Annotated in this window: 58 protein-coding genes (1 of these 58 cut by a window edge); 23 read left to right on the top strand and 35 right to left on the bottom strand. The window is 64.2% G+C overall.

From position 1 onward, the window contains the following. Positions 1-164 precede the first annotated feature (164 nt). From AC5ZG5_RS24460 to AC5ZG5_RS24470, 3 genes are all read right to left on the bottom strand, one after another. Positions 165-1,139: an NADPH:quinone oxidoreductase family protein gene (locus tag AC5ZG5_RS24460; protein ID WP_456644399.1), complete on the bottom strand. Its 975-nt coding sequence runs from the start codon at positions 1,137-1,139 to the stop codon at positions 165-167. Next, positions 1,139-1,750: a 2-hydroxychromene-2-carboxylate isomerase gene (locus AC5ZG5_RS24465; protein ID WP_456644482.1), complete on the bottom strand. Its 612-nt coding sequence runs from the start codon at positions 1,748-1,750 to the stop codon at positions 1,139-1,141. Before AC5ZG5_RS24465 ends, AC5ZG5_RS24460 begins: the two co-directional genes overlap by 1 nt. Positions 1,751-1,903: 153 nt before the next feature. After that, complete coding sequence (locus AC5ZG5_RS24470) at positions 1,904-2,605, bottom strand: glutathione S-transferase N-terminal domain-containing protein (protein ID WP_456644400.1); 702 nt, start codon at positions 2,603-2,605, stop codon at positions 1,904-1,906. Positions 2,606-2,706: 101 nt separating this feature from the next. Between AC5ZG5_RS24470 and AC5ZG5_RS24475 the strand changes: the two genes are divergently transcribed. Beyond that, positions 2,707-3,729: a methionine synthase gene (locus AC5ZG5_RS24475; RefSeq protein WP_130229418.1), complete on the top strand. Its 1,023-nt coding sequence runs from the start codon at positions 2,707-2,709 to the stop codon at positions 3,727-3,729. Positions 3,730-3,921: 192 nt separating this feature from the next. On the opposite strand, the gene AC5ZG5_RS24480 is transcribed toward AC5ZG5_RS24475, so the two are convergent. The 3 genes from AC5ZG5_RS24480 to AC5ZG5_RS24490 form a co-directional block, all read right to left on the bottom strand. Then, positions 3,922-4,545, bottom strand: coding sequence for a hypothetical protein (locus AC5ZG5_RS24480; RefSeq protein ID WP_456644401.1), 624 nt, complete (start codon positions 4,543-4,545; stop codon positions 3,922-3,924). Between the two features lie 157 nt (positions 4,546-4,702). Beyond that, complete coding sequence (gpt, locus tag AC5ZG5_RS24485; RefSeq protein WP_028166299.1) at positions 4,703-5,224, bottom strand: xanthine phosphoribosyltransferase; 522 nt, start codon at positions 5,222-5,224, stop codon at positions 4,703-4,705. Between the two features lie 30 nt (positions 5,225-5,254). Beyond that, a complete protein-coding gene (locus tag AC5ZG5_RS24490) occupies positions 5,255-5,992 on the bottom strand; it encodes a competence/damage-inducible protein A (protein ID WP_028166300.1) in 738 nt (245 codons plus the stop codon). A gap of 228 nt (positions 5,993-6,220) precedes the next feature. Here AC5ZG5_RS24490 and AC5ZG5_RS24495 point away from each other — a divergent pair, with 228 nt between their 5' ends. The 11 genes from AC5ZG5_RS24495 (at position 6,221) to AC5ZG5_RS24545 (ending at position 19,120) form a co-directional block, all read left to right on the top strand. Beyond that, positions 6,221-7,642, top strand: coding sequence for a circularly permuted type 2 ATP-grasp protein (locus AC5ZG5_RS24495; RefSeq protein WP_456644402.1), 1,422 nt, complete (start codon positions 6,221-6,223; stop codon positions 7,640-7,642). Positions 7,643-7,658: 16 nt separating this feature from the next. Continuing rightward, positions 7,659-8,603 carry an alpha-E domain-containing protein gene (locus AC5ZG5_RS24500; RefSeq protein WP_028166302.1) on the top strand — a complete coding sequence of 315 codons (945 nt, stop codon included), beginning with the start codon at positions 7,659-7,661 and terminating at the stop codon, positions 8,601-8,603. 144 nt (positions 8,604-8,747) lie between these two features. Then, entirely contained in the window at positions 8,748-9,587 is an 840-nt protein-coding gene (locus AC5ZG5_RS24505) for a transglutaminase family protein (protein WP_456644403.1), read from the top strand. 16 nt (positions 9,588-9,603) lie between these two features. After that, on the top strand, positions 9,604-9,957 hold the full coding sequence (locus tag AC5ZG5_RS24510) for a hypothetical protein (RefSeq protein WP_456644404.1): 354 nt from the start codon (positions 9,604-9,606) through the stop codon (positions 9,955-9,957). 147 nt (positions 9,958-10,104) lie between these two features. After that, positions 10,105-12,414, top strand: coding sequence for a TonB-dependent siderophore receptor (locus AC5ZG5_RS24515; RefSeq protein ID WP_456644405.1), 2,310 nt, complete (start codon positions 10,105-10,107; stop codon positions 12,412-12,414). A 4-nt stretch (positions 12,415-12,418) separates the two neighbouring features. Beyond that, complete coding sequence (locus AC5ZG5_RS24520) at positions 12,419-13,582, top strand: PepSY-associated TM helix domain-containing protein (protein WP_456644406.1); 1,164 nt, start codon at positions 12,419-12,421, stop codon at positions 13,580-13,582. 114 nt (positions 13,583-13,696) lie between these two features. Beyond that, on the top strand, positions 13,697-14,911 hold the full coding sequence (locus AC5ZG5_RS24525) for an acyl-CoA dehydrogenase family protein (RefSeq protein ID WP_456644407.1): 1,215 nt from the start codon (positions 13,697-13,699) through the stop codon (positions 14,909-14,911). A 73-nt stretch (positions 14,912-14,984) separates the two neighbouring features. Next, positions 14,985-15,833 carry an alpha/beta fold hydrolase gene (locus tag AC5ZG5_RS24530; protein WP_456644408.1) on the top strand — a complete coding sequence of 283 codons (849 nt, stop codon included), beginning with the start codon at positions 14,985-14,987 and terminating at the stop codon, positions 15,831-15,833. Between the two features lie 246 nt (positions 15,834-16,079). Further along, on the top strand, positions 16,080-16,841 hold the full coding sequence (locus tag AC5ZG5_RS24535; protein WP_028166309.1) for a proteasome-type protease: 762 nt from the start codon (positions 16,080-16,082) through the stop codon (positions 16,839-16,841). Between the two features lie 12 nt (positions 16,842-16,853). Continuing rightward, positions 16,854-17,612 (top strand): SDR family oxidoreductase, encoded by a 759-nt coding sequence (locus AC5ZG5_RS24540; protein WP_456644409.1) that lies wholly within the window; start codon positions 16,854-16,856, stop codon positions 17,610-17,612. A 248-nt stretch (positions 17,613-17,860) separates the two neighbouring features. Further along, positions 17,861-19,120, top strand: a complete 1,260-nt coding sequence (locus tag AC5ZG5_RS24545) for a NupC/NupG family nucleoside CNT transporter (protein ID WP_456644410.1) — start codon at positions 17,861-17,863, stop codon at positions 19,118-19,120. Positions 19,121-19,239: 119 nt separating this feature from the next. On the opposite strand, the gene AC5ZG5_RS24550 is transcribed toward AC5ZG5_RS24545, so the two are convergent. Further along, complete coding sequence (locus AC5ZG5_RS24550; RefSeq protein WP_456644411.1) at positions 19,240-19,770, bottom strand: cupin domain-containing protein; 531 nt, start codon at positions 19,768-19,770, stop codon at positions 19,240-19,242. Between the two features lie 83 nt (positions 19,771-19,853). Then, positions 19,854-20,144 carry an usg protein gene (locus tag AC5ZG5_RS24555; protein ID WP_028166313.1) on the bottom strand — a complete coding sequence of 97 codons (291 nt, stop codon included), beginning with the start codon at positions 20,142-20,144 and terminating at the stop codon, positions 19,854-19,856. 388 nt (positions 20,145-20,532) lie between these two features. Here AC5ZG5_RS24555 and groES point away from each other — a divergent pair, with 388 nt between their 5' ends. From groES to AC5ZG5_RS24570, 3 genes are all read left to right on the top strand, one after another. Beyond that, entirely contained in the window at positions 20,533-20,847 is a 315-nt protein-coding gene (groES, locus tag AC5ZG5_RS24560) for a co-chaperone GroES (RefSeq protein ID WP_028166314.1), read from the top strand. 42 nt (positions 20,848-20,889) lie between these two features. Further along, positions 20,890-22,530, top strand: coding sequence for a chaperonin GroEL (gene groL, locus AC5ZG5_RS24565; RefSeq protein WP_028166315.1), 1,641 nt, complete (start codon positions 20,890-20,892; stop codon positions 22,528-22,530). 162 nt (positions 22,531-22,692) lie between these two features. Further along, a complete protein-coding gene (locus AC5ZG5_RS24570; protein WP_456644412.1) occupies positions 22,693-22,980 on the top strand; it encodes a GIY-YIG nuclease family protein in 288 nt (95 codons plus the stop codon). Between the two features lie 180 nt (positions 22,981-23,160). On the opposite strand, the gene AC5ZG5_RS24575 is transcribed toward AC5ZG5_RS24570, so the two are convergent. The 3 genes from AC5ZG5_RS24575 to AC5ZG5_RS24585 form a co-directional block, all read right to left on the bottom strand. Then, the gene (locus tag AC5ZG5_RS24575) at positions 23,161-23,925 is read right to left on the bottom strand and encodes a substrate-binding periplasmic protein (RefSeq protein WP_456644413.1); all 765 of its coding nucleotides are present in this window, start codon (positions 23,923-23,925) and stop codon (positions 23,161-23,163) included. An 8-nt stretch (positions 23,926-23,933) separates the two neighbouring features. Beyond that, a complete protein-coding gene (locus AC5ZG5_RS24580) occupies positions 23,934-24,281 on the bottom strand; it encodes a c-type cytochrome (protein WP_456644414.1) in 348 nt (115 codons plus the stop codon). Between the two features lie 63 nt (positions 24,282-24,344). Further along, entirely contained in the window at positions 24,345-26,069 is a 1,725-nt protein-coding gene (locus AC5ZG5_RS24585) for a pyrroloquinoline quinone-dependent dehydrogenase (RefSeq protein WP_456644415.1), read from the bottom strand. A 416-nt stretch (positions 26,070-26,485) separates the two neighbouring features. Here AC5ZG5_RS24585 and AC5ZG5_RS24590 point away from each other — a divergent pair, with 416 nt between their 5' ends. Continuing rightward, on the top strand, positions 26,486-26,941 hold the full coding sequence (locus AC5ZG5_RS24590; RefSeq protein ID WP_456644416.1) for a GIY-YIG nuclease family protein: 456 nt from the start codon (positions 26,486-26,488) through the stop codon (positions 26,939-26,941). Here the strand turns inward: AC5ZG5_RS24590 and AC5ZG5_RS24595 are convergent. The 6 genes from AC5ZG5_RS24595 to AC5ZG5_RS24620 all read right to left on the bottom strand — a co-directional run bounded on the left by AC5ZG5_RS24595 (position 26,862) and on the right by AC5ZG5_RS24620 (position 32,889). Then, a complete protein-coding gene (locus AC5ZG5_RS24595; RefSeq protein WP_456644417.1) occupies positions 26,862-28,019 on the bottom strand; it encodes a DUF2778 domain-containing protein in 1,158 nt (385 codons plus the stop codon). The two genes, AC5ZG5_RS24590 and AC5ZG5_RS24595, sit on opposite strands and share 80 nt — an antisense overlap. A gap of 284 nt (positions 28,020-28,303) precedes the next feature. Continuing rightward, the gene (locus AC5ZG5_RS24600) at positions 28,304-28,999 is read right to left on the bottom strand and encodes a DUF899 family protein (protein WP_456644418.1); all 696 of its coding nucleotides are present in this window, start codon (positions 28,997-28,999) and stop codon (positions 28,304-28,306) included. Between the two features lie 200 nt (positions 29,000-29,199). Then, the gene (locus tag AC5ZG5_RS24605; RefSeq protein ID WP_456644419.1) at positions 29,200-30,702 is read right to left on the bottom strand and encodes a glycosyltransferase family 39 protein; all 1,503 of its coding nucleotides are present in this window, start codon (positions 30,700-30,702) and stop codon (positions 29,200-29,202) included. A 7-nt stretch (positions 30,703-30,709) separates the two neighbouring features. Further along, positions 30,710-31,843, bottom strand: coding sequence for a glycosyltransferase (locus AC5ZG5_RS24610; protein WP_456644483.1), 1,134 nt, complete (start codon positions 31,841-31,843; stop codon positions 30,710-30,712). Between the two features lie 248 nt (positions 31,844-32,091). Beyond that, a complete protein-coding gene (locus AC5ZG5_RS24615) occupies positions 32,092-32,289 on the bottom strand; it encodes a hypothetical protein (protein ID WP_028166323.1) in 198 nt (65 codons plus the stop codon). A 240-nt stretch (positions 32,290-32,529) separates the two neighbouring features. Further along, positions 32,530-32,889, bottom strand: coding sequence for a hypothetical protein (locus AC5ZG5_RS24620; RefSeq protein WP_456644420.1), 360 nt, complete (start codon positions 32,887-32,889; stop codon positions 32,530-32,532). Between the two features lie 138 nt (positions 32,890-33,027). On the opposite strand from AC5ZG5_RS24620, the gene AC5ZG5_RS24625 reads away from it, so the two are divergent. After that, entirely contained in the window at positions 33,028-33,843 is an 816-nt protein-coding gene (locus AC5ZG5_RS24625) for a DUF72 domain-containing protein (protein ID WP_028166325.1), read from the top strand. An 11-nt stretch (positions 33,844-33,854) separates the two neighbouring features. Beyond that, positions 33,855-34,316, top strand: coding sequence for a DUF488 domain-containing protein (locus AC5ZG5_RS24630; protein WP_456644421.1), 462 nt, complete (start codon positions 33,855-33,857; stop codon positions 34,314-34,316). 125 nt (positions 34,317-34,441) lie between these two features. Here the strand turns inward: AC5ZG5_RS24630 and AC5ZG5_RS24635 are convergent, their stop codons facing one another. The 16 genes from AC5ZG5_RS24635 to AC5ZG5_RS24710 all read right to left on the bottom strand — a co-directional run bounded on the left by AC5ZG5_RS24635 (position 34,442) and on the right by AC5ZG5_RS24710 (position 49,391). Continuing rightward, the gene (locus AC5ZG5_RS24635) at positions 34,442-35,356 is read right to left on the bottom strand and encodes a PhzF family phenazine biosynthesis protein (protein ID WP_456644422.1); all 915 of its coding nucleotides are present in this window, start codon (positions 35,354-35,356) and stop codon (positions 34,442-34,444) included. Between the two features lie 9 nt (positions 35,357-35,365). Next, complete coding sequence (locus tag AC5ZG5_RS24640; protein WP_456644423.1) at positions 35,366-36,667, bottom strand: adenylate/guanylate cyclase domain-containing protein; 1,302 nt, start codon at positions 36,665-36,667, stop codon at positions 35,366-35,368. Positions 36,668-36,805: 138 nt separating this feature from the next. Beyond that, on the bottom strand, positions 36,806-37,972 hold the full coding sequence (locus AC5ZG5_RS24645) for an ABC transporter permease (RefSeq protein ID WP_456644424.1): 1,167 nt from the start codon (positions 37,970-37,972) through the stop codon (positions 36,806-36,808). A 6-nt stretch (positions 37,973-37,978) separates the two neighbouring features. Next, on the bottom strand, positions 37,979-38,926 hold the full coding sequence (locus AC5ZG5_RS24650; protein WP_456644425.1) for an ABC transporter ATP-binding protein: 948 nt from the start codon (positions 38,924-38,926) through the stop codon (positions 37,979-37,981). Next, positions 38,923-39,708: an HlyD family secretion protein gene (locus AC5ZG5_RS24655; RefSeq protein WP_456644426.1), complete on the bottom strand. Its 786-nt coding sequence runs from the start codon at positions 39,706-39,708 to the stop codon at positions 38,923-38,925. The genes AC5ZG5_RS24650 and AC5ZG5_RS24655 overlap by 4 nt, the downstream gene beginning before the upstream one ends. Beyond that, the gene (locus tag AC5ZG5_RS24660) at positions 39,705-40,418 is read right to left on the bottom strand and encodes a TetR/AcrR family transcriptional regulator (RefSeq protein ID WP_456644427.1); all 714 of its coding nucleotides are present in this window, start codon (positions 40,416-40,418) and stop codon (positions 39,705-39,707) included. Before AC5ZG5_RS24660 ends, AC5ZG5_RS24655 begins: the two co-directional genes overlap by 4 nt. Before the next feature lie 159 nt (positions 40,419-40,577). Continuing rightward, positions 40,578-41,603, bottom strand: a complete 1,026-nt coding sequence (adhP, locus tag AC5ZG5_RS24665) for an alcohol dehydrogenase AdhP (protein ID WP_028166333.1) — start codon at positions 41,601-41,603, stop codon at positions 40,578-40,580. Positions 41,604-41,829: 226 nt separating this feature from the next. Beyond that, positions 41,830-42,222, bottom strand: a complete 393-nt coding sequence (locus tag AC5ZG5_RS24670; RefSeq protein WP_456644428.1) for a DUF4189 domain-containing protein — start codon at positions 42,220-42,222, stop codon at positions 41,830-41,832. Positions 42,223-42,491: 269 nt separating this feature from the next. Continuing rightward, positions 42,492-44,096, bottom strand: a complete 1,605-nt coding sequence (locus AC5ZG5_RS24675; RefSeq protein ID WP_130229682.1) for an NTP transferase domain-containing protein — start codon at positions 44,094-44,096, stop codon at positions 42,492-42,494. Next, positions 44,093-44,794: an XdhC family protein gene (locus tag AC5ZG5_RS24680; RefSeq protein WP_456644429.1), complete on the bottom strand. Its 702-nt coding sequence runs from the start codon at positions 44,792-44,794 to the stop codon at positions 44,093-44,095. Before AC5ZG5_RS24680 ends, AC5ZG5_RS24675 begins: the two co-directional genes overlap by 4 nt. A gap of 2 nt (positions 44,795-44,796) precedes the next feature. Further along, positions 44,797-45,120, bottom strand: coding sequence for an XdhC family protein (locus AC5ZG5_RS24685; RefSeq protein ID WP_456644430.1), 324 nt, complete (start codon positions 45,118-45,120; stop codon positions 44,797-44,799). Positions 45,121-45,133: 13 nt separating this feature from the next. Next, on the bottom strand, positions 45,134-46,336 hold the full coding sequence (locus tag AC5ZG5_RS24690; protein ID WP_456644431.1) for a vWA domain-containing protein: 1,203 nt from the start codon (positions 46,334-46,336) through the stop codon (positions 45,134-45,136). A gap of 145 nt (positions 46,337-46,481) precedes the next feature. Next, a complete protein-coding gene (locus tag AC5ZG5_RS24695) occupies positions 46,482-47,390 on the bottom strand; it encodes an AAA family ATPase (RefSeq protein WP_130229678.1) in 909 nt (302 codons plus the stop codon). Between the two features lie 37 nt (positions 47,391-47,427). After that, positions 47,428-48,234, bottom strand: a complete 807-nt coding sequence (locus AC5ZG5_RS24700) for an FAD binding domain-containing protein (RefSeq protein ID WP_456644432.1) — start codon at positions 48,232-48,234, stop codon at positions 47,428-47,430. 50 nt (positions 48,235-48,284) lie between these two features. After that, positions 48,285-48,770, bottom strand: coding sequence for a (2Fe-2S)-binding protein (locus tag AC5ZG5_RS24705; protein ID WP_028166340.1), 486 nt, complete (start codon positions 48,768-48,770; stop codon positions 48,285-48,287). A 174-nt stretch (positions 48,771-48,944) separates the two neighbouring features. Then, the gene (locus tag AC5ZG5_RS24710; protein ID WP_028166341.1) at positions 48,945-49,391 is read right to left on the bottom strand and encodes an SRPBCC family protein; all 447 of its coding nucleotides are present in this window, start codon (positions 49,389-49,391) and stop codon (positions 48,945-48,947) included. Between the two features lie 191 nt (positions 49,392-49,582). On the opposite strand from AC5ZG5_RS24710, the gene AC5ZG5_RS24715 reads away from it, so the two are divergent. The 3 genes from AC5ZG5_RS24715 (at position 49,583) to AC5ZG5_RS24725 (ending at position 52,449) form a co-directional block, all read left to right on the top strand. Then, the gene (locus tag AC5ZG5_RS24715; RefSeq protein ID WP_456644433.1) at positions 49,583-50,941 is read left to right on the top strand and encodes a 3-carboxy-cis,cis-muconate cycloisomerase; all 1,359 of its coding nucleotides are present in this window, start codon (positions 49,583-49,585) and stop codon (positions 50,939-50,941) included. A gap of 141 nt (positions 50,942-51,082) precedes the next feature. Then, on the top strand, positions 51,083-51,865 hold the full coding sequence (pcaD, locus tag AC5ZG5_RS24720) for a 3-oxoadipate enol-lactonase (protein ID WP_028166343.1): 783 nt from the start codon (positions 51,083-51,085) through the stop codon (positions 51,863-51,865). 191 nt (positions 51,866-52,056) lie between these two features. Further along, complete coding sequence (locus tag AC5ZG5_RS24725; RefSeq protein WP_456644434.1) at positions 52,057-52,449, top strand: carboxymuconolactone decarboxylase family protein; 393 nt, start codon at positions 52,057-52,059, stop codon at positions 52,447-52,449. Here the strand turns inward: AC5ZG5_RS24725 and AC5ZG5_RS24730 are convergent. After that, the gene (locus tag AC5ZG5_RS24730) at positions 52,429-52,956 is read right to left on the bottom strand and encodes a hypothetical protein (RefSeq protein ID WP_456644435.1); all 528 of its coding nucleotides are present in this window, start codon (positions 52,954-52,956) and stop codon (positions 52,429-52,431) included. The two genes, AC5ZG5_RS24725 and AC5ZG5_RS24730, sit on opposite strands and share 21 nt — an antisense overlap. A gap of 191 nt (positions 52,957-53,147) precedes the next feature. Beyond that, positions 53,148-53,309, bottom strand: a complete 162-nt coding sequence (locus AC5ZG5_RS24735) for a hypothetical protein (RefSeq protein WP_165435551.1) — start codon at positions 53,307-53,309, stop codon at positions 53,148-53,150. Between the two features lie 267 nt (positions 53,310-53,576). Here AC5ZG5_RS24735 and AC5ZG5_RS24740 point away from each other — a divergent pair, with 267 nt between their 5' ends. Together AC5ZG5_RS24740 and livM are read left to right on the top strand one after the other, a co-directional pair. After that, positions 53,577-54,494, top strand: coding sequence for an ABC transporter permease subunit (locus AC5ZG5_RS24740; RefSeq protein WP_028166346.1), 918 nt, complete (start codon positions 53,577-53,579; stop codon positions 54,492-54,494). A gap of 11 nt (positions 54,495-54,505) precedes the next feature. Further along, positions 54,506-55,204, top strand: the 5' portion of a protein-coding gene (gene livM, locus AC5ZG5_RS24745) for a high-affinity branched-chain amino acid ABC transporter permease LivM (RefSeq protein ID WP_130229673.1). The gene runs 627 nt beyond the window's last position; the window shows 699 of its 1,326 coding nt (coding positions 1-699); the start codon lies at positions 54,506-54,508; the stop codon falls past the right edge of the window.

A 55,204-nucleotide genomic window follows, 5' to 3' on the forward strand; every position in this document is an offset into this window, starting at 1 on the left:
AGAAGCGAGACCCCGGCGAGCGGATGACGCAAAAAGGGATTGACTGAGCAAGGCCCGTTACAGAAGGGTGGGCAAAGCGAAGCGTGCCCACCATTCCAAGCGGAGTGTCGATGGTGGGCACGTTTCGCTTTGCCCACCCTACACGATCTCGCTCGCAATGACGGCTAACCCATCATCAACGCCACGCGGCCGATCGCCTTGCGCTCCAGCAGCAGGCGCATCGCTTTCGCAACATCCTCCAGCGGCAAACGATGCGAGATGTTCGGGCGCACCTTGCCGGCTTCCGCCCATTCGGTCAGCGCCTTGATGCGCACCTCGCCCAGCGCCGGATTCCGCCGCACGGCTTCGCCGGCTCGGATGCCGAGCACGCTGGCGCCCTTGATCATCAAGAGATTGGTGCGGGCAAGCCCGATGCCGCCGGTGAAGCCGATGACGAGCAGCCGCGCGCCCCAGTTGATACAGCGCATCGAGTTCTCGAACACCTCGCCGCCGACCGGATCGAACACGACATCGGCGCCGTTGCCATCCGTGATGCGTTTCACGGCATCGCGAAACGGCTCGCGATCGTAGAGCACGAGATGGTCCGCTCCCCTCGCCTTGGCGATCGCAAGCTTCTCCTCGCTGGACGCGGCAGCGATCACGACGGCGCCGAGCAGCTTTCCGATCTCGACCGCGGCCAGCCCCACGCCGCCGCCGGCGCCATGCACCAGCAGCACCTCGCCGGGCCGAAGCTGGCCGCGGTCGATCAGCGCATGATAGGCCGTGCCGTGCGCGGCAAGAAAGGTCGCGCCTTCCGCATAGTCGAACGTCGACGGCATCCGCGTGAGCTGCGACGGCGTGGCCACCGCCTCGTCGCTGAAGGCGCCGTGGCGCATCTTGACGATGACCTTGTCGCCGACCTTGACGCCCGCGGCATCATTCACCTCGACCACATCGCCGGCGGCTTCCATCCCCGGCGTGAACGGCAATTGCGGCTTGAGCTGATATTCGCCGGCCGCCATCAGCACGTCGGGAAAATTGATCCCCCCGGCGCGGATCGCGACGCGCACCTCGCCTGCCTTCAATGGCGCGGACGAAAATGTTTCCAGCCGCAGGCGCTCGGGCGGGCCGAGCTCGCGGCAGACAACGGCTTTCGGCATCAGGCTGCGCGCTCCTTCTTGCGCTCCAGCACCTCCCGGATCAGCGGCAAGCGGTCGTTGCCGAAATACATGTCGGTCTTGTCGACGAAGATGGTCGGCGAGCCGAAGCCGCCGCGCGCCATCACTTCATCGGTGTTGGCCTTGAGCTGGTCCTTGATCGCCTGCTGGCTGATGCCGGCGAAGAATTTTGCCGGATCGATGCCGACCTTGTTGCAGATCTCGGTCAGCACCGCATCCTGCGAAATGTCCTTGTCGTCGCCCCAATAAGCCTCGAACACCGCGCGCGCGAACGGCACCATATTGTCGTTGCCGAGCCAGATGCAGCCGCGCATCGCCTTGACACTGTTCACGGGAAACACGCTTGGCGGCATCTTGATCGCAAGGCCTGCCGAGCGCGCCCAGTCGGAGAGATCCTTCTTCATGTAGCGCGCCTTCAGCGGCACCGGCGTTTCGCGCGAGGCGTAGACGCTCGGGTTGACGGTGTTGAAGATGCCGCCGACCAGGATCGGCCGCCAGGAGATATCGACGCCGAACTCCTTTGCCAACGGCTGGATGTTGTGGAAGGCGAGATAGGTCCAGGGGCTGGAGCAGTCGAAGAAGAATTCGATCATGGTGGCGTTTCCTGTTGTGATATCGCTTGTGTCCATTTTCGTCATTCCGGGATGCGCCGCAAGGCGCAGGCCCGGAATCCATTGATCAGCGTGCGCCAGCGGCGAAATGGATTCCGGGCTCGCGACTTCGTCGCGCCCCGGAATGACGGGTAGTTACTGCTTCTCCAGCATCTCCCTGGCGCGCTGGCCGAACATGTTCTTGCGTGCCTCCTCGTCGAACGGTTCCTTGACGAACTTGCCGATCGCGAGCCCCGCCTGCACCTGCGGCCGGGCGCGCACCTCGGCGTACCAACGCTTGATGTTCGGGTAGTCGTCGAGCGTAAAACCCTGCGCCTTGTGGGTCATGGTCCAGGGGAAGCAGGCGATGTCAGCAATGGAGTAGTCGCCGGCGATATAGGCGCCGGTCTTGCCGAGTTGGCGGTCGAGCACGCCATAGAGCCGCGCCGCCTCGTCGCGGTAGCGCTCGATCGCATAGGGGATCTTGTCGGCGGCATAGAGCGCGAAATGGCCGTGCTGGCCAAGCATCGGACCGAGCCCGCCCACCTGCCACATCACCCACTGGATGACCCTGGAACGGCCGCGCATATCCGCAGGCAGGAAGCGGCCGGTCTTCTCGGCGAGATAGATCAGGATCGCACCGGTCTCGAACACAGCGAACGGCTCGCCGCCGTCGGCAGGAGCGTGATCGACGATCGCCGGAATCCGGTTGTTCGGGCTGATCGCCAGGAATTCCGGGCGAAACTGCTCGCCGGCGCGGATATTGACCGGGATGACCTGATAGGCAAGCCCGAGTTCCTCCAGCATGATCGAAGTCTTCCAGCCGTTCGGCGTCGGCGCGTAGTGCAGGTCGATCATGGTTTCTCCCAGAGGTCGCGTCATAAAGACGCTTGTTGTTCTGTACCTCGATCATAAGACATGGCAGACAGGCGCTCAATCCGAACCGAGGGAGGCCAGACATGCTGTTTCCGACCACGATCGCGGGCTCCTTGCCGAAACCGGAATGGCTGGCGGAGCCCAACACGCTGTGGGCGCCCTGGAAGTCGCAAGGCGACGAGCTGGCGCGCGCCAAGCGCGACGCCACCCTGCTCGCGCTGAAGCTGCAAGAGGATGCCGGAATCGATCTCGTCACCGAGGGCGAGCAGGCGCGGCAGCATTTCGTCCATGGCTTCCTGGAGAAGGTCGAGGGCATCGATTTCGCCCACAAGGTCGAGATGGGTATCCGCAAGGACCGCTATAAGGCGATGGTGCCGCAGGTGGTGGCGCCGCTGCAGCTCAAGGGCCGTGTCCATGCGACCGAGGCCCGTGTCGCCCGCACCCACACGACGCGCAAGCTGAAATTCACCCTGCCCGGCCCGATGACCATCATCGACACCATCGCCGACCAATATTACGGCGACCGGGTCAAGATGGCCTTCGCCTTTGCCGAGCTCCTGAACGAGGAGGCCAAGGCGCTGCAAGCCGACGGCGTCGACATGATCCAGTTCGACGAGCCCGCCTTCAATGTTTACATGGACGACGTCCGCGACTGGGGCATAAGTGCGCTGGAGCGCGCCGCCGAGGGGCTGACCTGCGAGACCGCCGTGCACATCTGTTACGGCTACGGCATCAAGGCCAATACCGACTGGAAAGAGACCCTGGGCAGCGAATGGCGGCAATATGAAGAGACTTTTCCTGTGATCGACAAGAGCACGATCCAGCAGGTCGCGATCGAATGCCGCAACTCGAAAGTGCCGATCGAGCTGCTCGCGCTATTGCCGGGCAAGATCGTCCAAGCCGGCGTGATCGATGTCGCGAGCGACGTTGTCGAGACCGCCGAAGACGTGGCCAATGTGATCGAGGCGGTCGCGAAATTCGTGCCGAAGAGCAACATCGTCGCGACGACCAATTGCGGCATGGCGCCGATGCGGCGCGATATCGCGGAAGCCAAGCTGATGGCGCTCGGCGCAGGCGCGAAGCTGGCGCGGCAGCGGCTCGGCTGATGTGGGCTGGCCAACGAAGCCTGTTGATGCGCCCTCGCCCCTTGTGGGAGAGGGCTACTCCGACGCCGGCAACAGACTCGATGGGGTGAGGGGTTGCCTCCACGAGCACCGGCGCTCGCGGAGAGAACCCCTCATCCGGCGCTTCGCGCCACCTTCTCCCACAAGGGGAGAAGGGAAGACGGCCGCATCGGTTCAACCAAGCGCCGTCGCGCTTGGATGCAGGACTGGCTGATAACCGGCGGCGAATGCGCGAACCGTTGATGGCGGCGTCAGCAGCAGCGCGGTATCCATGTCGACGTTGCCGCGCTCATAGCCCGCGAACGACCAGCGCAGCGGCTCGCCGCTCACAACCAGATAGCTCTCCTCGCCCGCCTGCACCATCGCGCCATCTGGCAGGTTCGCGAGCGGCATCGGCAGCGGATGCAGCCGCTTCCGACCGCGGTCGAGGCGCTCGCGATGCAGCACGGCGTCGATCTCGGGCGCGTGGATGTTTTCCGCGCCGTTGCCCTGCTCCCAGGCGGCGCGAAAGCGGTTGGCATCGTCGCGGCGGCAGAAGAAGCAGGGGCGATGGCCCGCGGCGAACGCGGTGGCTTCATCGAGGAAGAACAATTCGGTCCAGCTTCGTCCGCCCATCACCTTGCGACGCCGGCCGCGGAATTCGCACACGCATGTCAGCCAAGCCGGGCTTGACCAGCGCTTTTTCAGGAGCGTTTTGGTCGCGGGATCATGGATGATGCCGCGGTTGCCGGTAAACAACCCGCGGTGCGGCGTGGCGACGATCTCGCCGGTTGGCGTGACGCGGTTCTGCAGGGGCATCTTGCTTCTCCTTCTCCCCGTTCTTACGGGGAGAAGGTCGGGATGAGGGGCTCAATCCGCGAATACGAAAGCAAATGTACTCGCGGAGACTCCCCCTCACCCGGATCGCATCTTCGATGCGATCCGACCTCTCCCTGCAAGCGGGGCGAGGTAAGGACTACGCCGCGCCGTCGCGGATCGGAGGTTGGAACGAGAGCGCGGTGTCCCAGGGGAAGAAGATCCAGGTGTCCTGCGACACCTCGGTGATGAAGGTGTCCACCAGCGGCCGGCCCTTCGGCTTGGCATACACCGTGGCGAAATGGGCATCGGGCATCATCTCGCGCACCATCTTGCCGGTCTTGCCGGTGTCCACGAGGTCGTCGACGATCAGAAGCCCCTTGCCGGTGCCATTGCCAAGCTTGGCGGTTGCTTCGGAAATGCCTTTCAGGACCTGAAGGTCGCCCTGTTTGTTGTGGTCGTAGCTCGCGATGCAGACGGTGTCGATCACGCGCACGCCGAGCTCGCGCGCCACGATTGCCGCCGGCACCAGGCCGCCGCGGGTGATCGCGATCACCGCCTGGAATGGCCCGACCTCATTGAGCCGCCAGGTCAGCGCCCGGCAGTCCCGGTGGAACTGGTCCCAGGACACCGGGAAGGCCTTGCCTGCCCGTTCCTGTGCGCTGAGGTTCGTATCCGCCATCTTTCTCTCCGAGAAGTCCTTCTCGCCGCTTTAACGCGTCACCTGCAGGTTCGCCAGCATCTCCTTCACCGCCCCCATTGCGGCGGCGAGCTTGTCCGGATCGCGGGAGCGGACGACCAGATTGGTGTTGGGACGCTGCTCTTCGTCCATGAATGGATAGCTGCCGATGATGGTGTCGGGATGGGCGATCGCGATCTCCTTTAAGGGTCCGCCGATGTCGCCTTCCCGCGCATTGGCGCGGACCGAATCAGAAAGCATCCGCACGCCCGACTTCAGTCGCGGCGCGACGATGTCCATCATCGCCTGCATGATGGTCGGTATGCCCGCCATCACGACGACATTGCCGAGCTTGAAACCGGGCGCGAGGATGGTCGCGCTCTGGATCAGGTCGGCCCCGTCGGGGATCCGCGCCATCCGCAGCCGCGCCTCGTTCAGATCCTGGTCGCTCCAGCGCTCGCGGAAGCGCGCCACCACCTCCGGATGGTGATCGATGCCGACTCCGAACGCCTTTGCCACGGCATCGGCGGTGATGTCGTCGTGGGTCGGGCCGATGCCGCCGGTGGTGAAGACATAGCTATAGCGATGGCGCAGCGCATTCAGGGCTGCGACAATGTCATCCTCGTCGTCGGCGACGACGCGCACTTCCTTCAGGTCGATGCCGATATTGGTCAGGTATTCGGCAATGAAGCCGATATTCTTGTCCTTGGTCCGGCCGGACAGGATCTCGTCGCCGATCACCAGAAGGCCCGCCGTGACGATCTCGCTCATGGTCTCTTCCTCACCCTTTTCCGCCCCCCGGGCCCTGCCGACGCAGCGCCTTGAAGTCGCAGGTTGTTGCTGCCGAAATAAGCAGGTGGCAGCCGGTTTTTCGAGCAGCCCCTTGAGACACCCATACCAAATGTCGCCAGCCAATGCATATCCTGCTGGCCCGCCCCTTGCTACCATCCCGCCAAGTCATGCACTGTGGCGTATGGTTTCGGAGGACGTTCAGGATTTATGGCAGTTGCATTCGATGAGATGAACGGCCAGGGCGGCACCGAAATCCGCCAAGCCTACCAGGAGCTCTCCCGCTGGTTGTCGGAGACGCCCCCGGATGCGCTGGAATATCGCCGCCAGGAGGCGGAGCTCCTGTTCCGCCGGATCGGCATTACCTTTGCGGTCTATGGCGACGCCGCAGCCCAGGAGCGGCTGATCCCCTTCGACGTGATCCCCCGCATCCTGTCGGCCAGGGAATGGGCGCTGCTGGAAAAAGGGCTGAAGCAGCGCGTGCTCGCGCTCAACATGTTCCTGCGCGACATCTATCACGGCCGCGACATCCTGCGCGCCAACATCATCCCGGAAGACATGATCTTCCAGAACCCCGTCTTCCGCCCGGAGATGAACGGCCAGGACGTGCCGCACGACGTCTATGTGCATATCGCCGGCATCGATATCATCCGGACCGATCCGGAAAACTTCATCGTATTGGAGGACAACGCGCGCACGCCCTCGGGCGTATCCTACATGCTGGAAAACCGCGAGATCATGATGCGGCTGTTTCCGGACCTGTTCGCCCGCCACCGCGTCGCGCCGGTGGAGCGCTATCCGGACGAGCTGCTGGCGGCGCTGCGCTCCGTCGCGCCGCGCGGTGCCGCGGCCGAGCCGACGGTCGCGCTGATGACGCCCGGCATCTACAATTCCGCCTATTACGAACATTCCTTCCTGGCCGACAAGCTCGGCATCGAGCTGGTCGAAGGGCGCGACCTCATCGTCAAGAACGATGAAGTCTTCATGCGCACGACCGAGGGTCTGAAACGCGTCGACGTGATCTACCGCCGCGTCGACGACGATTTCCTCGATCCCCTGACCTTCCGCCCGGACTCCGCGCTCGGCGTGCCCGGGCTGATGTCGGCCTATGCCGCCGGCAATATCACGCTCGCCAACGCAGTCGGGACCGGGATCGCCGACGACAAGGCGATCTATTCCTACATGCCCGACATCGTGAGATTCTATCTCTCCGAAGAGCCGATCCTGAAGAACGTGCAGACCTGGCGCTGCCGCGAGCCGCAGGATCTCGCCTATGTGCTCGACCATCTCGACGATCTCGTGGTGAAGGAAGTGCACGGCTCCGGCGGCTACGGCATGCTGATCGGGCCGGCCGCGACCAAGGCAACCATCGAGGCGTTCCGCGACAAGCTCAAGCGCGAGCCCGAAGGCTTCATCGCCCAGCCGACATTGGCGCTGTCGACCTGCCCGACCTGCACCGAAAAGGGACTGGCGCCGCGCCACGTCGATCTGCGCCCGTTCGTGCTGACCGGCAGCGAGCGCGTCACCATCGTGCCGGGCGGACTGACGCGGGTGGCGCTGAAGGAAGGCTCGCTGGTGGTCAATTCCAGCCAGGGCGGCGGCACCAAGGACACCTGGATACTGGACGAGTAGAGGGTTTAGCTTTCGCATGCTGTCGCGCACCGCCGAGAACCTGTACTGGCTCGCCCGCTACGTCGAGCGCGCGGAATATCTTGCCCGCACCATCGACGCCACCTTGCGCGTCACGGCGCTGCCGGCGGCCTATATCGGCAAGACCAACGAATGGGACTCGGCGCTACTGACAGCCGGCGTCGGCGAGAGCTTTTACGGCCATTATCAGGAAGCCAACGAGGCCAACGTCGTCGAATATCTGTCGTTCGCACCGGACAATCCTTCCTCGATCAGGAACTGCATCGAGGCGGCCCGGCTCAATGCGCGCTCGGTGCGGACAGCGCTGACCAGCGAGATGTGGGACACCATCAATGCCGCCTGGATCGAATTGCAGGCGGTCTGGTCGAAGGGCACCGGAAATCGAGAGGATCTGGCAAAGTTCCTGCGCTTCGTGCAGGAGACGTCGTTGCGTTTCGACGGCTCCGCTTATCGGACCATGCTGCGCAACGACGCCTACTGGTTCTCGCGGCTGGGCGTCCATCTGGAGCGCGCCGATAACACCGCGCGCATCCTCGACGTCAAATACCACGTGCTGCTGCCCGAGGAGGAGCATATCGGCGGCCCGCTCGACTATTACCAGTGGACCTCGATCCTGCGCTCGGTGTCGGCACTGACGGCCTATCACTGGGTCTACCGCGAGACTCTCAAGCCCTGGCTGATCGCGGACCTCCTGATCCTCAACGACACGCTGCCGCGGTCGCTCGCAAGCTGCTACGGCAATCTGGTGCGCAACCTCGACCAGATCGGCGTCGCCTATGGCCGCCAGGGCGCCGCCCAGCGCCACGCCCGCGGCATCCGCAACCGGCTTGAGCACAGCCATATGGACGATATCTTCCAGCACGGCGTGCATGAATTCATCCAGGAGTTCATCGCAGACAATTCACGCCTGGGTGAGATCATCACCAAGCAATATCTGATTTGATGGGCTAAGATGCCCGCGACCACACGCCCGTCATGGCCGGGCTTGTCCCGGCCATCCACGTCTTGCTATGCCGGCCAAATGACGAGGACGTGGATGCCCGGGACAAGCCCGGGCATGACGATCCCAACCTGATGTTGGTACGCCATGCGCCTGCGAATTGCCCATACCACGACCTATCGCTACGAGCCCCAGGCTTCCGGCGTGATCCAGATCCTCCGGATGACGCCGACGAGCCATGACGGGCAGTATGTGGCGGACTGGCAGATCGACGTCTCGACCGACTCCAGGCTCGACGCGCATGAGGACGCGTTCGGCAATGTCACGCATGTGCTGACCCACGGCCCGCTCGCCGACCTCACCATCCATTGCGAGGGGCAGATCGAGACCCACGACACCGGCGGCGTGCTGCGCGGCACCGACGAGCGCTTTCCGCCGAGCCTGTTCCTGCGCTCGACCGCGCTGACCGAGGTCAATCCGGCGATGGCGGCCCTCACCCGCGAGTCGCGCTCGGAGGCCGATGGCGACGTGCTCGGCTTCCTGCACGCGCTGATGGTGCAGATCTATGAAGGCATGGCGTTCGACGAGGACCCAACCAACAGCGGCACCACGGCGGCGGAGGCGTTCGCGCTGAAACGCGGCGTGTGCCAGGACTACGCGCACATCTTCATCACCTGCGCGCGCTCCGGCGGCGTGCCGGCCCGCTTCGTCTCCGGCCACTTCTTCCGTTCCGACGGCACGGTCAACCAGGCCGCCGGCCATGCCTGGGCGGAAGCCTATGTGCCTGATCTCGGCTGGATCGGTTTCGATGCCGCTAACGGCATCTGCACGACTGATGCCCACGCCCGCGTCGCCGTCGGCCTCGACTATCTCGGCGCCGCCCCGGTGCGCGGCACCCGTTATGGCGGCGGCACCGAGACGCTCACCGTCGCCGTCAAGGTCGAGCAGGCCGGCCGTCCTGGCCAGTGGCAATCGCAGTCGCAGTGAGAGACTCAAGCGGGACTTGATCGATTCGCGCATCACCGAACTGCTCTCGCGCGACCAAGAATTCCCGCAATTCTTGCTGGTCATTCCCGACAAGAATCGTGGACGCAAGCATCGTAATACCTGCGCGCACGGCGCCGCCGTGTTCCATGCGCAACAGCGAGCGCCAATTGAGCGCGGTTGCATCACGGCTCGTCTTCTAGCGCGCGAGCCTGCATTCGAAGGATTCAACAGCGTCGTCGATCAGTTAGCCGACATATTAGAAGTCTTCGAAAAATTGTTCTGCCGCAAATTTCGAGCGATTCAAAAACGCGACAACTCGACGCGCGCTGCGTTGACACATAACACGCGTACGGCTGCGATCGTCGCGTGAGGTCAGAACATCAACTCCACCCACGGCGTTCGCCGGATGGGGCACTGACATATGTATTGCAATACGCGCGGCGTTGCGCGCCGTACTATCTCTTTTTCACAACTCACGACTTTCAAGTGTACCGCAAGCATACTGGCGTTAGGCGGCTTGCTGATCGCCGGCTCGCCGGCGGAGGCGCAGAGCGCGGGGCAATCGGGCGCATCGGCGCTACCGCCCGTCAACATCGACGCGCCTGCGCAGCGCGCGCAGCGTCCAACCCAAGTCCGGCGCAACACCGCGTCGCGGCGCGATCCTAACCAGCGGCCGAATCAACGAGCCGACCACGCGGGGGCACAACAGCAGCAGGCGACGCCCGCGCTGGTTTCGACGGCCCAGCGCGTCAACGCCGGCACCAACGGCTTCGTCGCAAGCCGCGCCTCCGGCGCCACCAAGACCGACGCGCCGATCATGTCGACGCCGGGCTCGGTCGCCGTCATCACCCGCAGCGAGATGGATGTGCGCCAGGCGCAGACCATCCGCGATCTCCTGCGCTATGCGCCCGGCGTCTATTTCAGCAACGATACCGACTTCCGCGCCCAGCCGATCAAGGCGCGCGGCTTCGACGTCGAGCAATATCTGGACGGTTTGCGCCTGCAGGGCGGGCCGTTCGGTACGCCGCGCGTCGACCCGTATCTGCTCGAGCGCGCCGAGCTCATCACCGGCCCGGCGTCGATCCTTTACGGCGCAGCTTCGCCCGGCGGCATTCTTAATCTCGTCAGCAAGCGCCCGACCGATAATCCGTTCGGCGAGATCCAGTTGCAGACGGGCACGTTCGACCGCATCCAGGGCGCGTTCGACGTCGGTGGCCCCGTGGACAAGGACAAGACCCTGCTCTACCGCGTCACCGGCATCGGGCTTAGCGCCAACACCCAGGTCGACAATATCGGCGAGGAGAAATACGCGATCGCGCCGGCCTGGACCTGGCGGCCGGATATCGACACCACCATCACCTTCCTCACGAGCTATCGGCAGGACCCGAAGGGCGGCGCCTTTGCGCTGCTGCCGATCCAGGGCACGCTGGTGCCGGGCACCTACGGGCAGATTCCCCGGAATTTCTTCGCCGGCGACTTCAACTATGAGAGCCTGAAATACAAGCAGGCGACTATCGGCTACGAATTCGAGCACCGTTTCGACGACATCTTCACGGTGCGGCAGAACGTGCGCTATCTGCACAACGAGCTCAATTATATCGAGGTGCAGCCCGGTGCGTTCACGACAACGGGCGCCGGCCCCACCCTTCGCCTGGCCGACGGCCGCACCATCACGCGAAGCTATTTCTCGACCAACGAAAACCTCAACACCTTCGCGGCCGACAACCAGCTTCAGGCCAAGTTCAACATGGGCCCGCTGCAGCACACCGTGCTCGGCGGCTTCGACTATCAGCGCTTCGACTTCAACAACCTGGCGCGCTTCGCGCCCACCAACACGCTCAACATCCTGACGCCGAACTACACCCAGAACATCGCGGTCCCGACCACGGTGTTCCAGAACCTGGATCAGCACCTGGAGCAGCGCGGGGTCTATGTGCAGGACGAGGCGAAGCTCGGGAAGCTGACCGTGCTCGGCGGGATCCGCTACGACTGGGCCGAAGGCAATACGCTCAATCTCGGCACGCGCGTCCTCAACAATGATGAGAAGTCGAGCGGCCGTATCGGCGCGATCTACAATTTTGACGTCGGGATTGCTCCTTACGTCAGCTATGCGACCTCGTTCCAGCCAACCACCGTGGGCTCGCTGCTCAACGGTCAGCCCTACAAGCCGACCATCGGCGAGCAGATCGAGGCCGGCGTCAAGTATCAGCCGGTGGGCTACAACCTGATATTCACCGCCGCGGTCTACGACCTGAAGCAGGAGAACGTGGTGAGCGCCATTGCCGGTCCCGGCATCCCGCCCAACTCGACCGCCCAGGTCGGCGAGGTCACCTCGCGCGGTTTCGAGGGATCGGTGGTCGGAAGCCCCCTGCCCGGCCTGAGCCTGCGCGGGCAATACTCCTACCTCGACAACCGGATCACCGCGCCGCTGGACGTCAATTACGGCAAGGTGCTCGCCAATACGCCGATGCACACGGCCTCGCTCTGGGCCAACTACGTGGTGCAGAATGGTCCGGCGGTCGGCTTCGGCTTCGGCGGCGGTGTCCGCTACATGAGCGAGATGTACACGACCAACGCCAACAATCTCACGGTGCCGACTATCGTCGCAAACAGCCCCGCGCTGGCCAACATCATTCCCGCCAGCACGACCTTTGACGCGGCCCTGTCCTATGATTTCGGGATGCGGTTCAAGGAGTGGAAGGGATTGAGCGCGGCGGTGAACATCAATAACGTGTTCGACAACAGCTACGTCTCGGCATGCACGGCCGGCGGCTGTCGCTGGGCGGTCGGCCGCACGGTGTTGGCAACAATGACCTACCGATGGTGACGGGATGACCGCGCAGTCCGTGAAATGGTGGTCGCTGGTCCATAAATGGACCAGCCTCATCTGCACGCTGTTTATGCTGATGCTGTGCATCACCGGGCTGCCGCTGATCTTTCACGACGAGATCGACGATCTTTTCGAGCCGGAAATTGCCGCGCGAGAGCTTCCACCCAACACTCAGGAGGCCTCGCTGATCAGGTTGATTGACGCGGCAAAGGCGCGCCATCCGGAACGCTACGTCCAAATCCTAAACTGGGATGACGACCACGCCAATGTCGTCAACGTCTTCATGTCGGAGACGCCGGTGCCGCCGCCGGGACAGCGCTTCTTGAAGCTGTCCTTCGACTCGCGGACCGCCGAGATCCTCGCGGAAGACGCGCAGCAAGGCGGGCTGATGCGTACCATCCGCATCTTCCACCGCGACATGCTGATGGGACTGCCGGGCGAGTTGTTCCTCGGCGTCATGGGCTTGTTGTTCGTGACCGCCGTCGTCTCCGGCCTCATGCTCTACGCGCCATTCATGCGCCGGCTCGATTTCGGCGCGGTGCGACGCGCCCGCGCGCGGCGGATCAAATGGCTCGACCTGCACAATCTGATCGGCGCGGTGACGCTGGTGTGGGCGTTCGCCGTCGGCCTCACCGGCGTCATCAACACCATATCGCTGCCGCTGTTCAACGCCTGGCGCGCCCAGGTGATGCCGGAATTGATCGCGCCGCATCTCGGCAAGCCGCCGCTTTCGAAATTCGCCTCCATCGATGACGTCGTTGCCACGGCGCGCCATGCGCTCGGCGACAACACGCCCGTCAGCCTCGTGCTGCCAACCGAAGCGCGGTTCGGCACGCCGCGCCACTTCATCGTCTGGACCAAGGGGACGACGCCGATCACCTCGCGCCTGTTCACGCCGGTGCTCATCGATGCCGAGACCGCGCAACTCGTCACCGCAAAGGGATTGCCGTGGTACCTGCGGACGCTGCAGGTGTCGCGCCCGCTGCATTTCGGCGATTACGGCGGCCTGCCGCTCAAGATCATCTGGGCGCTGCTCGATCTCGCAACCATCGTCGTGCTCGCGAGCGGCATCTATCTCTGGCTCGGCAAGCGCAAGCCCGCCCGCGCCGTCTCGGCGGTCTCGCCCCGGCCGGCTGTCGCGGCGACATCCGGGCTTCCCTCGTGAAACGGCGGCATCACGTTACAACCGTAATCGAGCGCGATCTCGCTGAAACCATGCGGTAGCGCCGCGTCTCCATTCTCTCGTGCGACACCTTTGCCGCAAGAGAGATCGAGACAGATGCTCCATCAAGACCAATTTCGTGACCTTCGCACCCTGACGGCGCCGGACAGCAACAAAACGGTGCTCGCCGGCATCCGGAAATTGGCTCCCGAGATCACCGCTCGCGCCGCCGAGATCGAAGCCGCACGCTGCGTCCCGCCCGACCTGATCGATCGGCTGAAATCGATCGGTATCTTCAGGATGTTCGTGCCGAGAAGCTATCGCGGATTGGAACTTGCCTTGCCGGAAGGGTTGGAGGTCATCAGGGCTCTGGCCCGGCTTGACGGTTCGATCGGATGGACCGCGATGGTGGCTACCGGGGGCAGCCTTTTCGCGACCTGGGCAGTACGTGAAACCTACGAGCGCATCTATCGGAATGGACCTGACGTACCCATCTGCGGATCCGCGCAGCCGGGCGGAAAAGCGGAGCCGACGGCGGGCGGCTTCCGGGTGAGCGGCCGATGGCCATTCGCGAGCGGCTGCAAGCATGCCGATTGGATGGCGGGGTTCTGCATCATCACCGACGACGACGGCAAACCGCTCCCCGGTCCGCAAGGGCAGCCGGTGGTTCGCGGCTTTGCATTGCCGGCGCAAAACTGGGAAATCGAAGATACCTGGCATGCGGCCGGTCTCAGGGGAACCGGCAGCCATCACATTGTACTGCGCGATGCACTGGTTCCCGAGGCCAACTTCTTCGATGTCGCAAACGGCACGCCCTGCGTACCGGGCCCGCTCTATCCGGCGGTGCCGCAATTGGTGCCGATGTTTCACGGTGCGAACTCCGTCGGCATTGCCGAAGGCGCCGTCGACGAATTGGTGGCGCTGGCCCATACGGGACGGCAGCAGTTCCGGGCAACCACGCCGATGCGCAACTCCGAGATATTCCAGCTCGAACTTGGCCGCATTTCCGCTGACGTCAATGCAGCGCGGGCCGTTTGCGAGACGCAGATCGCAAGCCTTTGGCACCACGCCTTGGCTGGAACGCTGAACGACGAAAGCCTCGTCGTCGAGAGCACGCAGGCCGCGACCTGGATCGCCGCCACCTGCGTCCGGATCGTCGACGCGTGTTTCGCACTTGCCGGAAGCAGCGCGGTCTATGAGACGTCGCCACTGCAGCGGCGCCTGCGCGACATGCACGTCGCCGCCCAGCACGCCGCTGTGCAGCAACGACAGTATGTCGCGGTCGGCAAACTGCTCCTGGCACGCTCGGCGCAGGATGCCGGACAGACATGATGGTGATAGGCTACGCCAAACACATATCTGTCATCACCATCTGGCTGCAGGGCGTCAGGAGCGCGCATCGATCATGAATCTGAATCGACGTCACTTCATCGTCGCCGCTTTCGCCAGCCTGGCGGCGCTTAACCGCGCCGCCGCTGCCGAGCGGTGGAAAAGCCTGCCTGCGACTCCGCCGCCGGTGGCGGGGCGCAGCGCGCGAGCGCAGGTGAACGGCATCAGCCTCTATTACGTCGAACTCGGCGAAGGAAGCCCGGTGGTCTTTCTCCATGGCGGGCTTTCCAACTCCGATTATTTCAGTCTGCAGGTGCCGGAGGTCGCGCGCCGGCATCGCGTCATCCTCGTCGACAGCCGCGGCCATGGCCGCAGCACGCGCAACGCGCAGCCGTTCGGATATGACCTGATGACCGATGATGTCGTCGCGCTGCTCGATCATCTGCAGATTCCGCGCGCCGCGATCGTCGGCTGGAGCGACGGCGCCATCATCGGATTGGACATGGCGATGCGCCGTCCCGATCGGGTCAGTCGGGTGTTTGCGTTCGGCGCCAACACCCAGACGTCAGGCCTGAAGCCTGACGTCGACAAGGACCCGACCTTTGCGCAGTTCATCGCGCGCGCAAAGACCGAGTATGAGCGCCTCTCGCCGACACCTAGGGAATTCGACCAGTTCCTGCACCAGATCGAGAAGATGTGGGAGACCCAGCCGAACTGGACCGACGATCAGTTGCGCGCGATCCGCGCCCCCGTGCTAATCGCGGACGGCCAATACGACGAGGGCATCAAGCGCGAGCACACCGAATACATGGCCGCGACCATTCCGGGCGCCGGCCTGCTCATCCTCCCCAATGTCAGCCACTTCGCGTTCCTGCAGGACCCCGTGCTGTTCAACGCGGCGCTGCTCGATTTTGTGGAAGGCTAGCGGCCGGTTGCTTCACCTCTCCCGCTTGCGGGAGAGGTCGACGCGCGAAGCGCGGCGGGTGAGGGTTCTCTCCCCACGGAAAGTCCCATCGTGGAGACACCCTCACCCCGGCCCTCTCCCGCAAGCGGGAGAGGAGCGCAGCCTCCATCGCGGAGGCAACGCCGTTCCCTGGGGAATTGGGGTTGGATCACATCCCGAAATTGGCTACTAGTCTGCCACCGAGACGTTCGGACTTCGGGGACGGAAATGACCTATTGCTGCGGAATCCTGGTGCGCGACGGGCTCGTCATGATCGCCGACACCCGCACCAATGCCGGTCTCGACAATGTCTCGACCTTTCGCAAATTGCACATCTTCGCCCAGCCCGGCGAGCGGATCATGGCGGTCGCGAGCGCCGGCAATCTCGCCATCAGCCAGTCAGTGCTGTCGACGCTGACCGAAGGCATGGAAGATCCTGAAACCGGCGAGGTCGAGACGCTCCTGAACGCGCCGACCATGTTCCAGGCCGCGCAGCGCATCGGCCGCGCCATCCGCGCAGTGCACGCAACCGAAGGCGAGGCGCTGAGGTCGGAAGACGTCTCTTTCGACGTCTCGTTCCTGTTCGGCGGCCAGATCAAGGGCTCGCGGATGCGGCTGTTCATGATCTATACCGCCGGCAACTTCATCGAATGCACCACCGATACGCCGTATTTGCAGATCGGCGAGCACAAATACGGCAAGCCGGTGCTTGACCGCGCCATGCACTACGATGTCGAGCTCTACGAGGCGTTGAAGACCGGGCTGATCTCGATGGATTCGACGATGCGTTCCAACCTCGGCGTCGGCCTGCCGATCGACGTACTTGTGGTGCGCAACGATGCCTGCGAGGCCGACCTCAATCATCGGATCGAGGCGGGCGAACCCTATTTCCACGATCTCCGCTCGCGCTGGTCGGCGGCGCTCCGCGCGGCGCATCAGAACATCCCGAGACCGCCGTACAAGACCGAAACCGAATCCAAGAAACAATAAGGAAGGAAAACGATGGCCGAAGCAGGAAAGAGAATAGCTGTGGTCACAGGCGCCGGCACCGGCGTCGGACGCGCCGCATCGCTGGCGCTGATCAATGCCGGCTTCACCGTGGTGCTGGTCGGGCGGCGGCTGGACATGCTGCAGGAGACGCAAAAGCTCGGCGGCGATGCCAGCAAGAGCCTGTGCGTGCCGGCCGACATGACCGATCCCGCCTCGATCGCGGCCCTGTTCGCCAAGGTGACAGACAGCTATGGCCGGCTCGATCTGCTCTTCAACAATGCCGGCATGGGCGCGCCGCCGGTGAATTTCGAGGATTTGCCGCTGGCGCAGTGGCAGGCGGTGGTGAACACCAACCTCACCGGCCCGTTCCTGTGCACCCAGCACGCCTTCCGCATCATGAAGGACCAGACCCCGCGCGGCGGGCGCATCATCAACAACGGCTCGATCTCGGCACACGCGCCGCGGCCGTTCTCCGCCGCCTACACCGCGACCAAGCACGCGATCACCGGCCTGACCAAGGCGTCCAATCTCGACGGCCGCATGTACGACATCGCGGTCGGCCAGATCGACATCGGCAATGCCGCAACCCCAATGACCGACCGCATGGTCGACGGCGTGCTGCAGCCCGACGGCCGCAAGATGCCGGAGCCGCGGATGGACGCGAAGGCTGTCGGCGATGCGGTGGCCTATATGGCGAACCTGCCGCTCGACGCCAACGTGCTGTTCATGACGGTGATGGCAAGCAAGATGCCGTTTGTGGGACGGGGTTAGACACCCCACTCACCGTCATTGCGAGCCAACGGGTCGCGCGAATGCGCGCCCGATGACAGGCTCAGCGAAGCAATCCATCTCTCCGCCTGCGGATACAGTGGATTGCTTCGTCGCTTTGCTCCTCGCAATGACGGTGGCGGAAGCAGCGTCCACAGAAACCACATCCACAAGACGAAGTTCACCGCACCTGAACGGAGCGGCATTGCACTTGCAGATCGTGCTGCCATAATCGTTCGGGAGATCCGTGAATGTTACAACTGCAATCGGCGTTCGGCGTGGTGGCGCTGCTTTTGATCGCCTGGGCTTTCAGCGAGAAGCGCGGCGCGGTGTCGATCCGGCAGGCGATCGTCGGCCTCATCGTGACGCTGGTCACTGCGCTGGCGCTGATCAAGGTGCCGCTGGTGGCATCGGCTTTCGGCGCCATCAACGAGGCCGTCGGCGTCATCGCCGCCGCCTCGCGTGCCGGCACCTCCTTCGTGTTCGGCTATGTCGGCGGCGCGCCGCTGCCGTTCGACCTCAAGGCGCCGGGCGCTGATTTCATCCTCGCCTTCCAGGCGCTGCCGATCGTGCTGGTCATGAGCGTGCTGACCACCCTGCTGTTCTACTGGCGCGTGCTGCCGCCGATCGTGCGCGGCATGGCCTGGCTGCTCGAACGGACGCTCGGCGTCGGCGGCGCGGTCGGGCTCTCCACCGCCGCCAACATCTTCCTCGGCATGGTGGAAGCGCCGCTGTTCATCCGGCCCTATCTGACGCAGCTCACCCGCGCCGAACTGTTCCTGGTGATGACGGGCGGCATGGCCGGAATCGCCGGCACCGTGCTGGTGCTCTACGCCACCCTGCTGGCGCCGCTGATCCCCGATGCGGCGGCGCATTTCGTCATTGCCTCGGTGCTAGGGGCGCCGGCGGCGATCCTGGTGAGCCTGATCATGGTGCCGGAGACATCAGGCGGGCGCACCGGCGGCGCGCTCGACGATCGCAGCGATCCCGAGGTGCACGCGTCCTCGACGATGGATGCCATCGTCAAGGGCACCGCGGCCGGGCTTGAACTGTTGCTCAACATCGTCGCGATGCTACTCGTGCTGGTGGCGCTGGTCTATCTCGTCAACGCGATGCTCGGGATCCTGCCGGACATCGGCGGCGCCAAGATTTCTCTGCAGCGTCTGCTCGGCTATATCATGGCCCCGGTGTGCTGGCTGATGGGCCTGCCGTGGTCGCAAGCCATCACTGCGGGCAGCCTGATGGGGACCAAGACCGTGCTGAACGAATTGATCGCCTATGTCGATCTGTCGAAGCTTCCCACCGACGCGCTGGATGCGCGCTCGCGCCTGATCATGCTCTATGCGATGTGCGGCTTCGCCAATTTCGCCAGCCTCGGCATCATGATCGGCGGCCTCAACACGATGGCGCCGACGCGGCGCGAGGAGATCAATTCGCTCGGGCTGAAGTCGATCGTATCGGGCACGCTGACAACCTGCCTGATGGGCGCGATCGTGGGGCTGTTGACGTAGCCGCTCCGTCATTCCGGGGCGATGCGAAGCATCGAACCCGGAATCCATCGGGCCGCGGGCACAAGCGGAGGAATGAATTCCGGGTTCGCGCTACGCGCGCCCCGGAATGACGGCGGTGGTTATGTCGTCAACTCTACCGTCTTGAACTCGGCGGGCAGGATGATCTCGAGCAGTTCGACGTCGTCAGAATAATCGAGGATCATGTGCTTGATCTTCGGCGGCTGGGTCCAGGCGCTGCCCTGCTGCATCAACGTCTCGCCCTGCCCTTCCATGTAGGTCTTCACCCAGCCCTTGAGCACATAGACCATCTGGAACTGGACGTCGTGATAATGCAGTTTCGAGACCTCTTCCGGATTGCACGGCCCGACCAGCCGGATCACATGCGCCTGCGCAAGCCCGTGCGTGGCGTCGGCAAAGCCGAGATCGCGATATTGCGCATAAGCGCGCAGCCCGTCGGCCTTGAAGTCTTCTTCGCGATAATGGCTCACCGCAATGCGTTGCTTCGGCTGCGCCTTATGTGCCGCCTTGGATACGCGGCCCTTGGACTTGATCGCCTTGCGGGCAGTGGATTTGGCGGCGGTCTTGTGGCCCGTCCATTTCTTCCGGACCGCCGTCTTGGCCGCGGGTCTTGATGTCACCTTCTTAGCCATGGCCTGCCTCCCTGTTGCAGGCGTCCGCCACGCGGACGCGTCCAGGGAACGTTACCACCGTTCCGCCCGGCAGTCGTCTCGTCTCAGTGCAAGCGGAAGACGCCGTCGACGGCGCGCAGCTCCGCCGGCTTGATCAGCTTGGAATGCGCAACGGTCACCGAGTGCAGCGGTCCCTCGAGCTGCTCCTGCCAGAAGGCGAGGAAATCCTGCAGCGCAGGGAATTTCGGGAAGAGGTCGTAATTCTGCCAGACGTAGGTCTGCAGCAGTGAAGGATGGTCCGGCATTCGGTAGAGGATCTGTGCCGTCGTCAGCCCATAACCCAGCATCTGCTTCCGGAAATCGTCGGAAGCAACCCCACCAACCCGCGAGACCATATGCCAACCTCCGTTTTTTCGAAGGAGCGCATTCACGGGATGGCCTGCTAGCCGAGCCACCCCCGCGGAGATGCGCTCACATGAGGGAATTGTGACGCATAGGGCCAACTCATCACAAGCCCAAATGTTTAGGTGGCTGTTGAAAAATCGTGCATTAGCAGCAACTTAGCGCATCTGCTAATGCAGGTCTCGCCGTCGCTCGCTGCCCAGGTTAATGATGATAAACGATACTGGCAGGCGGCGATTTCGAGTGCCAATTTTTCTGCTACAAACCCTTGCTCCCACACAAAGTCTGGCCTATCTCCATCGCGGCTGGTTTGGCACTCGCCAAGACAGACTGCTAACGCTCCAGAATTCTACAGCATCCAGAATAGCTTAGGAGGACTGCATGAGTTTCCGTCCGCTTCACGACCGCGTCGTGGTCAAGCGCATCGACGCCGAAGAGAAGACCGCTGGCGGCATCATCATTCCAGACACTGCCAAGGAAAAGCCCTCCCAGGGCGAAGTCGTCGCCGTCGGCCCGGGTGGCCGCGACGAGGCCGGCAAGCTGATCCCGATCGACCTCAAGGTTGGCGATCGCGTCCTGTTCGGCAAGTGGTCTGGCACCGAGGTCAAGATCGACGGCCAGGAGCTGTTGATCATGAAGGAAAGCGACATCATGGGCGTCCTCGACGTCCCCGCTTCCAAGAAGAAGGCGGCCTAAGGCCCTCCCTCCCAGGATAAATCCCTCAAGGAAAAAACTCACATGGCAGCTAAAGAAGTCAAATTCTCCGTCGAAGCGCGCGACAAGATGCTGCGCGGCGTCGACATCCTCGCCAACGCGGTGAAGGTCACCCTCGGTCCGAAGGGCCGCAACGTGGTGCTCGACAAGTCGTTCGGCGCTCCCCGCATCACCAAGGACGGCGTCACCGTCGCCAAGGAGATCGAGCTCGACGACAAGTTCGAGAACATGGGCGCCCAGATGGTGCGCGAAGTCGCCTCCAAGTCCGCTGACGCGGCCGGCGACGGCACCACCACCGCCACCGTGCTGGCCCAGGCGATCGTGAAGGAAGGCGCCAAGTCGGTCGCCGCCGGCATGAACCCGATGGACCTGAAGCGCGGCATCGACCTCGCGGTCGAGGCTGTGGTTGCGGACCTGCAGAAGAACTCCAAGAAGGTCACCTCCAACGACGAGATCGCCCAGGTCGGCACCATCTCCGCCAACGGCGACGCCGAGATCGGCAAGTTCCTCTCCGACGCCATGAAGAAGGTCGGCAATGAGGGCGTGATCACGGTCGAGGAAGCCAAGTCGCTGGAGACCGAGCTCGACGTCGTCGAGGGCATGCAGTTCGACCGTGGCTACATCTCGCCCTATTTCGTCACCAACGCCGACAAGATGCGCGTTGAGATGGACGACGCCTACATCCTCATCAACGAGAAGAAGCTCTCCTCGCTGAACGAGCTGCTGCCGCTGCTCGAGGCCGTGGTGCAGACCGGCAAGCCGCTCGTCATCGTCGCTGAAGACGTCGAAGGCGAAGCCCTCGCCACCCTGGTCGTCAACCGCCTCCGTGGCGGCCTGAAGGTCGCAGCCGTCAAGGCTCCGGGCTTCGGCGATCGCCGCAAGGCCATGCTGCAGGACATCGCGATCCTGACCGGCGGCCAGGCGATCTCGGAAGATCTCGGCATCAAGCTCGAGAACGTCACGCTGCAGATGCTCGGTCGCGCCAAGAAGGTGATGATCGACAAGGAGAACACCACGATCGTCAACGGCGCCGGCAAGAAGGCCGACATCGAGGCGCGCGTGGCGCAGATCAAGGCGCAGATCGAGGAGACCACCTCGGACTACGACCGTGAGAAGCTGCAGGAGCGTCTGGCCAAGCTTGCGGGCGGCGTCGCGGTGATCCGCGTCGGCGGCGCGACCGAGATCGAGGTGAAGGAGCGCAAGGATCGCGTTGATGACGCGATGCACGCGACCCGCGCGGCTGTGGAAGAAGGCATCGTTCCGGGCGGCGGCGTCGCCCTGCTCCGTGCTTCCGAGCAGCTCAAGGGCATCCGCACCAAGAACGACGACCAGAAGACCGGCGTCGAGATCGTGCGCAAGGCGCTGTCGGCTCCGGCCCGCCAGATCGCGATCAACGCTGGTGAAGACGGTTCGGTCATCGTCGGCAAGATCCTCGAGAACAAGACCTACGCTTACGGCTTCGACTCGCAGACCGGCGAATATGCCGACCTCGTCAAGAAGGGCATCATCGACCCGACCAAGGTCGTGCGCGCCGCGATCCAGAACGCAGCCTCCGTGGCGGCACTCTTGATCACCACCGAGGCGATGGTCGCCGAGCTGCCCAAGAAGGGCGGCGCCGGCCCCGCAATGCCTCCGGGCGGCGGCATGGGCGGCATGGACTTCTGAGCAGTCCTCGCTTCAGAGCGATCCACGAAACGCAAAACCCCGGCAGCAATGCCGGGGTTTTTGTTTCAGTCGTCTTGATTTTGCGCACGGGCCGGCAATACGCTCAGCCGTCATTCCGGGGCGCGCGAAGCGCGAGCCCGGAATCCATTTCACGGCTCGCTCATGGCCTATTACGTCTACCTGCTCGCCAGCAAGAAATACGGCACGCTGTACCTGGGCGTGACCAACGACATCATTCGCCGCATCTATGAGCACAAGACCAAGACCGTCCCCGGCTTTACGAAGCGATACACGGTGGACAGACTGGTCTGGTTCGAAATCTACGACGACCCGACGACAGCCATCGCGCGGGAGAAAGAACTGAAGAAGTGGCGAAGGGACTGGAAGATTCGGCTCATCGAGGAGAAGAATCCCGATTGGATCGATCTTTATCCGGAGATTACGGCCTGAGCTCGCGGATGAATGGATTCCGGGCTCGCGCTTCGCGCGCCCCGAAATGACGAAAGATAGACCCTCTCCGCCCGTCATTCCGGGACGACGCGCAGCGCGGAGCCCGGAATCCATTTCACCGCTTGCGCAGAGCTCTCCACTCACGCGGATTGCGAATACCGAGCGTTCTGGCAGCGCAACTCACTTCGGCGGCTGCAGCTCGACGTCGTAGCGCGCGTAGATTCGCGCGAGCGTGCCGTCGGCCAGCAAGGCCTCCAGCGCAGCGTCGATGCCTTGTCGCAGCTTCTCGTCCGGACTGAGTATCCCGACGGCGACATTCCAGTTCAGGTCCGGCTCGTCCTCGAAGGCCGGGATGCGGCGGACGCGTGCGTCGGGATGGGTGTGGTTGAACCAGCCGATGGTGGCGGGCGTGACCGCCGCGGCATCGATCTCGCCTTTGGCGAGAGCTTCCATGATGTCATCCTCGAACGCAAACGGCGACGCCTTGACCCCTCGCTTGCCGAGCATCATGGACACGATCGAGCCGACCTGCACGCCGACCCGCTGCTCCGATCCCAACTCCGCCAGTGACGCCGCGGTAGAGTTCGGTCCCACCGCCAGCACGACGCCGCTGCGGTGATAGGGCCGCGACATGCGTAAGCCCACCTCTGCCAGCACCGCGCGGTCGGCGATCGCATCGAGGATGACGTCGCAATCGGCGCGGCGATACTGAAAGCTGTTGATGACCCAGTGCTGCTCCAGCGAAACCTCGAGCCGCTTCGCCAGCTCCCTGGCGATTTCGACCTGGAATCCCGGAACGTCGCCCTGCCTGCTGGCAAACGGCAGCGCGTTGGGATGCGCACAGAGCGTGAGCGCACCGCGCTGCCGGATCGCGTCAAGCGGGCGCGCCGCGGCGTCGGCGGCGCCGCACAAGGCCAGCAGGCTCGCGAGAACGACCAATCGCATTGCCGGCATCACTCCTCGAGCGCCCGGATATAGGCCACGATCGCCATGATCTGGCTCTCCGAAAAGGCGCCGCCGAAGGCCGGCATCGCGCCCGGTTTGCCCTTCCTGATCCGCTCCGCGAGAAAATCATCGTCGCGCTTCGTGCCGGCGAGCTTCGGTCCCTTGCCGGCGACGCGGCCGCCGTTCTGGTGACAGAAGCCGCAAGAGGTCGCGAACATGGTGCCGCCCTCGATGTCGCTCTCCTTGGCCGACTGATCCCGGTTAGGCGCCTGGCTTTGCTGCGCGCAGACGCCCAACGGCCACGAGGACTGCCACAACAGCGCAATGCCAGTGGCGAGAAAGATTGATTTCGACATTCGCATCAGGATTGCAGCGGTGGGACGCCACGGCGCCCCACCGCCTCCCCGTTCTTATTGTTGTTACTTCAGCGAAAAGACGACGAGCGCACCGGCATCCTTCGGCATGCTCTTGTAGGGTTCGCCGAACAGCGCCGGAAATTCATCGGCCACCATGCCGCCCCATCCGGCCGGCACCGCGATGTACTGCTTGCCGCCGGCGGTGTAGCTGATGATGCCGCCATTATGGCCGACGCCATTATAATGCGACCACAATTCCGACCCGGTCTCGGCATTGTGGGCGTGCAGCACGCCACGCGAGTCCGGCACGAATACCAGGTTGCCGCCGGTTGCGAGCACACTGGCGAGCGGCGGCTCGCTGAAGGTGACCTCCCATTTCTTGTCGCCGGTGACGGGATCGCGGGCACTGAGGTGTCCGCGCGCCGGACCGTCCGGCGGCGGGACCAGCTTGAAGTTGGCGCCGATGTTGAGCTGCGCCATCGGCTCGGTGATCGGCGTGGTCTTCACCACGTCCACGTCCATGCACCATTCCTGTCCGAGCTTGTACCAGAGGCCGGTCTTCGGGTTGTAGGAGCCCGCGTTCCAGCTAATGCCACCGGCGATCGCCGGGCAGAGCGGCGAGCTCGTCTGGCCAAGCGACAGATCGCGCCGACCAATCAGTTCGCCGGTCTTTGGGTCGATATCCTTCACGAAGTTGATGTTCTTCGCGAGCCGCCACACGTTCTGCACTTTCCCATTGGTGCGATCGTAGACAAAGACGAAGCCGCCCTTGTTCGGATGCACGACGAGCTTGCGACCGTCGCGGTCGATCATCAGGAATTCACCGACCGCCGAATCGAAATCCCAGGCGTCGTGCGGCAGCTCCTGGTGATAGAACTTCAGCTTTCCGGTATCGGGATCGAGTGCGATGACCGAGGTGGTGTAGAGGTTGGTGCCGGGCCGCGGCCCGCTCTTTTGCCAATCCGCGCCGGACCAGTCGTACAGCGGTGCGGGGTTCGCCGTGCCCCACCAGATCGTGTTGGTCTCCTGATCGTAGCCGCCCGGCATCCAGGCGCCACCTCCGCCGGTGCGCCAGGACTCATTGGCCCAGGTCGCCTTGGCGTCCTCGGTGCCGGCGACCGTGAAGAACTCCCATTTCTTCTGGCCGGTCTTGATATCGACGCCGAATAGCGGGCCACGCGAGGTCCACTCGCCGCCCTGGCTGCCGATGATGACGGTGTCCTTCACCACTAGCGGCGCGCCGGTGAAGCCGACGGTGAGCTTCTTGGAATCGACCAGCTTGGTGTCCCACGCTGGCTTACCGGTTTTCATATCAAGCGCGATGAGACGGCCGTCGACGGTGCCGACCAACACCTTGCCATCGCCGAGCGCGACGCCACGGTTGTACGGCGAGTGCGTTTGCATCGCCACCAGTTGTTCGTCGAGCTCGGGGAAATACGACCAGATCAGCTTGCCGGTCGCGCCATCGAGCGCGTAGACGCGGCTGTAGGAGCCCGAATAGTACAGCACGCCGTCAGCAGCGAGCGGCATCGACTGCAGGCCGCGCGTCGAGCGACCCGGCATATGGATCCATGCGACCTGAAGATTCTTGACGTTATCAGCGTTGATCTGATCGAGCGCGCTGTAGTGATACGACTTGTAGCCGCCATGGTAGGTCAGCCAATCGTTCGGCGTCTGCTCAGCCGCCTGCAGGCGCGCCGGATCGATCGCCAATGCGGGTGACGCAACAGCCACAGCGGCCAGCACGAATGCCGCACCGCACGTAAGGTACTTGATACCGATTGCCATTGGATTCCTCCCCTTTGATTTTTGGTCTTCATGTCATCAGAATTGCATCCCGCCTGCTTCGCGCAGCGGTTTTGTCCTCCCTCTTGTGATTGTCGATTTGTCGTCGCGGCGCGTACATAGCTCTCCCTCTTGGCGGAGAATGTCGAAGCGCACCCGTGGATAGAAAATAGCCTAGAATGCCCTCTCGAACTGTCAAGCTTCAACACGGCCCTGAGCGCGGCCTTTTGTGTTCCCCGCCGAAACGCGAGCGTCTAGAAGTGGATCGATTTTGCCTGGAAATTGTGACCTGTCTTCTCGGATGAATGGATTCCGGGCTCGATGCTTCGCATCGCCCCGGAATGACGAGGGATCGACTCTCCTCTCGTCATTCCGGGGCGCGCGTAGCGCGAGCCCGGAATCCATTTCGCCGCGGACGCATGGCCTATTACGTCTATCTACTCGCAAGCAAGACATACGGTACGCTGTACCTCGGCGTGACCAACGATATCATTCGCCGCATCCATGAGCACAAGACCAAGGTGGTCTCCGGCTTCACCAAGCGATATGCGGTCGACAGGCTGGTCTGGTTTGAAATCTACGACGATCCGATTACAGCCATCACGCGTGAGAAAGAATTGAAGAAGTGGCGAAGAGACTGGAAGATTCGGCTCATCGAGGAGACGAATCCGAATGGATCGATCTTCACCCGGAAATTGCGAGCTGAATTCTCGGATAAATGGATTCCGGGCTCGCGCTACGCGCGCCCCGGAATGACGCGGGGATGGGCTTGCACCTCATTCACGCACCAGCGCGTCACTGCACCTTCGCCAGCACCGCGAGCCGGCGGATGCCCTTGTTCCGGTACGCATCCAGGAACGCATAGTAGTTCTTGAACGAGACGCAGCCGTTGGAATCGCCGTTGGGCCCGAGCATGTAGGTGTGCGCGAGCAGGCCGGAGCGGCCGTAGATCTTGTCCTCGCCACCGATCGGCGTCAGGCGCAGCGCGGGCACGCCGTGAAACAGCGCTTCGCGGGGCTTGAGCTCGTAGATGTGCGGCGGCGTCACGCCCTGCATGCGGACATGCGCATAGCGGACGTCGTCGATCTTGGAGCCGAGGCCGGAATGCGCCTCGAGCCTGGTGCCGTCGGGCAGATACACCGTCGCGGCGGAGATGTCATAGACCGCGGTCTGGCGGTCATAGGGCGGCGAGCCGCCGTTCATCGGGTTCTGGCTCAGCGTCGAGGGAATGCTGGCGGTGACGTTGGCATCGGCAGATGCGAACGACAGCAGCGAGCCTGAAGACTCGCGCTTGCCCCAGAGCTTTTCGACGATCGACTGCTTCTCGCCTGAGGCGATCGACATCACCGCCGCCTTGGCGCGCGCCGCCATGTCGCGCACGCCGGACGATTTTGCCGCGGGCTTGGTGTCGACCGGCGCGGCCGGCGTGTTGAGCGCGACCTGCAATGAGGTCGCCGCTTCCTTCTTCGCCGCTTCAACCCCCTTCGGCGCAGCACCTGACTTGGCTTCGGCGAGTTTGGCTGCGGCGGCCGGCTTCGACGCTTCTGCAACCTTCGGCGCTTCCGCGAGCGGCGCGGCCTCAGCCGCCCGTGACTCCACGCCCTCCGGAGCGGCGGCCGCAAACCTTTCGTTAAACATAATCGAAGCCGAGCTTGGCTCAGGTTTCGACAAGGTCGGCGGCGGTGGCGGCAACGACGCGAACACGTCGTTGAAGGATGGCGTCGGACGCGCGGCGACCGCAGCCTCCCGGTTCACTGCGGGCGTCTCATAGGCGGCACCGCCCATCGTGGGATAGACGTTCGCCGCGAAGATATTGGTGTAGACGGTCCAGGCGCAGCCGACGACGAGCGCCGCGACCGCGGCGCTGCCGATGAAATGGTGAGGGAGGACTTTCCGGGAAGATTTTTTGCGGGAGGGCGCCGCAAAGCCAAACGCACCGGTACTCGTACTCATTCGCCTTGCGTCCAGAACAGTTCCACTTCTTCCTCGTGTGCGAGTGCGGGACAATCGCCGGAGCATCTCGCAGAGGCGCGAAGCGTCATTAAGGCGACTTTTAGTTAAATGCGGATTAAACGCGGGCAGATCTGGGGCGTGAGGAACGGCGGGGAATTTCCTTGTGAATTACCCCGGAATCTTGCGGAAATAAGGCAGGATTTATCGCTGTCCCAAAGCGGGATTCGACGGCCCAAGTCGCTGCCCAAGTCGCTGCCCGAGTCGCTCGCTTCTAAGTCGCGCGCTCAGTAACTCAACTTCGGATACCAGTCCGTGCCGCGGCCTTCTGGCGTGGTGTCGAGGATGGTCCAGAGCGGATCGATGTCGGGCGCGCCGCGCGGGTCCTGGCCCGGGTCGGACATCTTCGATCCCATCTCGCCCGACCAGAAATGACGGATGGTGCCGTCGCGCCGCGTGAAGACGTTGTAGGCGGGCATATCGGCATCATCAACGCTGACGTAATCGCGCGTGTAGTCGCCGGACATATCCGAGAAGATCTTGTGCCGCGTCCAGCCGCGCGCCTGCTTCGCCGCGACCAGACGCTCGATCGGCGAGCGCGCCACGAACACGAAGGCGATGCGCTGCTCGACATCGGGCAGCTTGGCCTCCCAGGTTCCCATGAATGAGGTGCACATCGGGCACGGCTTCTCACGCTGCGGCCCGAACATGTAGCTGTAGATTACGAGCGTCTGCTTGTCGCCGAACAACTCCGGAAAGCCGCCCTTGCCGCGCTCGCCGACGAACTCGTAAGCCTTCGTCACCTCGCCGCCCGGCGGCAAGGCCCGGCGCAGCGCGGCGACACGCTCGATCTGGCGGCGCAGCTCGATCTCCTCGACGAGCAGCGCCTGCCGTGCCAGGCGATAGTCCGCGCTCTCGTTCGGGCGGCGCGTGGTGTTGGTGGCGGCGAGTTCGGCGGCGGGTTTCAGGATGGAACTGGTCATGACGGAACCTCGCTGGTTGGCGATGTCTGTAGAAGACGTTTCCGGAGGCACGAAGACGACATGCTGGCCGGAAATTTCTGCGTACTCGCATCGCCCGCGCCGATCGTCATACGCGGGCTTGACCCGCGTATCCATCGATCTTCAAAGAACTCTTGAAATGATGGATTGCGGGGTTAAGCCCGGCAATGACGGGGCCAGCCCTACTGCAGTTCCGGCGGCGGCGAGCGATCGAAGACGTCGCCCTTCGGTTCCTCCAGGACATACAGCGCGTAGCTCTCGATCACGAGCGGGCCGCGCTTGCGCTGCACCTCGGCGATCCTCTCCACATGGGAGAACATCTCCTTCAGGAACGGCGGATCCTCGGGCCTGATTTCATGGACATAGAGCAGCTTTCCGGCAAGCTCCGCCGCGCTCGGCTCTGATGCGTTGACCCAACGGTATCGCTGGGTCTGCTGCGCGACGCAGGTGCCCTTCGGCAGATAGAAGACGAGCCAGCTCGTGGTGCCGTAATCCGGCGCCAGCACGCAGGTCGCGCCAGTACGTGCGCGCGCCGCTTCGATTTCCGCCGCCGTCTCGTGCCAGCCGACGCCGACGCTGCGCACGGTGGCATCGCGGCGATAGAGCGAGAGCACGCCGGTATTGGCCTGCACGATCAGCAGCACGAACATCACGATCCCGGTCGGCGCCGCCCGGCGGCGGCAGAAATCGGCAAGCCGCTGAAAGCGTCCCTCCCACGGCACCATCGTCGCCGCTACCGCGGCCGCGACCATGAAGGGCGGATAGACCGGTGCGAACCAGTTGGCTTCGACGCGCGCATGCAGCGAGTGCCAGATGAAATAGACCACGATGATCCAGAACATCAGATTGACGAGCAGGCGCGAGGCGAAGGCGCCCGTGCGGCGGAACGCGAGCGCGTGCAGCCCCATCGCACCGAGGATGAAGACGAGCGGCGTCGCAAACGCGATCTGGGTCGGGATCAGTTCACCGATGAAGGCCAGCCTGAAATCCTCGATGCGCGCCCGCCCCATCTGCTTGATGAAGGAGACCCAGTGGTGATCGGCGTTCCAGAGGATGACCGGCGCGAACATCAACAGCGCGAGAAGGCCGCCGAGGTAAAGCCAGGGCGACAAGAACCAGCGCCGCAGCTTCGGCACCACGGCGAGCCAGATCAGGATCGCCGGGCCGAAGAACAGCGCGGTGTATTTTGACAGCAGTGCAGCGCCGGCAGCAGCGCCGACCGCAAGCCACCATGCGCCCTGCCCCGTCTCCAGCACCTTGGCGAGCGCGAACAGCAGGAGGCTTGCGGAAACCAGAAGCGGCGCATCCGGCGTCACGATCATGGTCCCGACCGCGGCCAGCAGGGTGGCGTTGAGCAGGATCGCCGCGCTCGCCGCCACGCGCGTGCCGCCGAACAGGATCTCGGCCGAGCGATAGACCGCCCAGCTCATCGGCAGCGCCAGCAGGATCGAGACCAGCCGCACGCCGAGTTCGGTATCTCCGGCAATCAGCGTGCCGGCACGGATCACCAGCGCAACCATCGGCGGATGGTCGTAGTAGCCGCCGGCGAGACTCTTCGACCACATCCAGTAATAGGCTTCGTCGAAGGTGATCGGCGTAAGAGCGGCGGCGAGCAGCCGCAACAGGACGAGCCCGACGACGGTTACGACGGTCGTGCGGACGAGACTCGTCTCGTTCGGATTCATGTCCCAATCATCGCTTGCGCCAGACGAACAGTCCGGACATCGCGTAGTTCCAGACCACGCCCATCAGCGCGCCGGCCGCGCCCGCAAGCCACCAGATCGGTTCCTGGTCATAGACCGAGAAGGCGACGCCGACATTGGCGAGCAGGCCGACGCTGCAGACGAGGTAGAACAGCAACAGGCCGCGCAGGATCGCAAAGCCCTTCAGCCGCTGGTCGCGATAGGTCAGGAAATTGTTGAGGACGAAGTTGCTGGTCATCGCGACGATCGCGCCGGTTGCCTGCGCTTCAGGAAACGGCGCGCCGAATACTTCCAGCGCAACGTATAACGCGGCAAGATGCACGAGCAGGCCGAGCGAGCCGACCAGGCCGAACAGCACGAAGCGGAGCGAGATGACGTCATGCGTCAGCTTCGCGAGCACGAGGCCGAGGAAATCCAGCGCGACCATGGAATCGAGCTTGCTCTCGCCATGCTGCCGCGAGCCGAACGTATAGGGAATCTCCACCGCGCGCAGCTTGCCCTGGGCGGTGGCGACGACGTCGAGCAGGATCTTGAAGCCTTGGGTCGAAAGGTCTGGCGCCAGCTCCTCGAAGCGGTCGCGGCGGATCGCGAAGAAGCCGCTCATGGGATCGGCGATATCGACCCGCAGCAAGCGGCGCGCGATCTCGGTGGCGAACGCGCTGGCGCCGGCGCGCTGCTTGTTGAACCCCTCGGCGCGGTAGCCCTCGATATAGCGGCTGCCGACCACGAGATCGGCCTTCCCGTCCCGCAAGAGCTCGACCATCTTCGGCAGTTGCGTCTCGTCATGCTGCAGGTCGGCGTCCATCACCACGGCGTAGGGGGCGCTGGAGGCGAGGATGCCCTCGATGCAGGCGCCCGAGAGCCCGCGCCGTCCGACCCGGCGGAGGCAGCGCACGCGGGAATCCTGCCGCGCCAGGCCGCGCACCACCTCCCAGGTTCCATCAGGGGAATTGTCGTCGACGAAAACGACCTCCCAGGGGATACCAGCGAGCGTCGTCTCCAACCGCCGGTACAGGACGGTGACATTGTCACGCTCGTTGAAGGTGGGGACGACAACCGAAAGAAGTGGCAAACCAACGGCCTGCGACGGGATTTCGGGGCCCGGTTTGATGGCGTCATTCATGGCGGCCAAGCGTATATCCGCGCCGCCAAGCCGCGGGAAGCCCTAAACGCCGGCTGGAATGCGGGAAAACGGGCCTGGGGACGCCCAAAAATGCCAACGACCACGAACAACAGGCGCGCGTACATCCGGCGCTGCCGTGCTATTACGTGGTCGTCCCAGCGCCAGAGCCCTTGCAGGCTGCGACGGCGCCGTTAAAAGCTAGATAGGAACCGCTATGCGTTTCCGCAAGGGCTCCTGGGGCGCTTACGCTAGTTCGGCACCTCCCGAATCACCGGCCCCCTCGGGGCCGGCTCGGCCGGTGCCGGTTGCGCCGCAGCCGGGGGCTGCTCCGCGGGCGGCTTAGGGGGCTTGCCCATCTGCCCGATCGGCCCATACACGACCGCCGCCCCCAACACGATGACGGCGACGATGGCGCCCAATAGGCCCCCGACCGATTGCGATGTCATACCCGATTGTCCCAGCAACTGGAGGGTCTCAGCCAAGCACCCTCTTGGCCCGATCATACCCTGACGGGTCGCTGATATCACGAACAATGGCAACCAAGGAATAGCGATGGGCGCCGCTCCCTGCCCCGTCATTGCGAGCGAAGCGAAGCAATCCATCGCGCCACTTGCGGAGGCATGGATTGCTTCGTCGCTATCGCTCCTCGCAATGACGGCCGGGGCGCTCTGGTGGCCTATTGCCTGCTATTTCGCCGCCGCCTTGCGTCGGACGAAAGCGGTGATGATGTCGTTTTGCGCAAGCTCGATGGCGCGGTTGGCGGTGGCCAGATGCGCACTCGCGTCCTGGTTCGGAAATTGCTCGGTGAGGAAGCCGATCAGCGAGGCCCGGAAGTTCTGCCGCTCCGAGGGACATGCGCTCGCCATCAGGGAAGCGAACTCCTGGTCCGACATGGTCTTGTTGCTGTCGCGGGGATATTCGCGGGCGAGGCAATTCCAGTAGGCGTCGCGGCCGATCACGGCGAGCTTGTGCGCATCGTCGAGATCGTCATCGGCGATCGCGGCGGAGGATATCAGAACCAGAAGGGCCGCGATCATCATGCGCATTGTTGTTCTCCTTTTTGGCTATCCTAGCGCGGACGGCCTGGATCGATAAGCGTGGAAAGCTTGCCGCCGGCCAACTGGCCAATCACGATTTATTTGACTACTCTCGGGGGTGTCCCCTCCTCACGATGAGTTCTTCTCGTGGCCAAAGCCCCAAAGAAAACTGCAGGCAGCATCTATATCGGCATCGGCGGCTGGACCTTCGAGCCGTGGCGCGGCGTGTTCTATCCGGAAAAGCTCGCGCAATCGAAGGAGCTGTCCTATGCCGCATCGAAGCTGACCTCGATAGAGATCAACGGCACCTATTACGGCTCGCAGAAGCCGGAGAGTTTCCGCAAATGGGCCAGCGAAGTCCCTGATGGATTCGTGTTCTCCGTGAAGGGCCCGCGCTTTGCGACCAACCGCCGCGTGCTGGCGGAGGCTGGCGATTCCATCAAGCGGTTCTATGATTCCGGCGTGCTGGAACTCGGCGACCGGCTCGGGCCGGTGCTCTGGCAATTCGCGCCGACCAAGAAATTCGACGGCGCCGATTTCGGCAAATTCCTCGAGCTGTTGCCGCGCAAGCTCGACGGCCGCGCGCTGCGCCATGTGGTCGAAGTCAGGCACGACAGTTTCTGCGTGCCCGAATTCGTCGCGCTGATCCGCGAGTTCGAGACGCCGGTCGTATTCGCCGAGCACGGCAAATATCCGGCGATTGCCGACGTCGCGAGCGACTTCGTCTATGCGCGGCTGCAGAAGGGCAATGACGAGATCAAGACTTGTTATCCGCCGAAGCAGCTCGACGCCTGGGCCAAGCGGTTCGAGGAATGGGCCGGCGGCGGCGATCCGGACGACTTGCCGCATGTCGAGAAGACAAAACCGAAGAAGGCGCCGCGCGATGTGTTCGCCTATGTGATCCACGAAGGCAAAGTGCGGGCGCCGGCCGGCGCGATGGAGTTGATCGAGCGCGTAAAGTGACTGGACGCCGGATGGCCAGGGCCAAGAAGCTCTTCACGATCGGCTACGAGCAGACACCGCCCAAAGCGGTGCTCGATGAGCTCGAGCATGCCGGGGTGAAGCTTCTGGTCGATGTCCGTGCGGTCACCTCATCCCGCCGGCCAGGCTTCTCCAAGAAGCAGCTTGCGGCGGCGCTCGACGAGCGCGGCATCGCCTATATCCATCTCGCAGCGCTCGGCACCCCCAAGGAGGGACGCCTTGCCGCGCGCAGCGGCCAGCACCAGCTTCTCCGCACGATCTACGGAAAGCACCTGAAGACGTCGCAGGCAAAAGAAGAGCTCGACGAATTGTCGTCGCTGGTGAAGAAGGCCGGACCGGTGTGCCTCATGTGCTATGAGCGCGACCACACGCATTGTCACCGCCAGATGATCGCCGAGATCATCGAGGACCGCGACGGCGTGAAGGTGGAGAATTTGGCAGCGCCGCAGGTGTAGCCACCGCCGTCATTCCGGGGCAGCCCGCAGGGCTGAACCCGGAATCCATCGGGCCACAAGCGCAAGCGGAGAAATGGATTCCGGGCTCGCGCTACGCGCGCCCCGGAATGACGAGAGGGTGCATCTCACCCCTCCCCCTCCAACTCCAACGTCCCCTCCATCATCTTCACGCAGCCGCCGCCGACATGCACGGACGCCACCGTGCCGCCCTGCTTGCGAACACGGGTGAGCAACAGGCTCGGCCGGCCCATGTCGACGCCCTGGCCGATGCGCAATCTCAATTCACCGTCACGCCTCTCGTCGAGATCGGCAAGGAATGCGGCGGCGGCCGCGGTCGCGCTGCCGGTGGCAGGGTCCTCGGAGAGGCCGCTCGAGCCCGGATGGAACATGCGCGCCTGCAGGTCGAGCGGCTGCTCGCTTGCGGGCACGTCGCGCGTGTAGAAATAGACAGCATCCGAACCGTCGCAGGGAAACGTCCGCGCGAAGGCCCCAGCATCCGCACGTGCCCGCTTCAGCGCATCGCGCGAAGCGAGCTCGACCATCAGGAACGGCAGGCCGACCGAGACGGTCTGCGGTGGATGCCGGTCCGTCTTCACGTCACTCGCCGAAAGCGACAGGCAGGCCGCGGCCTGTTCGACATCAACGCGCGACAGCCGCTGCAGCGGTTGCGGCGCGGTGAGCTCGGCGCCCGTGACCCTGCCCTGCTCGCTCAGGATCTCGACCGGCACGAGCCCCGCCTTCTCCTCGAATCTCAGCCGCGCCGGCGGCTTGGCCGCGAGCGTTGCCAGCACGAAGGCGGTGCCGACATTCGGATGGCCGGCGAACGGGATTTCGGATCGCACCGTGAAGATGCGGACCTGCGCGTCGTTCGCGCTGTCCTGCGGCGGCAGCACGAAGGTCGTCTCGGAATAGTTGAACTCGGTCGCGATCGCCTGCATCTGCGCGGTCGACAGCCCGGCGGCATCGAGCACCACGGCGAGCGGATTGCCGCCGAACGCGCGGTCGGTGAAGACATCAACGGTGATGTAGCGACGCTGCATGAAATCCTCCTATCCCAGTTGCCACACCGCAACCGGCTTCTCGTAGCCGCGGATCGGCACCTCGCCGCGCGGCACTGCATCGCCAGCCGCCTCGCCGATCGCCTCGCGCACTTCGGACGAGATCAGGAACTGCGAGTTGAGCTCCTTGTTGAGCGCCTCCAGCCGCGCAGCAAAATTCACGGTGTCGCCGATCACGGTATATTCCTTGCGCCGGGGCGAGCCGATATTGCCGGCGACGACCTCGCCGATATGGATGGCGATGCCGATGCGCAGCGGCCAGCTCGTGGTCTCGTTGAAGCGCTCGTTGGCGAGCAGCATCTCGCGTGCCGCGGCCACCGCCTGATGCGCCGCGTCCTCGGCTTCGAGCGGCGCGCCGAACAGCGCGAGGAAACCGTCCCCCAGGAACTTGTTCACGATGCCACCGTGGCGATCGAGGATATCGACCAGCACGGCAAAGGCACGGTCGAGCCGCTCGACCACTTCCTGCGGCGAGCGCGTCCGCGCGCCCGCGGTGAAGCTGCGGAAATCGACGAACATCACCGCGACACGACGGGTATCGCTGTCGGTCGACGCGCCCTCGGTCATCAGCCGTTCGACCACCTGCGGCGAGACGTGCTGGCCGAACAGGTCGGTGATGCGGTCGCGCGCCGTCGCCGCCGCGATGCTGGCCTCGAACTGCCGCCGCAACTGCATGCCGACCGCGCCCGCCAGCATGCCGCAGATCAGCACGATGAAGCTGCGCGCCGCATGATAGTAGAGGTTCGGCTCGGCATCGGGATGAAAGAACATCGCCAGACAGAACAACTGAGCTGCGGCAACGAACCCGGTGAAAGTCGAGAGCCAGAAATCCAGTCGCAGCGTCGAGAGGATGATAAAGATGAAATAGAGAAACGGCGCAGCGAATCCGAGCGCAGCGACCGATCCCATGCTGTCGATATGGAGCGCCAGCGCGACCGTGGGCAACGAGGTCTCGATCAGCGCGCCGATGTAGCGCCGCACCACGGGCAGGTCGCGCCCTCCGCGCATATGTCGGGTGATCGCACCATGCACCCACAATTCGAACAGAATGAACGGCACAGTGATGTAAAAGAGAAATGATACCCTGAGATTGCCGTGCCAGACGCGGCTTACGGCCTCGGGCGCAAAGAAGTCGATGCCCAAACCGATGACACCGAGCAGCACCGCTGTCCCGATCAGCGCCTTGATCCGAAGCAGCTCGGTCGTCATCACCTCGCGCATCAAGATCTGGTGGAATTCGGCCGATACGGCCGAATCCTGCGCCTCTTTTTTCCTTCCCCAGAAACCGGCCATTATCTCCGCCTGTCATTCCGGGATGGTCCGAAGGACCGGACCCGGAATCTCGCGCTTCCCTGATGTACTATCGTACATCATAGTTCGATGCTTCATCGCCCCGGACTGACGTGGATAAATTGAGATCGATATATTGCCTCAATCGAGCGTGCGACGGAAGCGTGTCACGGCGATCGTCATCGCCACCAGCATCAGGACAATGAGTGCAATCGTGTCGTATTGAAGGTTGGCCAGGCCGGCGCCCTTCAGCATGATGGCGCGGACGATGCGGACGTAATGCGTCAGCGGCAGGCCCTCGCCGAGATATTGCGCCCATAGCGGCATGCCCGCGAACGGAAACATGAAGCCGGAGAGCAGGATGCTCGGCAGGAAGAACATCATCGAAAGCTGCATCGCCTGCAACTGGTTCTGCACGATGGTGGAGAACGTATAGCCGATCGACAGGTTGGTGGTGATGAATAGCGTGGTCAGCGCCGCCAGGAGCAGCACGCTGCCGAGGATCGGTACCCCGAACAGCAACACGCCGATGCCGACGATCAGTGACGCCTGGATGAAGCCGACAATGACATAAGGAATGATCTTGCCGAACATCACCTCCACCGGCTTGATCGGCATCGACAAGAGGCTCTCCATGGTGCCGCGCTCGATCTCGCGCGTCACCGACAGCGCGGTGAAGATCAGCATGGTCATGGTCAGGATGGTGCCGACCAGGCCGGGCACGATATTGAGCCGCGACTCGGCGGCGGGGTTGTAGCGGGCGTGCGTCCTGATCTCGAACGGCATGTCCGGGGGATCGCCGACGTGCAGATCGTGCTCCAGCGCGGTCTGCACCAGGGCGCCGAGCGCACCGAGCGCCGCGCTTGAGGCGATCGGATCGGTGGCGTCGGCGGCGACCAATAGCGCCGGCTTGTCGCCGCGCCTGACCGCGCGCTCGAAGCCGCGCGGGATCTCGACACCGAACAGCACCTTGCCGGACTTCAGGAGGTCGTCGAACTCGGCGACATCGTGCACTTCCCGGGTGAAGCGGAAATAGGCGGTGTTCTCCATCGCCTTCAGGATCGAGCGCCCGAGATCGCTGTCCTCCTGGATCAACACCGCCGTCGGCAGATGCCGAGGCGTGGTGTTGATGGCGTAGCCGAACAGCAAAAGCTGCATCACCGGGATCATCACGATCATGGCGAAGGAGACGCGGTCGCGGCGAAGCTGGATGAATTCTTTCACCAGCATCGCATAGCTGCGTCGCCAGAAGCCGAAGGCCGGCTCCCTCGTCTCGACCATAGGATGGACTGCGTCGATCGCGCTCATTGGAAATTATCCTTGGAAATTATCCTTGGAACGCCCCATGAGATCGATGAAGACGTCTTCGAGCGACGGCTCGCTGTCCTGCCAGTGCCAGCGCGGATCATCGCGATAGGACGCAACGGTCGTGTCCAGTGCCGCCTTGTCGCGGCCGGACACATGCAGGCTGGTGCCGAACGGCGCCACCATGTCGATGCCGCCCTTGCCGGCGAGCTCGGCGGTGAGAACGTTGAGATCGTCGCCGGTCACCGTATAGGTCGAGAGCGCCGAGCCCGCGATCACCTCTTCCACCCTCCCATGCGCCAGGAGATGGCCATAGGCGATGTAAGCGATCTCATGGCAGCGCTCGGCCTCGTCCATGTAGTGCGTGGAGACCAGCACGGTCAGGCCTTCGGCCGCGAGCGCGTGGATCTCGTTCCAGAAATCGCGCCGCGCCTTGGGGTCGACGCCGGCGGTCGGTTCGTCCAGCAGCAGAAGTTTCGGATTGGGCAGCGTGCAAGCGCCGAGCGCAAGCCGCTGCTTCCAGCCGCCGGAGAGATTGCCGGCAAGCTGCTCCTCCCGGCCGCTCAAGCCAATGCGCCCGATCATCTCGCGCGCCGCACTACGTGCGTCAGGCATGCCGTAGAGCCGCGCGACGAATTCCAGATTCTCGCGCACCGAAAGGTCCTGGTACAGGCTGAAGCGCTGGGTCATGTAGCCGACCAGGCGCTTGATGCGGTCGGCATCGCGGCGGATATCGTAACCGAGGCAGGTGCCATTGCCGCTGTCGGGCGTGAGCAGGCCGCAGAGCATGCGGATGGTCGTGGTCTTACCGCTGCCGTTCGGCCCCAGGAAGCCGTAGATCGTGCCGCGCCTGACCTGCATCGACAGATCATGCACGACCTCGCGGCCGCCGAACGATTTGGTCAGGCCATGGACATCGATAGCGATCTCAGCCGTATGGTTCGCGACCGTGCTCATCGCCGATCCGCCACCGGCGTCTTCGGATTGAGATAGACACTGATCGGCTGCCCGACGCGCAAGGCATCGGGCCGGCTCGGCCGCGCCTGGATCAGGTAGACCAGCTTGTTGCGCTCATCGAGGCTGTAGATCACCGGCGGCGTGTACTCAGCCGTGGTCGCGATGAAATAGATCTTGGCGGTGAGATCGACAGCGCAATTGTCGCACACGACGCGCACCTGGTCGCCGATCGAGAGCTTCGGCAGTTCGGCCTCGGGCACGAAGAAGCGCAGCTTCATGTTGCCCGGCGGCATGATCGAGAGCACCGGCCGCTGCGCCGCCACCATCTCGCCCTCGCGGAAATAGATCTGCTGGATGGTGCCGGCGACCGGCGCAAAGCCCTTGCGCCGCGCCAGCCGCGTCTCCGACGTGTTGACCTTCGCTTCGGCCACGCGCAGCGCCGAGACGGCGGCGTCAAGATTGGCCTGCGTGCCCGCGCCTGTCCCTCTCAAGGAAGCGGCGCGGTCATAGGTCTGCTGCGCGTTGGCAAGCGTCGCCTTGTTCTGGTTGAGATCGGCCTGCTGCAGATCATCGTCGACGGAGTAAAGGAGATCGCCGACCTTCACCTCGTCGCCTTCGCGCACGTTGAGCTTCACCACGCGGCCGGCTTCATCCGGGCTGACAAAGATCATGTCGGCCTCGACCCACCCCTGGAAGCCGGGATCGCGCCGCTCCTGGCAGCCGGCCAGCGCCGCCGCCAGCGCCACCATCGCCAGGATCTTCGCCAGGCGCGACGAAGTCATGTCGTCCTCCGCTCGCCGAAGATCAGATCGAGATGGACGCGAAACATCTCGATCGCATCCAGTGGCGAATGCCGGCTGAACATGCTCTGCCAGATCACCGCGATCAGTGCCGGCGCAATCATGATCTGCGGATAGCGCGCCAATTCCTTGTTGCGGATCTCGCCGCGCGTGATCCCAAGCTCGATCAAGGCGCGCATGCCGGCCATCCCGCGCGAGACCACTTCGCGGAAATAGAAATCGGCGATTTCCGGAAAGCGCGGCCCCTCGCTGACGATCAGGCGCACGATGTCGCCGCGCGATGTCGAAGCGACCTCCCGGATGAACATTTGCGCAAAGCCCTCCACCGCCTCGCGCACTGATCCATGCAGCGGCGCCGGCGACGCCATGCGGTCGATCAGCGGCACCAGCGCGGTCCGGATCAATTCCTCGAACATCGATTCCTTGTCCTTGAAGTACAGGTAGATCGTGCCCTTGGCGACGCCGGCGCGCTTGGCGATATCGTCGAGCCGGGTCGCGGCAAAGCCGCGCGCGACGAACTCTTCCATCGCCGCCTCCACGATCGCAGCCCGCCGCTCCGCCGCGCGCTCGGCGCGGTTCGCCCCGCTGCCCGCGATCTTCGGCGAGACCACTTTCGACACCTTGGCGCGCGCCGCCCTGCTGGCGGTCCGGCGCGCCTTGGGCGGAGCGGATGGTTTGGGGCGGTGCTTCATGCTCAAATAATGACTGACTGGTCAGTCATTGTCAAGAACACGGAACGCTCCTCGTCATTCCGGGATGCGCCGAAGGCGCAGGCCCGGAATCCATTCTTCCGCTTGCTCCCGCGGCCTGATGGATTCCGGGCTCGCGCCGCGGAATGACAAGGATGGGACTTAGGCGAAATCCAGCACCATGCGGCCGTCGATCTTGCCGGACTTCATCCGGTCGAAGATGTCGTTGATCTTCTCCAGCGGCACCTTGGTGATCTCGGCGTGCACCTTGCCGTCGGTGGCGAAGGCGATGGCTTCGTCGAGATCGCGGCGGGTACCGACGATCGAGCCGCGCACGGTGATGCGCTTCAAGACGACGTCGAAGATCGGCGTCGGGAATTCACCGGGCGGCAGGCCGACGAGGCTGACCGTGCCCTTGCGCCGGACCATCCCCAGCGCCTGCGCGAACGCAGCCGTCGACACCGCCGTCACCAGTACGCCGTGCGCCCCTCCCCCGGTCGATGCCAGCACCTTCTCCACCGCCCTGTCAGACAGCGCGTTGACGGCGAGATCGGCGCCGGTGGTGCGAGCGAGCTCCAGCTTGTCCTCGGCGATGTCGACCGCGGCAACCTTGAGCCCCATCGCCTTGGCATACTGGATCGCGACATGGCCGAGGCCGCCGACGCCGGAGATGACGACCCACTCGCCGGGCCGCGCTTCGGTCTCCTTCAGTCCCTTGTAGGTCGTGACACCCGCGCACAGGATCGGCGCCACCTTTGCGAAATCGACATTAGCCGGCAATCGCGCGGCGAAGGCGGCCGATGCGATGACATATTCGGCAAAGCCGCCGTTCACGCTGTAGCCGGTGTTGTGCTGGTGCTCGCACAGGGTTTCCCAACCGGTCTCGCAATATTCGCAGCGCATGCAGGCATCGTGCAGCCAGGCGACGCCGACGGCGTCGCCGACCTTCAGATTAGTCACGCCGGGGCCGAGCGCGGCGACGATGCCGGCAGCTTCATGGCCGGGAATGAACGGCGGAACCGGCTTCACCGGCCAGTCACCGGACGCGGCGTGAAGATCGGTGTGACACACGCCGCAGGCTTTCACCTTGACCAGAACTTCGCCCGGCCCCGGTTCCGGCACCGGCACATTCTCGATCTCGAGCGGCTTGCCAAAATTTCGGACAACAGCGGCTTTCATGGTCGGCATCTGTCTACTCCTTCGCTTTGGAAAGCAGACTAGCGGTGACCACCCTCTCGCCCTTTGATCGGTATCAAAGGGCGCGCCGAATGTGCGCGTGTGTCAGCGCGATGACAACTGCGACAAGTTGTAGCCCGGGTGGAACCAAGCGCAACCCGGGAAACTGTACCAGCGGCTCGAGCGCCCCCGGGTTACGCTGACGCTCCACCCGGGCTACGACGCTACAACGGCCACGCTAACCTTTGGCGTCGCAGGCCCAGGCGCGGATCACGCATTCCTTGCCGCCATATTCATAGCACTTGCGCGTGGCGGCGTTCAGCGAGCGCGAGATCTTCGGCTCCACGGCGTAGCCGTGGGCGCCGCAGGGATTCATCATGTCGATGGAGAGCGCAGCGCAGGCCCGCTTCATCGTGACGGTGGTGCATTCGCCCTTGCACTGCTTCAGCGCCGCGGCGCGCGCCTCTGCTTCGGCGGGATAGTCATAGGCCTGACCGTAGGCGCCGCATTTGCCAACCGCAAATGCGCCCGCCGCCCAGCTCTCGGTGATGAAACGCGTTAGTGCCAACAGCAACGTCAGCGCAAGAATGAACAGCGCGCGGCGTTGCGCGCGCCTCGTCGAGACAATCACTTTCCCCATCCCCCAGACAGCCGGCGGAACTCTAGCCGCCGGACGTTTCCACTTGGTGAACGGGAGGTTGAGAGAGAAGCAAATCACCGCGACCGTCATTGCGAGCCAACGGATCGCGCGAACGCGCGCCCGATGACAGGCTCCGCGAAGCAATCCATGCCTCCACAAGCGGCGAGATGGATTGCTTCGCTTCGCTCGCAACGACGTGGAGAGAGCGCCACGACTCCATCATCCGTCGTCCCGGGCTTGACCGGGACGACGGAAAGAGTTCACGCGCCGCGCGCGGCTTCGAGGGCTTGCGGGGTGTCGATGTCGAGGAAGGCGCTTTGGCCGTCGACGGGCACTTCGGCTACCGCTTCGGCATGCTTGGCGATCAGGTGGCGCGCGCCGATGTCGCCGTCGAGCGTCATCAATTCCTTGAAGAAGCGCCGCGACCACAGCACGGGATTGCCGCGCCTGCCTTCGCTGACGGGCACCGCGATCAAATGGCCGCGGTCGGGTGCAAAGGTGTCGATGAGCCGATCGATCAAGGACGCGTCGATCAGCGGCATGTCGCCGAGGCAGATCACGGCGCCGTCGACGCTGTCGGATACCGCGGAGACACCCGCTTTCACCGAGCTCGCGAGCCCGCCGGCGAAATCCGGATTGCGCACGAATTTCACCTTCAGCCCCTGCAGCGCCTGCTCGACCAGTTCGGCCTGATGGCCGGTGACGACGATCACCTCGGAGGCCTTCGACGCCAGCGCCTGCTCGGCCGCGATACGCACGAGCTTCTTGCCGTCGATCTCCGCAAGCAGCTTGTTGGGGCCGCCCATCCGCGTCGAACGGCCGGCGGCGAGCACGATGGCGGCGACGTTGCGATTGCCTTCGGTGTCGGAGCCCGTGCGCGGCTGCGGCCGCGTCACGATCTCCATCAAGAGCCCGCCTACGCCCATGCCGGTGAGCTCGGCCCGCGTGACCTTGATCCCCGCAAGCAGGCGCATCAGCACCCAGTCAAATCCGTTCTCGACCGGAGAGCGCGCGCAGCCCGGCGCACCCAGCACCGGCACCTTCCCCGCGCTGCCGATCAGGAGCAGATTGCCCGGATCGACCGGCATGCCGAAATGCTCGACCGCGCCGCCGATCCCGGTGATCGCGGCCGGGATCACGTCGCGCCGGTCCGCGATCGCGGAAGCACCGAACACGATCACGAGTTCGGCGCCAAGCGCGAGCAATTCCTTGATCGAGGCGGCCAGGGCCTTCTCCTCATGCGGCACGCGGCGCTCGGCGATAATGCTGGCGCCCGCGGGGGCGAGCCGCTCGGCGGTCACGCGGAGCGTCTTCTCGATCACCTTTGGCGACAGGCCCGGCAGCATCGTCGAGACGATGCCGACCTTCTTGATGACGTAAGGCGCAACCCGCAGCGTCTCGCGCGCGGCGACGGCGACCGCCGCGTCGCGCAAGCTCGCTTCGACGCCGAAAGGAATGAGCTTGACGGTGGCGATCATCTCGCCTTCGACCACCGGCTTGAACGCAGTCAGCGTCGCGAGCGTGATCGCCTCGTCGACGCCGTTGATGCGATCGACCGCGGCACGGTCGACCACCAGCACGCCGGCGCGTCCCGCGAACAAATTGGCGCGGCCGGTAAAGGCGCGCTCGACATTGACGCCGTCGCCGGCAATGGCCTGCGCGATGCTGGCCGCGGCAACATCTTCGGAGACGTCACCCTCATCGAGCCGCACGACGACGATTTCCTTCACCCCGGCCTTATCCAAGGCCTCCACTTCGGCAGGGCCGATCGTGGTGCCCTTCTTCAGCACCAGCGATCCCTGCCGCAGGGTGTGAACGGTGACGCCGCCAATCGCGTCACGCGGACTGGCAGGCCCGAACTTCATGCTGCAACTTCTTTCTCTTTCGGCGGCAACCGCAGCGTCGCGGTGATCTCCGCCATGATGGCGACCGCGATCTCCGACGGCGATACCGCACCAATGTCGAGTCCGATCGGCGCATGGATACGCGCGATGTCACTTTCCTTCGCGCCTTGGGCGCGCAGCCGTTCGCCGCGCTTGGCATGCGTCTTCCGCGAACCGAGCGCCCCGATATAGAAGCACTCGCGCTCGAAGGCATGCAGCAGCGCAGGATCGTCGATCTTGGGATCGTGCGTCACCGCGACGAAAGCCGTGTAGTGATCGACATTGAGCGGCGGCAGTGCGACGTCGGGCCATTCCGCGACCAGGGGCACGTCAGGAAAACGTTCGGGGCTCGCAAATGCCGTGCGCGGATCGACGACGGTGACGTCATAATCCAGCGACCGCGCCAGCGGCGCCAAGGCCTGGCTGATATGGACGGCGCCGATGATCACGAGCTTTGCGGTCGGCGCATAGACGTTGAGGAACAGCTTCTTGCCGCCGACTTCGACATTGGTGCTCTTGCCCATGCGCAATGCTTTGGAAAGCTCGGCATTGAGCGGATCGGTGGCAAAGTCCTTTGCCTTCACCAGCCGCTGCTCGCCATTGGCGGTATCGGTGACGACGATCACCGGGCGCCGCGCGGCGCGCTCGGCATTCAGCTCTTTCAGGGTTTCGAGCTTCACGGCTAGCCCACCTTCTCGACGAAGACGCGGATGGTGCCACCGCAGGACAGGCCGACATTCCAGGCGGTCTCGTCAGCCACGCCGAATTCGAGCATCCTCGGCTGGCCGCTCGAGATCACGTCGAGTGCCTCAGTCACCACGGCGCCTTCGACGCAGCCGCCCGAGACCGAACCCAGGAACGTACCCTCGTCGTTGATGACGAGGCTCGATCCAGCCGGACGCGGCGCCGAGCCCCAGGTCTCCACCACGGTGGCCAGCGCCACCCCATGGCCGGCGTTCTGCCAGTCCTCAGCCGCCTTCAGGATGTCTTCGTCGCGATTGAGCATTTGAGAACCCTCTTCAAGCTACGGAGCGGATCAGGCTGCGATGATGAGGCGGCGGCGGGGCCGACAGCGCCGCGATCAGCCCCTGGATGGAACTCAAGTTATGCACCGGGCGGAATTCGTCAACGTGGGGCAGCATCATTTTGATGCCCTGCGCCTTGGGCTCGAAGGCGCTGTAGCGCAGCAGCGGGTTGAGCCAGATCAGGCGGCGGCAGGAACGATGCAGCCGGTCCATCTCGAAGGCAAGCTTGGCGTCCGCCTCGCGCTCCAGCCCGTCGGAGATCAGCAGCACGATCGCGCCCTGCCCCAGCACCCGGCGAGCCCACAGCTTGTTGAAGGTGTGCAGCGAGGTCGCGATCCTTGTGCCGCCGGCCCAGTCCTCGACGCTCGAGGAGCAGCTTGCCAGCGCCTCGTCGGGATCGCGCTGCCGCAGCGCCCGCGTCACGTTGGTCAGGCGGGTGCCGAACAGGAACACCGAGACGCGCTTGCGGGCATCGGTGATGGCATGCAGGAAGTGCAGGAACAGGCGGGTATATTCGCTCATCGATCCCGAGATATCGAGCAGCGCCACGATCGGCGCCGGCTTGTCGATTCGGCCGAGCTTGCGGATGTCGACGATCTCGCCGCCGGTGCGCAAGGAATTGCGGATGGTGCGGCGCATATCGAGCCGGAGGCCGCGGGCGTCCGGCCGGTAGCGGCGCGTCTCCAGCTCGGCCTGCGGCAAGCTCATCTTGGCGATGGCGCGGGTGACCTCGGCGATCTCGGCCGCGCTCATCTGCGCAAAGTCTTTCTTCTGCAAGATCTCGCGGTCGGAGACCGAGAGCTCGAGTTCCTGCGCCTGCTCCTGCGGCCGCTCCTCGCGGCTCGCGGGCTGCGACAGCGCTTCCTGCACGCGGCGCGAGGCCGGCGGCGGCTTCTTCTTGGCGTGGTCGGGCAGCGGCACCGAGTCCAGCATGCTCTTCCACTCCTCGGCGGCGCGGAAGAACAGGTCGAAGGCCTGGGCAAAGATCAGCGCATGCTCATGGCGCTTGACGAAGATCGCTTCCAGCGTGGCGTAGAAATCGGCGCGGTTGCCGACTTCGATGAGCTGCAGCGCATTGAGCGCGTCGATCACCGAGCCCGGCCCGACCGGCAACCCGGCCGCCCGCAGCGCGCGGGCAAAGCCGACGACATTGTCGGCCATGTGCCCGGTCGGCGGCGCAAGGTGGTTGATGGGCATCTATCCTCACCTCACCGTCATTCCGGGGCGCGACGAAGTCGCGAGCCCGGAATCCATCCTACCGCAGAACAGGTGGCGAAATGGATTCCGGGCTCGCGCTGCGCGCGCCCCGGAATGACGACTGTCGTGTATGACGCGCGAGCAGCTACGTCTCGCTCGTCGCTTCCTTCAAAACCTTCTGCAGCGTATCGCCCTGCATGCGCGCGATGTCATCCTGGTACTTCAGGAGCGCACCGAGGGTCTCGCCGACCACTTGCGGCGTCAGCGAGCGGGCATCCAGCTCCGAGAGCGCGGTGGCCCAGTCGATGGTCTCGGCGACGCCGGGCGACTTGTAGAAATCCTGGTTGCGCAGCGCCTGCACGAAGCGGACCACCTGCTGCGACAGCTTGGCCGAAATATTCGGCACCCGCGACTTGACGATCGCGAGCTCGCGCTCGGCTGTGGGATAGTCGACCCAGTGATAGAGACAGCGCCGCTTCAGCGCGTCGTGGATCTCGCGGGTGCGGTTGGAGGTGATGATCACGATCGGCGCCGCCGGCGCCTTCACCGTGCCGAGCTCGGGGATCGTCACCTGGAAGTCCGACAGGATCTCCAGAAGATAGGCCTCGAACGCCTCGTCCGCGCGGTCGAGCTCGTCGATCAGGAGCACCGGCGGGCCGGCGACGTCAGGCTCCAGCGCCTGCAGCAGCGGCCGCTTGATCAGGAAACGCTCGGCGAAGATGTCGCTCGCGAGCTGGTCGCGGTCAGTGTCGCCGGAGGCTTCCGCGAGGCGGATCGCGATCATCTGCGCCGCGCTGCTCCACTCGTAGACCGCGGAGGCGACGTCGAGGCCCTCATAGCATTGCAGGCGGATCAGCTTCCGCCCGAGCGCTGAAGACAGCACCTTGGCGATCTCGGTCTTGCCGACGCCGGCCTCGCCTTCCAGGAACAACGGCCGGCCCATGCGCAGCGCAAGATAGGTCACGGTCGCGAGCGACCGCTCGGCGAGATAGCCGCGCGAGGTCAGGAGCTCGAGCAGCGCATCGACTGATTTCGGGAGCGTCGATGCGGTCATGGGAAAGCCGGTGTTGGAGCCAAAGCAGCCTGCACTATCACGCTTTAGCGTTAGCAGCTTCGACCGCCCGGCGCGCCAGCACCCCGATCAAATGCGCGCGATATTCGGCACTGCCATGCAGGTCGCTGTTCAGCCCTTCCGGGGATACGTTGATCCCCTCCAGCACCTTGGGCGAGAAGCGCTTCTGCAGGGCCTCCTCGAAAGCGGTGACGCGGAACACGCCGTCCGAGCCGGCGCCGGTCACGGCAACGCGGACGTCCGACGGACGCCGTGCCACGAACACGCCGACCAGCGCATAGCGCGAGGCCTGGTTACGGAACTTGACGTAAGCCGCCTTCTTCGGAACCGGAAACTGCACCTTGGTGATGATCTCGTCGGCCTCGAGCGCGGTCGAGAACAGGCCCTGGAAGAACTCCTCGGCCTTGAGCCGCCGCTTGTTGGTGACGATGGTCGCGCCCAGCGCCAGCACGGCGGCCGGATAGTCCGCGGTCGGGTCGTTGTTCGCCAGCGAGCCGCCGATGGTGCCGCGATGGCGCACGGCGGGATCGCCGATCCCTCCCGCGAGGTCGGCGAGCGCCGGGATCGCCTCGCCGACGACGGCGGAGCTGGCGACGTCGGCATGCTTGGCGGTGGCGCCGATCGCAAGCGCGCGGCCTTTCATCTCGATGGTGTCGAGGCCTTCGACATGGGAGAGGTCGACCAGATGCGGCGGGCTCGCGAGCCGCTGCTTCATCACCGGCACCAGCGTGTGGCCGCCGGCGATCAGCTTGGCATCCTCGTTCTTCACCAGCAGATTGGCGGCCTGTCGCACGGTCGCCGGACGATGATACTTGAATTCATACATTGGAATGCCCCGGAATTTTCAACAGCGATCGCGATGCAATGCGCTGAGGTTCAAGCGAGATCGGACTTCGCCATCGCCTTGGCGCCGGCGGCGATCGAGGCGACGATGTTCTGATAGCCGGTGCAGCGGCACAGATTGCCTTCGAGCTCTTCGCGGATCACCTCGTCGGAAAGCTCGTTTCCCTTGCGGTGCACCATGTCGACCGCGGTCATGATCATGCCGGGCGTGCAGAAGCCGCACTGCAGGCCATGATTCTCGCGGAACGCTTCCTGCATCGGATGCAGCGGCCCGCCATCCGGCGCCAGTCCCTCGATGGTCTTGACCTCATGGCCGTCGGCCATCACCGCAAGCGTGGTGCACGACTTCACGGCCTTGCCGTCGAGATGCACGACGCAGGCGCCGCATTGCGAGGTGTCGCAACCGACATGGGTCCCGGTCAACCGCAGGTTTTCACGCAGGAATTGAACGAGAAGGGTACGGGGATCGACGTTAGCGGTGACGGGATTGCCGTTCACGATCAGGGAAATCTTGGCCATCAGCACTCTCTTGATCTGCTCTGCCGCATATCGACAGAACAGGCGTTTATAACCGTTCCAAAAGCCATAATATGGGCCATCACCGCAATGGGCAACCTCGCCCCTCGCATGGCCGGATGACGTCGTGCCGTTCTGGCGCCGTTGTGCGGCGCCACTAGTCTTTATTTATTTGACTCAGCCTTGCACGGCCTTGGCGAAATTCGCGAAGAATTCATCGGCCAGTTTCTTGGCCGCGCCGTTGATCAGGCGCTGGCCGAGCTGGGCGAGCTTGCCGCCGATCTGCGCCTCGACGTTGTAACTCAAGAGTGTGCCGCCATCCTTCTCGGCAAGCGCGACCGTCGCGCCGCCCTTGGCGAATCCGGCAACCCCGCCCTCGCCTTCGCCCGAGATCTTGTAGCCGTTGGGCGGATCGAGATCGGACAGCATGACCTTGCCTTTGAAGCGTGCCGAGACCGGGCCGACCTTCATCTTGGCAACGGCGCGAAAGCCGTTGTCCTCGGTCCTCTCCAATTCCTCGCAGCCGGGGATGCAGACCTTCAGCACCTCGGGATCGTTGAGCTTGGCCCACACGGCCTCGCGCGACGCCGCAAGCTGGACTTCGCCGGTCATTGTCATTGCCATGAGAGCCTCCCCGATCGCATCGAACCAACACCCAAGTAAAGCACGGCGGCCACAAAGGAAAGACCGGCATCCGACCACGAGCGATGCATATTCGCAGCGCAGCAAAACGGAGACCGCCCCTTGTGATGGCGCCGGGCTCGATCAAGAAGGGCCATTGGCAGCGGCAGCCGGGAATGATTAGGTCGCGCGCGATGAGCACATCCCTTTCCCCTCTGCTGGCACCGATGCTGTCAAGCGCCGCGATGCGCGCGGTGTGCGACGATGCCGCTTGCTTGCAGAATATGCTTGATTTCGAGGCAGCGCTGGCGCGCGCCGAAGCAGCGGTCGGCGTGATTCCGAATGCCGCGGCCGGCCCGATCGGCGCGGCGTGCAAGGCCGAATCATTCGACCGCGCGGCGCTCGCGGAAGCCGCCGTTCGGTCGGGCAACCTCGCGATCCCGCTGGTCAAGGCGCTCACCGCCGAGGCGGCCAAGGCCAGCAAGGAGGCCGCGCGCTATGTGCATTGGGGCGCGACCAGCCAGGACGTCATCGACACCGCGACGATGCTCACCCTGCGCGCCGGCATCGATGTGTTGCTCGCCGAACTCGACCGCGCCATCACAGGCTTTGCCAAACTCGCCCGCGAGCATCGCGACACCGCGGTGGTTGCGCGCACCTGGCTGCAGCATGCGCTGCCGATGCCGTTCGGCCTCAAGCTCGCCGAATATGCCGCAAGCCTGCACCGCTCGCGGAGGCGCCTGCAGCGGCTGCACCGCGAGGCACTGGCGCTGCAATTCGGCGGCGCGGCCGGCACGCTGGCTGCGCTCGGCGACAAAGGCATGGCGGTGGCGGAAAAACTGGCGCAGGAGCTTGGCCTGCCGCTGCCGGAGGCGCCCTGGCACACCCACCGCGACCGCATCGCGGACATCGCCTCCGCCTTTGCCATCGTCTGCGGAAGCTGCGGCAAGATCGCCCGCGACGTCTCCTTGATGATGCAGACCGACGTCGCCGAGGCGTTCGAGCCATCGGGCGAAGGCCGCGGCGGCTCCTCCACCATGCCGCACAAGCGCAATCCCGTCGCCGCCGCAACCGCGCTCGCCGCCGCCACCATGGCCCCCAATCTCGCCGCGACGATCCTTGCCGCGCAGGTCCAGGACCACGAGCGCAGCGCAGGGCCGTGGCATGCAGAATGGCCGACCTTGCCGACGCTGATGCTGGTCACATCAGGCGCGCTCGCCGCCATCGTCGACATCGCCGAGGGCCTGGAAGTCGACGCTGCGCGCATGCGCGTCAACCTCGATGCCACCCGTGGGCTGATCATGGCCGAAGCGGTGTCGATGGCGCTCGCCGAGAAGCTCGGCAAGAGCGAGGCGCATCATCTGATCGAAGCCGCCAGCAAGAAGGCCGTGGCCGAGCAGAAACACTTGCGCGACGTGTTGAAGTCCGATCCACGGATCACTGCGCAACTCGCCGCGGACCGGATCGAAAACCTGTTCGAGCCAATGTCCTATCAGGGCGCCTCGCAGGCGCTGATCGACCGCCTGCTCGCCTCGCTTGAGGATTTGTCGTAAGACCTCCGCTGTCATTCCGGGGCGCGCAGAGCGCGAACCCGGAATCCATCGGGCCACATACCCGGGTGGTGAAATGGATTCCGGGCTCGATGCTATCGCATCGCCCCGGAATGACAGGAAAGAAACGAGGGAACGCAGACCATGCCGATGATCGACGCCGACGGATGCCTACTCAACGTCCAGGTCGAAGGCCGCGACGGCGGACCGACGCTGATGCTGTCGAATTCGCTGGGCTGCACGTTGCAGATGTGGGAACCGCAGATGAAGGCGCTGACGCAGGTGTTCCGCGTCATCCGCTACGACCGGCGCGGCCATGGCAAGTCGCAGGTCCCTCCCGGCCCCTATTCGATGGAGCGTTTCGGCCGCGACGTGCTGGCGATCCTCGACGACCTCAATATCGAAAAGACGCATTGGTGCGGCCTGTCGATGGGCGGCATGGTCGGGCAATGGCTGGGGGCCAACGCGCCCGAACGCTTCGGCAAGATCATCCTCTCCAACACCGCCTGCTACTACCCGGACCCGACCAACTGGCACAATCGCATCAAGGCGGTGAAGGAAGGCGGCCTCGCCGCGGTCGCCGACACCGTGATCGCGGGCTGGCTGACGGCGGATTTCCGCGAGCGCGAGCCGCAGATCGCAGCCCGGATGAAGGCGATGCTATTGGCCTCGCCAGCGGAGGGTTACATCGCCTGCTGCGAAGCCTTGAGCACGCTCGACCAGCGCGAGCTGCTCCCGAAGATCAAGAGCCCGACGCTGGTGATCGCCGGCCGTCACGATATGGCAACGCCGATCTCGGCTGGGGAATTCATCCGCAGCCGCATCCCGGGTGCCAGCATGACGATCCTCGATGCCGCGCATATTTCCAACGTCGAGCAGTCGCACGCCTTCACGGACGCCGTGGTCGGCTTCCTGACGCAACGCTAGTGCAGCGCACTCTGCACCACCTCTCCCATCGGGAGAGGTCGCGCCGAAGGCGCGGGTGAGGGGTTACGGTCCTTCATGGGCACCTGAGTCCCCTCACCCGGTTTGCGCTGACGATGCTTCGCATCGTCAGCGCAAACCGACCTCTCCCCGCCGGGGAGAGGTGAAGAGACGCCCGAGCAAGGAGAGGCATCATGGACGACGACAAGCGCCGCGACGAGGGCATGACCCAGCGCCGCAAAGTGCTCGGCAATGAATGGGTCGATAAATCGATTGCCAATCGCAACGCTTTCAACACCGACTTCCAGGACCTGATCACGCGCTATGCCTGGGGCGATATCTGGACGCGGCCGCATTTCGATCATCGCACGCGGCGGGTACTGGTGATCGGCACCATGGTCGCGCTCGGGCAGTGGGACGAATTCCGTCTGCATGTGCGTGCCGCCCTCACCGAAGGCGGCTTTTCGCCTGACGATATCAAGGAGATCCTGCTGCAGCAGGCGATCTATTGCGGCGTCCCCGCCGCCAACCATGCGGTGAAGGAAGCCTCGGCGATTATCGCCGAGCTAGGGCTGTTGAAGGGATAATTTGCCGGCGGCCACGCTGGTATCGGCTTGGTCGCGCACCTCGGCCAGCCGCGGCGCGGCGCCCTCGACCACCAGCACAATGCCGATGCCTACCAGCATCAACAGTTCGGTCGCATGCAGCCGCAGCGCCTCGGCTTCGCCGGCCACGGACGCCGCCAGCATGCTGACGAAGCTGAGCACGCTGCCGAGCACGAGCGCCATACCGAGCGTCTCATCGCCGCCGCCGCGCTCGCGCACCGAGCGAAGCGAAAGCAGCACCAGATACAGCGTGAAAAAGGCAACTGTAGTGATCCGCACCAGCGCCAGCAGCCAGGCGATACGCACGCTCGCGATGCCCGACAGATGCAGATGATCGCTGATGAAGAACCCGATCGACACGCTCGGCCTTTCATAGAGACCGCGGACCGGCGAGGCCATGATCTGGAAGGCGATGCTCGCCCACGTCGGGATGAAATAGGCCGCAAGCAGCGCGCCGCTGAATGAGCTGATCCGCCAGTTCGTCGACATCTGCCGCTCCCTGCTGTTCCGCTCGCCCGACGCCGCGATGGCGGGTATGTCGCGAGGTAACTTCGTTGGAACTGAAGCGGCAATCTAAACCCTTTATTAACCTTAATTGGGGCGGTCCGCTGTGGACGGCGTCCAAAAGAAAGTCCCGCCTTTCGGCAGGACTTCCCTTTTGCTCTCGCTTGGACGGGAAACTAGCGCACCTGACCCGGATCCTGGGGTTGGCCAGGTTTCTGGCCCTGACGGTTCGGGTCTTGCTGCTGCTGGCCGGGCTTGCTGCCGCCGCCCTGCTGCTGGCCGGGCTTCTGGCCCGGATTTTGATTCTGCTGACCCGGGTTCTGGTTCTGACTGGCCATTCACAAACTCCCTGGTTGGACCTGGTCCCTTCGAACCAGGCACGGGCCAACGCGGGAACCAGGACGCCGTTTCGGTGGGAACCGTCACGTCACGGTGAGGCAAATGCTGGATCGGGAACCGCCGGTAAAACTACCTCTGTACAAGCCCTTGATGCCGCAGCTAGCGCTGTTGCCGCCCAAGGGGTTCCACTGTTAGAAAATGATACGACGCGTCGGACAAGGCTGCCGGGAGCCCTCGCCGCGTCGCTCTCTCACAAGCGGCAGCGCATGGATTATTTCGCCCAGCAACTCATCAACGGCCTCGTGCTCGGCTCGATCTATGGGCTGATCGCGATCGGCTACACCATGGTCTATGGCATCGTCGGCATGATCAATTTCGCCCATGGCGACATCTTCATGATCGGCGGTTTCATCGCGCTGATCTCCTTTTTGGTGCTGGTCTCGCTCGGCCTCACCGCGATCCCGCTGGTGCTGTTCATCGTGCTCCTGGTGTCGATGGCGATCACCGCGCTCTATGGCTGGACGGTGGAGCGTATCGCCTACCGGCCGCTGCGGCATTCGTTCCGCCTGGCGCCGATGCTCTCAGCCATCGGCATGTCCTTCGTGCTGACGAATTTCTCGCAAGTCGCGCAAGGCGCGCGCGTGAAGCCGGTGCCGCCGATCATCACCGGCGGCTACACGCTGCATGAGGGTGAAAGCGGCTTCGTGGTGCAGCTCTCCAACATCCAGATCATCGTCGTGCTCGCCACCGTGGTGCTGCTGGCGCTGTTCACCTGGCTGGTGTCGCGCACGCGGCTCGGGCGCGACATGCGCGCCTGCGAGCAGGACCAGACCATGGCGGCGCTGCTCGGCGTCGACGTCGACCGCACCATCTCCATGACCTTCGTGATCGGCGCCGCACTCGCCGCCGTCGCCGGCATGATGTACCTGCTCTACTATGGCCTGGTCGATTTCTTCATGGGCTTCGTCGCCGGCATCAAGGCGTTCACCGCCGCGGTCCTCGGCGGCATCGGCTCGCTGCCCGGCGCGATGCTGGGAGGATTGGCGATCGGGCTGATCGAGACATTCTGGTCGGCCTATTTCTCGGTCGAGTACAAGGACGTCGCCGCCTTCTCCATCCTGATCGTGGTTCTGATCTTCCTTCCGACCGGCCTGCTCGGCCGGCCTGAAGTCGAAAAAGTCTGACGGGCGGCCGCGTGACCACGTCAGCGCTCGAGAAGAAGCCGGCGTCGCGCGCGAGCGGCGCCGCCTTCATCCTCAAGAAAGCCACCATCAGTGCCCTGGTCGCGCTGGTGCTGTTCTCGCTGATGATCGGCGTCCGCACCGAGGCCGGCCCGCAAGGCGGGCTGATCTACTGGACGCGGTTCGGCGATCTCGCCGCCATCGTCGCCGCCGTGTTCGGCGGGAGCATCGTCATCGAGCTGCTGCGGCAATGGTGGGGTCCCGCCGACAAGGTCCGCGTCGTTCCGCCGGCGGTACAAAATGCGCTGTCGCTCGCCGGACGCCTGATCGCGCCGGCGCTGCTGATCTTCACCTTCCTGGTGCCGGTGATCTTCTATGATCAGCGCTACATCCTCGATCTCGCGATCCTCGTGCTCACCTATGTGATGCTCGGTTGGGGACTGAACGTGGTCGTCGGCCTCGCCGGCCTGCTCGATCTCGGCTATGTCGCCTTCTACGCCGTCGGTGCCTATTCCTACGCGCTGCTCGCCACCAATTTCGGACTGTCGTTCTGGGTCTGCCTGCCGCTCGCCGGCATCCTCGCCGCGTTCTGGGGCGTGCTGCTCGGCTTTCCCGTACTCAGATTGCGCGGCGACTATCTCGCGATCGTGACACTGGCGTTCGGCGAGATCATCCGCCTCGTCATCATCAACTGGCAGAGCCTGACCGGCGGC

This window comes from Bradyrhizobium sp. Ses1, assembly GCF_059512365.1.

Excerpts from the sequence above, each read along its gene's own strand:
- AC5ZG5_RS24460 (WP_456644399.1), bottom strand. The coding sequence starts at position 1,139 with ATGCCGAAAGCCGTTGTCTGCCGCGAGCTCGGCCCGCCCGAGCGCCTG.
- AC5ZG5_RS24465 (WP_456644482.1), bottom strand. The coding sequence starts at position 1,750 with ATGATCGAATTCTTCTTCGACTGCTCCAGCCCCTGGACCTATCTCGCC.
- AC5ZG5_RS24470 (WP_456644400.1), bottom strand. The coding sequence starts at position 2,605 with ATGATCGACCTGCACTACGCGCCGACGCCGAACGGCTGGAAGACTTCG.
- AC5ZG5_RS24475 (WP_130229418.1), top strand. The coding sequence starts at position 2,707 with ATGCTGTTTCCGACCACGATCGCGGGCTCCTTGCCGAAACCGGAATGG.
- AC5ZG5_RS24480 (WP_456644401.1), bottom strand. The coding sequence starts at position 4,545 with ATGCCCCTGCAGAACCGCGTCACGCCAACCGGCGAGATCGTCGCCACG.
- gpt (WP_028166299.1), bottom strand. The coding sequence starts at position 5,224 with ATGGCGGATACGAACCTCAGCGCACAGGAACGGGCAGGCAAGGCCTTC.
- AC5ZG5_RS24490 (WP_028166300.1), bottom strand. The coding sequence starts at position 5,992 with ATGAGCGAGATCGTCACGGCGGGCCTTCTGGTGATCGGCGACGAGATC.
- AC5ZG5_RS24495 (WP_456644402.1), top strand. The coding sequence starts at position 6,221 with ATGGCAGTTGCATTCGATGAGATGAACGGCCAGGGCGGCACCGAAATC.
- AC5ZG5_RS24500 (WP_028166302.1), top strand. The coding sequence starts at position 7,659 with ATGCTGTCGCGCACCGCCGAGAACCTGTACTGGCTCGCCCGCTACGTC.
- AC5ZG5_RS24505 (WP_456644403.1), top strand. The coding sequence starts at position 8,748 with ATGCGCCTGCGAATTGCCCATACCACGACCTATCGCTACGAGCCCCAG.
- AC5ZG5_RS24520 (WP_456644406.1), top strand. The coding sequence starts at position 12,419 with ATGACCGCGCAGTCCGTGAAATGGTGGTCGCTGGTCCATAAATGGACC.
- AC5ZG5_RS24525 (WP_456644407.1), top strand. The coding sequence starts at position 13,697 with ATGCTCCATCAAGACCAATTTCGTGACCTTCGCACCCTGACGGCGCCG.
- AC5ZG5_RS24530 (WP_456644408.1), top strand. The coding sequence starts at position 14,985 with ATGAATCTGAATCGACGTCACTTCATCGTCGCCGCTTTCGCCAGCCTG.
- AC5ZG5_RS24535 (WP_028166309.1), top strand. The coding sequence starts at position 16,080 with ATGACCTATTGCTGCGGAATCCTGGTGCGCGACGGGCTCGTCATGATC.
- AC5ZG5_RS24540 (WP_456644409.1), top strand. The coding sequence starts at position 16,854 with ATGGCCGAAGCAGGAAAGAGAATAGCTGTGGTCACAGGCGCCGGCACC.
- AC5ZG5_RS24545 (WP_456644410.1), top strand. The coding sequence starts at position 17,861 with ATGTTACAACTGCAATCGGCGTTCGGCGTGGTGGCGCTGCTTTTGATC.
- AC5ZG5_RS24550 (WP_456644411.1), bottom strand. The coding sequence starts at position 19,770 with ATGGCTAAGAAGGTGACATCAAGACCCGCGGCCAAGACGGCGGTCCGG.
- AC5ZG5_RS24555 (WP_028166313.1), bottom strand. The coding sequence starts at position 20,144 with ATGGTCTCGCGGGTTGGTGGGGTTGCTTCCGACGATTTCCGGAAGCAG.
- groES (WP_028166314.1), top strand. The coding sequence starts at position 20,533 with ATGAGTTTCCGTCCGCTTCACGACCGCGTCGTGGTCAAGCGCATCGAC.
- groL (WP_028166315.1), top strand. The coding sequence starts at position 20,890 with ATGGCAGCTAAAGAAGTCAAATTCTCCGTCGAAGCGCGCGACAAGATG.
- AC5ZG5_RS24570 (WP_456644412.1), top strand. The coding sequence starts at position 22,693 with ATGGCCTATTACGTCTACCTGCTCGCCAGCAAGAAATACGGCACGCTG.
- AC5ZG5_RS24575 (WP_456644413.1), bottom strand. The coding sequence starts at position 23,925 with ATGCGATTGGTCGTTCTCGCGAGCCTGCTGGCCTTGTGCGGCGCCGCC.
- AC5ZG5_RS24580 (WP_456644414.1), bottom strand. The coding sequence starts at position 24,281 with ATGTCGAAATCAATCTTTCTCGCCACTGGCATTGCGCTGTTGTGGCAG.
- AC5ZG5_RS24585 (WP_456644415.1), bottom strand. The coding sequence starts at position 26,069 with ATGGCAATCGGTATCAAGTACCTTACGTGCGGTGCGGCATTCGTGCTG.
- AC5ZG5_RS24590 (WP_456644416.1), top strand. The coding sequence starts at position 26,486 with ATGGCCTATTACGTCTATCTACTCGCAAGCAAGACATACGGTACGCTG.
- AC5ZG5_RS24595 (WP_456644417.1), bottom strand. The coding sequence starts at position 28,019 with ATGAGTACGAGTACCGGTGCGTTTGGCTTTGCGGCGCCCTCCCGCAAA.
- AC5ZG5_RS24600 (WP_456644418.1), bottom strand. The coding sequence starts at position 28,999 with ATGACCAGTTCCATCCTGAAACCCGCCGCCGAACTCGCCGCCACCAAC.
- AC5ZG5_RS24605 (WP_456644419.1), bottom strand. The coding sequence starts at position 30,702 with ATGAATCCGAACGAGACGAGTCTCGTCCGCACGACCGTCGTAACCGTC.
- AC5ZG5_RS24610 (WP_456644483.1), bottom strand. The coding sequence starts at position 31,843 with ATGAATGACGCCATCAAACCGGGCCCCGAAATCCCGTCGCAGGCCGTT.
- AC5ZG5_RS24615 (WP_028166323.1), bottom strand. The coding sequence starts at position 32,289 with ATGACATCGCAATCGGTCGGGGGCCTATTGGGCGCCATCGTCGCCGTC.
- AC5ZG5_RS24620 (WP_456644420.1), bottom strand. The coding sequence starts at position 32,889 with ATGCGCATGATGATCGCGGCCCTTCTGGTTCTGATATCCTCCGCCGCG.
- AC5ZG5_RS24630 (WP_456644421.1), top strand. The coding sequence starts at position 33,855 with ATGGCCAGGGCCAAGAAGCTCTTCACGATCGGCTACGAGCAGACACCG.
- AC5ZG5_RS24635 (WP_456644422.1), bottom strand. The coding sequence starts at position 35,356 with ATGCAGCGTCGCTACATCACCGTTGATGTCTTCACCGACCGCGCGTTC.
- AC5ZG5_RS24640 (WP_456644423.1), bottom strand. The coding sequence starts at position 36,667 with ATGGCCGGTTTCTGGGGAAGGAAAAAAGAGGCGCAGGATTCGGCCGTA.
- AC5ZG5_RS24645 (WP_456644424.1), bottom strand. The coding sequence starts at position 37,972 with ATGAGCGCGATCGACGCAGTCCATCCTATGGTCGAGACGAGGGAGCCG.
- AC5ZG5_RS24650 (WP_456644425.1), bottom strand. The coding sequence starts at position 38,926 with ATGAGCACGGTCGCGAACCATACGGCTGAGATCGCTATCGATGTCCAT.
- AC5ZG5_RS24655 (WP_456644426.1), bottom strand. The coding sequence starts at position 39,708 with ATGACTTCGTCGCGCCTGGCGAAGATCCTGGCGATGGTGGCGCTGGCG.
- AC5ZG5_RS24660 (WP_456644427.1), bottom strand. The coding sequence starts at position 40,418 with ATGAAGCACCGCCCCAAACCATCCGCTCCGCCCAAGGCGCGCCGGACC.
- adhP (WP_028166333.1), bottom strand. The coding sequence starts at position 41,603 with ATGCCGACCATGAAAGCCGCTGTTGTCCGAAATTTTGGCAAGCCGCTC.
- AC5ZG5_RS24675 (WP_130229682.1), bottom strand. The coding sequence starts at position 44,096 with ATGAAGTTCGGGCCTGCCAGTCCGCGTGACGCGATTGGCGGCGTCACC.
- AC5ZG5_RS24685 (WP_456644430.1), bottom strand. The coding sequence starts at position 45,120 with ATGCTCAATCGCGACGAAGACATCCTGAAGGCGGCTGAGGACTGGCAG.
- AC5ZG5_RS24690 (WP_456644431.1), bottom strand. The coding sequence starts at position 46,336 with ATGCCCATCAACCACCTTGCGCCGCCGACCGGGCACATGGCCGACAAT.
- AC5ZG5_RS24695 (WP_130229678.1), bottom strand. The coding sequence starts at position 47,390 with ATGACCGCATCGACGCTCCCGAAATCAGTCGATGCGCTGCTCGAGCTC.
- AC5ZG5_RS24700 (WP_456644432.1), bottom strand. The coding sequence starts at position 48,234 with ATGTATGAATTCAAGTATCATCGTCCGGCGACCGTGCGACAGGCCGCC.
- AC5ZG5_RS24705 (WP_028166340.1), bottom strand. The coding sequence starts at position 48,770 with ATGGCCAAGATTTCCCTGATCGTGAACGGCAATCCCGTCACCGCTAAC.
- AC5ZG5_RS24710 (WP_028166341.1), bottom strand. The coding sequence starts at position 49,391 with ATGGCAATGACAATGACCGGCGAAGTCCAGCTTGCGGCGTCGCGCGAG.
- AC5ZG5_RS24715 (WP_456644433.1), top strand. The coding sequence starts at position 49,583 with ATGAGCACATCCCTTTCCCCTCTGCTGGCACCGATGCTGTCAAGCGCC.
- pcaD (WP_028166343.1), top strand. The coding sequence starts at position 51,083 with ATGCCGATGATCGACGCCGACGGATGCCTACTCAACGTCCAGGTCGAA.
- AC5ZG5_RS24725 (WP_456644434.1), top strand. The coding sequence starts at position 52,057 with ATGGACGACGACAAGCGCCGCGACGAGGGCATGACCCAGCGCCGCAAA.
- AC5ZG5_RS24730 (WP_456644435.1), bottom strand. The coding sequence starts at position 52,956 with ATGTCGACGAACTGGCGGATCAGCTCATTCAGCGGCGCGCTGCTTGCG.
- AC5ZG5_RS24735 (WP_165435551.1), bottom strand. The coding sequence starts at position 53,309 with ATGGCCAGTCAGAACCAGAACCCGGGTCAGCAGAATCAAAATCCGGGC.
- AC5ZG5_RS24740 (WP_028166346.1), top strand. The coding sequence starts at position 53,577 with ATGGATTATTTCGCCCAGCAACTCATCAACGGCCTCGTGCTCGGCTCG.